Origin of the sequence: Rhizobium sp. 3T7, from assembly GCF_020166565.1 — a bacterium.
Classification (GTDB): domain Bacteria; phylum Pseudomonadota; class Alphaproteobacteria; order Rhizobiales; family Rhizobiaceae; genus Rhizobium.
The window spans coordinates 224616-279918 of the sequence record NZ_JAIQXS010000005.1; the positions used below are offsets into that span (position 1 = coordinate 224616).

Below are 55303 nucleotides of genomic sequence, written 5' to 3' on the forward strand. Positions count from 1 at the left end.
AGGCAGAGAAACCGAACTTAGGAACTTGAGCCATCGCCCATCCTTTTCGTTGATAACTGCCGAAACCCAACTCGACTCTTGTACGCGACTCTCCATATAATGACCTTGCTACAGGGTGGAGAACGTTACTTCGCCTCACGAATGGCTTCAGCTTATTCGTGATTGCAAAAGCCGGATCCGAGAGGGTTCGGCTTTTGTATTCCGTCTAGCGCCACCTGCGCCAATTCCCCTTCTAACTAGTCAGTGTTGGGGTTTCCGATTCGTTCCCCAGTTCAGTTTCCGGGCAGAAACTGCCCGGAGCACTGATCATTGATGACTTTTCGCAATGCTCGTGAACTCGATCCGCCACTTCACTGCGTAATCTTTTTGGTCTCTTGCTGGGCGGAAGACCGCCCAGCTTCTTAGGATATGCCCCGGGTTTTTCCCGTAATCGGACAGCTTTTTGCAAAACTGCCGCTGGATTTACAGTCGTTCGTCCGCCGAATGCCGGCTATCAGCTGCAGCCGCTCGTTGCGCCGCATGTGTCGCACTTCTCGCAAGTGCCGTTGCGCACCATCGTAAAGTTCTGGCACTCGGAGCACATGTTGCCGGTGTAACCCTGCATGATGGAGCGGGCGCGGCGTTCGGCTTCGACCTTCTTGGCTTCCGTCTTGGCCGATGCCGCGTCGGCGGCTGCCTTGTCGGAGAAGAGGGCGGTTGCCTGCTGCTGGGCCTCAGTCGTGACTTCTTCAATCACTTCCTCGGCGATCTCTTCGGCTAGTTCCTTCGCCCGCTCCTCATAGTCGCGCTTGAAAGCGACGATTTCGGAGCTGGAAATGGCAACGGTCGGTTCGATCTTGCGGGCGGCAGCACCGGCAAAGGACGTCACCGTGGCGCCAGAGGAGGCACGCGCCGGGGCTGTGGTGGCGGCACCCTTCGGCTCGCCGCCGGCCTGACGCTCGTTGCCCGTTACCAGCGTCGGCTTGTAGCCGCGCGTCCAGCCAGTCGAGACGAGGTTCGTCTTGCCTTCCTGGATGCCCTTGCCGAGCGCCGTGTTCGAGAAGTCCGACGTGTCGACATGCGCCAGATCGTGGCGGCCGAGATAGGACACGGCGAGTTCGCGGAACACGTAGTCGAGGATCGACGTGGCGTTCTTGATCGCGTCATTGCCGATGACCATGCCGGCCGGCTCGAACTTGGTGAAGGTGAAGGCCTCCACATATTCTTCGAGCGGCACGCCGTACTGCAGGCCAAGCGAGATGGCGATCGCGAAGTTGTTCATCATCGCACGGAAGGCGGCCCCTTCCTTGTGCATGTCGATGAAGATTTCGCCGAGGCGGCCGTCGCCGAATTCGCCGGTGCGCAGATAGACCTTATGTCCACCGACGGCGGCCTTCTGGGTGTAGCCCTGACGGCGGTTCGGCAGCTTCTCACGCTCGCGGGTGACGCGTTCGACCACACGCTCGATGATCTTCTCGGTGATGGTGACGGCCTGGGCCGCGAGCGGCTGCTGCAGCAGTTCCTCAACCGCATCCTCGTCGCTTTCGTCCTCGATCAGCGAGGCGTTCAGCGGCTGCGACAGCTTGGAGCCGTCGCGATAGAGGGCGTTCGCCTTCAGGCCGAGCTTCCAGGAGAGCATGTAGGCGCTCTTGCAATCCTCGACGGTGGCTTCATTCGGCATGTTGATCGTCTTGGAGATCGCACCCGAGATGAAGGGCTGGGCAGCTGCCATCATGCGGATGTGGCTCTCGACCGAGAGATAACGCTTGCCGATCTTGCCGCACGGGTTGGCGCAATCGAAGACGGCGAGGTGTTCGTTTTTCAGGAACGGTGCGCCTTCCAGCGTCATCGCACCGCAAACATGGATGTTCGCAGCCTCGATGTCCTTCTTCGAGAAGCCGAGATGGTCGAGCAGGTTGAAGCTCATGTCGGCGAGCTGCTCGTCGGAAACCTTCAGCGTACCCTTCAGGAAGTCGGTACCGAGCGTCCACTGGTTGAAGACGAACTTGATGTCGAACGCCGACTTCAGCGCGGCGTTGATCGCCTCGACCTTCTCGTCGGTGAAGCCCTTGGCCCTCAGCGTCGAGGGGTTGATCGCAGGCGCCTGGTTCAGGTTGCCGTGACCGACTGCGTAAGCTTCGATCTCGGCGATCTGGCTTTCGGAATAACCGAGGGTGCGCAGCGCTTCTGGAACCGCACGGTTGATGATCTTGAAGTAGCCGCCGCCGGCGAGCTTCTTGAACTTCACCAGTGCGAAGTCGGGCTCGATGCCTGTTGTGTCGCAATCCATGACGAGGCCGATGGTGCCGGTCGGCGCGATCACGGTTGCCTGGGCATTGCGGTAGCCGTGCTTTTCACCGAGCTCGAGAGCCTTATCCCAGGCGCTCTTGGCATGGGCTACGAGATCCTGGTGCGGGTTTTCGGAGTGGATCAGCGCGACCGGGTTGATCGACAGACCTTCGTAGCCTGCGGTTTCGCCGTAAGCGGCACGGCGATGGTTGCGGATGACGCGCAGCATGTTTTCGCGGTTCGGCTTGAACATCGGGAACGGGCCGAGCTCGGAAGCGATTTCCGCCGAGGTGGCATAGGAAATACCGGTCATGATCGCCGTTAGCGAGCCTGCGATGGCGCGGGCTTCGTCGCTGTCATACGGAATGCCCGAGGACATCAGCAGGCCGCCGATGTTGGCATAGCCGAGACCGATCGTACGGTATTCGTAGGAGAGTTCGGCAATCCGCTTCGACGGGAACTGTGCCATCATCACGGAGATTTCGAGAACAACGCTCCACAGGCGGACGGCGTGCTCGTAGTCGGCAATGTTGATGCGTTTGGTGGCGGCATCCTTGAACTGCATGAGGTTCAGCGAGGCCAGGTTGCAGGCTGTGTCGTCGAGGAACATGTATTCCGAGCACGGGTTGGATGCGCGGATCGGGCCGGCAGCGGGGCTGGTGTGCCAGTCGTTCATCGTCGTGTTGAAGTGCAGGCCCGGGTCGGCCGATGCCCAGGCGGCATAGGAGATCGACTCCCAGAGATCGCGGGCCTTCAGCGTCTTCATGACCTTGCCGTCCTTGCGGGCGGTCAGGTTCCAGTCGCCGTCGTTTTCGACGGCGCGCAGGAAGTCGTCCTTGATCGAGACCGAGTTGTTCGAGTTCTGACCGGATACGGTGAGGTAGGCTTCCGAATCCCAGTCGGTGTCGTAGGTCTTGAACTCGAGGTCTTTGTAGCCCTGGCGGGCGAACTGGATGACGCGGCCGATATAATTCTCAGGAACCTGATCCTTCTTGGCAGCGCGGATTTCGCGCTTCAGGGCAGGGTTCTTGTTCGGGTCGAAGCAATCGCCCCGAGTAGCTTCAGAGCCAGCCTCGCAGTTGACGCAGGCCTTCATGATCGCCTTCAGGTGCTTGGCGACGACCTTGGAACCGGTGACGAGGGCAGCGACCTTCTGTTCTTCCTTCACCTTCCAGTTGATATATTCCTCGATATCCGGGTGGTCGATGTCGACCACGACCATCTTGGCCGCACGGCGCGTTGTGCCGCCCGACTTGATGGCGCCAGCTGCACGGTCGCCGATCTTCAGGAAGCTCATCAGGCCGGAGGAACGGCCACCGCCGGAAAGCTTTTCGCCTTCGCCGCGGAGATAGGAGAAGTTGGAGCCGGTGCCGGAGCCGTACTTGAAGAGACGGGCTTCGCGAACCCACAGGTCCATGATGCCGCCTTCGTTGACGAGGTCGTCTTCAACAGACTGGATGAAGCAGGCGTGCGGCTGAGGATGTTCGTAGGCCGACTTCGACTTTGTCAGCTTGCCGGTGAAAGGGTCTACATAGAAGTGGCCCTGGCCGGGGCCGTCGATGCCATAGGCCCAATGCATGCCGGTGTTGAACCATTGCGGGGAATTCGGGGCAACACGCTGGGTAGCAAGCATGTATGCAAGTTCGTCTTTGAAGGCGAGGGCGTCTTCTTCGGACGAGAAGTAGCCGCCCTTCCAGCCCCAGTAGGTCCAGGTGCCGGCAAGACGGTCAAAGACCTGGCGGCCGTCGGTTTCGGAACCATACTGTTGGTCCTTGGGAGCATCCTTCAGTGCCGCTTCATCGGCAACCGAACGCCACAGGAAGGAAGGAACGTCGTTTTCCTCGACCTTCTTGAGCTTGGCTGGAACGCCGGCCTTGCGGAAATACTTCTGCGCCAGGATGTCGGCAGCGACCTGGGAGAACTGCGCCGGAACATCGATATTCTCGAGGCGGAAAACGATCGAACCGTCCGGGTTCTTGATCTCGCTCGTCGCCTTGCGGAATTCGATATCCGCGTAAGCGCTCTGTCCTGCCTTCGTGAAACGGCGTTCTATGCGCATTTGCCTAACCTCTAGCTTGCGCGCCCCGTCCCCGTTTGATCAAGGCGCAAGTTTCCACCTCCGGCGGCGCCGTGAGGAGCGCAGCCAGTTCTCGTTTCCGTATCGTCACAGGAGTGTCATCGGAGATGTCTTTCCTGTATCTTGTGGTGATGGTGGCTGCAAACACTAAATATAGTATTAACAGCTTATTATCGCCAGCCCCCGATGTCACTTTTTGTAAGATAAAAATCGCGCACGAAACCCCTCATGGCGGTCATCCTTCATGGACGCAACACCCTGATTCTACGCTCGATTTTTGAAGAGAACCGGCCTCGTTAATTCCGGTCCAACTGCCGCAGCAACATCGGAACCCATTAAGTTGGAAACTGGCGATTCCGTCAAGGGGTTGTTTTTAACGAACCGTTCACCACAACATATTGTGGATCGGGCTGTGGAGAATGGGGAAAACAAAGTCGTGCAAGAAATTCAATGGGTTGCGAGCTTTAGTCGGCCCAGAGCCTAAAAAATCTAAGAAAAGTTGCGACCGTGTTGATTTGGTTGCAGCTTTTGCCGGCCAAACGCGGCAACCGATTCGTTTGAGGCCAATTTCGGTCATAATGCGTCAATCGCAATTGTCACCGTCGCAATACCTATAGGCTGTCCGTTTTCATCCTTGATGACAAAGCTTGCCTGCGTTTCCAGCAATTGTGTCTGCTCATCGCGCTCAGCCCGGTCGATAAATATCTCGTCGGAATGTCCCGCGAATGTTTTCAGGAACTTGTCTTCATCGCCTTGCCAATAGTCGGTGGTCATCGTGCCCTGGCCGACATTGAGTCCATGACGATCGGTTACAAAAAATTCGATGATGGTGCCCTGCGAATCATCCTGCTTGGATTTCAGGTATCGTGACACCGGCTTGTTGAGCAGGCGCCTGACCATCTGCCACCCGCCACTCTGGACCTCGGAGCGGTAGGTATTGTCCAGCAGCTGGATGTTCGCGTCACTGATATTGCCGAACTTGGCGTTCTGGTCCTCGATCGCCTTCCGGACGATTGGCGTATTCACCATCGGCTTAACGACTGTCTCGACGTATTCCCGTACGACGGACACATAGGCCGGTTCCGCCGAAGCGGCCAAAGGCGAGAGACAGAGGCCCAGCCCGAAAGCCGCAACCGTCCCGACGTAGCCCCAACGCATCATATTCGTTCCAACGTCGCGCCCCGCGACTAACCTTCTAACCCAGTCCGCAGCGCGACGCCGTTGCCGCGCGGGACGGTTGCTTTGAAGGATAAGGTCTGAGGGGGCGGCGCGATAGCGGAATCCGATGAGTTAGTTAAACAAAGATTGGTACAATTTGAAATTGTCACCGGTCTGTCAGGTTGCCGCGAGTCGCGCTCAGCCGCGGCCGGTCTTGGAGATCGGTTCCTGATAGGTGAACCCCATATCCCAAGGGAAATAGATCCAGGTGTCCTGGCTGACTTCCGTGACGAACGTATCGATCGTCGGAACACCCTGAGGCTTCGCGTAGACGCAGGCAAAGTGTGCCTTGGGCAGGATCGAGCGAACTTCCGAGGCCGTCTTGCCGGTATCGGTCAGGTCGTCGATGACGAGCACAGCTTCACCTTCGTCAGCGGTCAGTTCCGGCGCGATGCCCTTCAGGAGCATCATTTCGCCCTGGTTCACATAGTCGTGGTAGGAGGCAACACAGACCGTTTCGATCAGCCGGATGTTGAGTTCGCGCGAGATGATCGCCGCTGGCACGAGGCCGCCACGCGTGATGCAGACGATTGCCTTGAAATCGCGCTTCAAACCAGCAAGGCGCCAGGCGAGCGCACGCGCGTCACGGTGGAACTGATCCCAGGAGACGGGAAAGGCTTTATCGGGAAGGGACATGGTTTGCTCCGCGGCATGAATGATGACACGCCGTTTGCCGGCGGCCGGACAAGGCATTCCGCGATCGGCCAAACGCAAATCGCGCAGCCGAGACTGCGCGATTGGAGGACCGAAGCCGGAGCTCGTCATCGGTCGCCGCAATTAACGGATTCCGGGGGCAAAACGCAAGCCCCTCGTGATTCTTATCGCGACAGCAGCGTCAAAGCAGTCATTGACTGCAGCAGCGTTTTCGTGGTGCCGCCGAAAATCATCTGCCAGAGTCGCGAATGGGTGTAGGCACCCATAACCAGCAGGTCGATGCTGCTGTCGGAGAGACGGTTTTCGATGACAGTCGACGCGGATTTGTCCGCGCTTTGAGCAGTCGCCAAGGTGACCTTGACGCCGTGACGGGAAAGAGCCGCTGCGATGTCCGCGCCCGCGACAGCCGCAGACTGGAGTGCATTGTCGACGGGATCGACGGAGAAAATCTCGACTTCGTCGGCGGCTTTCAGGATTGGCAAGGCGTCGAACGCCGCGCGCGCTGCCTCCCTTGAGCCGTTCCAGGCGATCAGAACACGTTTGATCGGCTTCGGCTGGCGCAGCACAAAGGGGATCAACATGACCGGGCGACCGCTTTCGAAGAGAAAGTTGTCAATGTCGACGTGACTGTCCGACGGTTTTGCCGGATTGGCCTGTGACGCGATCAGCAAGTCAGCACTTCGCGCGCTTTCGATCAACGGTGCCGTGCCGTAGCCGGTGGATGAGGCGAAGCTACGCCATTCAAAGGAGACGCCTTCAGCCTGCGCTTTCCTGCGGAAGATGCGCTCTACTTCGACGGTTTCCGCATGCGCCATGTCCTGAAGAGCCTGCACGGCGACGGGGTCGGGTATCTCCATTGGCGCCACGAGAGGCACGACCGCGACGGTTTCCGCATGAAGGCCGATAACGTGGGCATTGGTCTGTGCGGCAATGGCAAAAGCAAAATCGGCCACGGCGGTGGTGTTGTCGACGGTGTCGAGAATGGCAAGTATCGTTTTGTAAGACATAAACAATTCTCTCCTTACGCGGATGAAATCGGCTAATCTTCAACGAGAATGCGCCGGCAAGGGCGCCGGTGCCTTGATGCATATCAACGGCGAGCCGGATCTCCTTTGTTCTACGCCTCTGCCGAGCGGTTTTCAGCCACCTCCTTTGCTTGACGGATGGTCTCGATCATGGCGCGCACGTCAACTCCCGCGGCATCGACCGCATCCTGCGAGCGGCTTCGGACGACGATTTCAGTCGAGAACGCCTGGCCGACATAGCGGGGGTAGGAGCCGATACTCGTCTCCGGGTGGGCTTTCTGGATGGCGGCAAGCGGCGTGCCGATGTCGCCCTCGCCGTAAGGGCAGGAGATCCCGAGCGAGAGCACGCGCGTGCCGGTGCGCAAGGTCGGTATGACCGCGTCAACCATGGCTTGGAAGACCTGCGGGACGCCGGCCATGACATGAACGTTGCCGAGGACGAAACCAGGTGCGGTCGAGACCGGGTTAGCGATATGGCGCGCCCCTCTGGGCATGCGGGCCATTCTCTTTCTGGCATCGGTAAATTCGAGCCCACGGCGCGCATACATCTCGCCGAGCAAGGTCATTGCGTCAGCATCGTATTCGCAAGGCAGCCCAAACGCTGCGGACACAGCATCGGCGGTAATGTCGTCATGGGTCGGCCCGATGCCTCCCGACGTGAAGATGTAAGCGTATTTTGCGCGCAGGGCATTCAGGGCCTCGACGATCGCATCCTCCTCGTCTCCGACGATGCGGACCTCCTTGAGATCGATGCCGCAAAGCGTCAGCATATCGGCCAGGTGGCCGATGTTCTTGTCTTTGGTGCGGCCGGATAAGAGTTCGTCGCCAATGGCAAGCATGGCGGCGGTGACAATTGTCTCATTGGTCATTGGAAATTTCCGAACGGTTGGATCCCAACATAGGTAGCGCCCTTTGCCGGTCTTGCAAATCGTGCCACCGCCGCTAGGTCACGCAACTGGCTCCAAGTATTTTTTCGTCTATGGCCATTGAACAGTGCGTTCTGCCGCATGGGGCTATGTTGATTACAGCGCGCTGCTAAGTTTCCACCGCTTACGAATTCAAACGCAAATTCCCTGATGGAGATAAGTAAATGGCGAAGGTACTCGTGCTCTACTATTCGGCCTACGGCCACATCGAAACCATGGCATATGCCGTCGCCGAAGGCGCAAAGTCGACTGGCGCCGACGTTGTTGTCAAGCGCGTTCCGGAACTGGTTCCAGACGAGGTTGCCAAGGCGTCCTACTACAAAATGGACCAGGCTGCGCCGATTGCAACTGTCGATGAACTTGCTGATTACGATGCCATCATCGTTGGTGCCGGCACGCGCTTCGGAACGGTTGCGTCGCAGATGCGCAATTTCTGGGATCAAACGGGCGGCCACTGGTTTGCCGGCAAGCTGGTCGGCAAGGTCGGTTCGGTTTTCACGTCCTCGGCAACGCAACACGGTGGTCAGGAGTCCACCATCCTCGGCTTTATCCCCACCTTCCTGCATCAGGGCATGATCGTCGCGGGACTTCCCTACGCTTTCCAAGGCCAGATGGGCGTTGATGAAATCAAGGGCGGCTCGCCCTACGGCGCATCCACCATCACGGATGGTGACGGATCCCGTCAGCCTTCGGCGATCGAGCTGGAAGCGGCAAAGTATCAGGGCGCTCACGTCGCCAAGATTGCCGCAAAGCTGGGCTAATCGGCTCCATTGCCGGCAGGCGCGGCCATCGGGGTCGCGCCCGCTCATACTCCGCAGAAAAGTTGCCGACTGCGTCAGCCGTAGAGGTCGTGCAGCTTCACTGCGTAGAAAAGAAGCGGTATTCCGAGAACCGCAATTGCGATCATGAATGCTGTTCCCGCCCTGAACAATTTGAGACGTCGCGTTCTCGTGCCATCCCAATCGTAAACCATCGCCTTACTCCCACAAGACAGCTTACAACTATGCGCAGCCCCAACCGCGGACCTTCTGGCGCGCGCATACAAGCACATTCGCAAGCGATGATAAAGGGCAAGTGCCGATGACCGTCTGACGTGGCTGCAGCGCTGCCTGATGGTGCGAGCGACGGGGATCGAACCCGTATAGCCTAAGGCCGAGGGATTTTAAGTCCCTTGCGTCTACCAGTTTCGCCACGCTCGCGTTCAACGATCGCAATAACTTAGCGAATCTCTTTTGGGAAGCTCTGCACGCCCAATCGTGGCGTAATTTATCGCCATATATTGAAATGCTGCTGCATGTACTCGATGCACCGGCGATTGGCTTCGCTACGGACCGCACCCTCGATGGTGGCGAGGTATAGTGAGGCGACATCGTGTGCAGCGGTCGTCCGTGGTTCTTCCAGCCCAGCAGGGAGCCAGATCGGGATGCCTTTCAGCGCAAGCATGCCGGACAACCAAACGTCATCGACTGCCCATATGACTTCAGGGATGTCATACGCGATATCATCGAAAAACTCTGGACGCACGACGACACCGCCGAGCCCTTGAAGTACATCCACGTAGCCGCCCTTTTCAACCAACGTCGGCATCGGTTTCGGCTGGTCCAAACGCAACACCATAGAAGCGAACTTATGCCGTAGTCGGCGGGCGCGGAGCAAAAGATCTATTTTCCGTCTGCGCACTGCTTTCGGCACGAAGGCGGAGGGTTTCGCAATGTGGGTTGGCACGTCCTTGCCGATCAGGGCTACGCATTCTGCTGGTCGCTCGTCCTGTGCCGCGAACAACTTAGAGGCCCAATTGGGCGAGAACACCTTGTCGTCATCGCAGAACAGAATTTGTGCCTTTTTCCCACGGAGCTCGCGTGCGGCAAACAGCACCTTAGACGCAGGTCCCATGTCTTCTTCAGGCCGAACTATCGTGATCCCAGGGGGCACGGATGGAATGGATCCATCGTAGTCGGGAAACCGCCGATACCGTTTGGGAACGTAGAGCCGGATCTCATCCACCGCGCCGTTCTGCTTAACTAGGCTGTTAAGCGTCGGTGCAAGCTTGGCGAAACGTGGAGGGATGGTAGAGAGTGAGATGATGCGCAATGTCGTGGGCACGCGGAACTGTAAGTGATTGATGGGAAGTTGGGTGGCACTATGCCATTCCGCGTTGAGTTAAGTCAACCAAGCCGACCCAGTGAGAACGAGTGGGATAGGCGTGGCAGCTAAATTTCGGCGCCGTGCCCAGCCGACATTCAAACGTTGTGCGAACGAAAGGGTTCTTGATCATTTTTCATCTAATCTGCGAGCTGTACTGAGAAAAATAGCTTGTAAAAAATGCAGCGTAAGAACTGCAACATCTTGCGACTGGCAGTTGCGCCAAGCTTTACCAGCGAAGACTCAGCCGATTAGTCGTCACCAAGCAGCCGCGTTTTTATCTATGAAGTGCCAGCTGTGGTTGCTGCGCACACCCGGGCAGCGAATATTCCCGCAGATGCGCCGAGGATCTTGACGAGCGCGTCGTGCAGGCGCGCGTGGCGCGTCGGCGACAGATATTGCAGATATTCGATCGCCAATGCGCCAAAGATTAGGAGAACGGCGACCGCGAGCCAATGCCTGGGATAGGCGACCGCGAACAGGAAGCCGACCAACAAATAGGCCAGCGCGCGGTCGAGATTGACCGAGGTCACGGTATGCGGCCGCAGCCCGATCGGCGACAGCGTGACGAAAATAATGGCCGCGAGAAGCAGCCAGGCAGCCGGCTTTGCAAATTTACTTGATATCATCGGGGCGATGTAGCCGCATTGCGAGCGAATTGATAGCGCACAATTGCGTTATCCGGCCAGCTTTGGAACTCCGATTTAAAAGATGACTTTTGAAGTAGACAATATTGGCGGATATGGGCTTTCTCGCTCCGCTCACTTGTGCGATAGCGAGAGCAAAACAGGAATGGACGAACGACCGTGACCAGACAGGATGTCGAGAGCGCTGAGGCGGCCATGCGCAGCCTCTTTCCAGCAACGCCACTGCAACTGAACGAGCACCTGTCGGCGCGTTATGGCGCCGACATCTGGCTCAAGCGTGAAGATCTTTCGCCGGTGCGCTCCTACAAGATTCGCGGTGCCTTCAATTTCTTCCGCAAGGCGATCGCCAAGGGCGCTGGCGGCAAGACCTTCGTCTGTGCCTCGGCCGGCAACCATGCCCAGGGCTTCGCTTTTGTCTGCCGCTATTTCGGCGTGCCTGGCGTTGTCTACATGCCGGTAACCACGCCGCAGCAGAAGATCGACAAGACTCGCATCTTTGGCGCGGAGTTCATCACCATCAAGCTGAGGGGCGACTTCTTCGATCAATGCTACCAGGCCGCCCGCGATCACGTCGAGGCTATCGACGGCGTGATGGTGCCGCCTTTCGACCACGCTGATATCATCGAAGGGCAGGCGACGGTCGCTGCGGAAATCCTGCAACAGCTGCCCGAAGGAACGCTACCTGATATGGTGGTGATGCCGGTGGGCGGCGGCGGCCTTGCGGCCGGCATCACCGGCTATCTCGATGGCCTCATGCCGAAGTCCGGCTTCATCTTTACGGAGCCGGCCGGAGCGCCGAGCCTGAAGCGAAGTATTGACGCGGGGCGCGTGGTGACGCTCACCAAGGTTGACAATTTCGTCGACGGCGCGGCGGTGGCGCGGATCGGGGATCTGAACTTCGCCGCCCTGGAAACATTCCCGACCGAGCAGGTCATGCTGATGCCGGAAAACGCGATCTGCGTGACCATTGGCGAGATGCTGAATGTGGAGGGCGTTGTTCTTGAGCCGGCAGGGGCATTGTCGCTGACCGCGATTGCCGCGATGGATCCGGAAGTGCTGAGAGGCAAAACGGTCGTTGCCGTCGTTTCTGGCGGCAACTTCGATTTCGAGCGCCTTCCAGACGTCAAGGAGCGCGCAATGCGTTACGCCGGCTTGAAGAAGTACTTCATCTTGCGGATGCCGCAACGACCGGGCGCATTGCGCGATTTCCTGAACCTGCTCGGTCCGGACGACGATATCGCCCGTTTCGAGTATCTGAAGAAGACGGCTCGCAATTTCGGCTCTGTCCTGATCGGCATCGAAACCAAGGCGCCCGAGAATTTTGCGCAACTCATCGCGAACTTCGAGAATGCCGCCATCGGCTTCGAGGACATCACTGAAAACGAGATCCTCGCAAACCTCATCATTTAACTTTTCCGGCACGAGCTGCCATGATAAAGGCGGAGTATGGCTTCGATCTTCTCCAGCATTTTTTCAATGTTTTCAGGCAGCGGCAAATCTGCTGACGCTCCGGCAGGCGTCTCTTCCGAGCCGCAGCTCTACGGCGACTGCACGATCTACGCCGAGCCGCAGAAAGAGGGCGGCCAGTATCGCCTTGCTGGCCGGATCGAGAAGACGGTCGGTGGAGAAGTCCTCGTGCGCAACTTCATTCGCGCCGACATGTTCGGATCTTCTGACGATGCGATCGAGTGCACGGTGCGCAAGGCGCAACAGATCATCGATCAGAACGGCCCGTCGTTGTTCAGCGATGGTGCAAAAAGTCGTCAGGTCTGATCCGCTTCCGACACGGTTTCTCCGGTGTCTGCCGTGACGGTATTAGTCCTCACGTAATCTTAAAGGATTGCGAGGAATCTTGGTGCTCGCAGCCTTGCAGGACAGCCACGTGCCTTACACCACACACGGGCAGCCACTGATGTTTGCCGCCGCTGATTCTTGGCGCGGCGTGCCGCCTCTGGCGTTGGTGCGCTGGATGAGGAGAGGGGCCTGATGCAAGCCTTTAATCTGCTGCTGTTTGTCATTGAAGCCGTTGGCTATTTCACGCTCATGGTGACGCTGCTGCATTTTCGCCAGCGCCTTGGCCTGGGTGTGTTTCTCACAGCCCTCGGCGTCATGCATTTCATGGAGACTTACCTCGCGGCCGTGTTTTATGTCGCGCTGCCGTTTGGCGTTGCGTCGCCCGGTTCGTCGGTGTTCTTCGCCGGCAAGCTGATGATGATCCTCATGCTGTATCTGCAAGAGGATGCCGCTACGGTTCGCCAACCGATCTACGGCCTGTTTCTCGGTAATATCCTGACGGTCGCCGTAGCCTGGTTGCTGCAGCTGCACACGCCTATCGATCTCCGCCATGGCGACAGTGCGAGCGTCGATTTCCTCAAGGAAATGGGCTGGCTGATGGTCTGGGGCACAACGCTTCTGTATCTCGATTCCATCGGCATTATACTGCTGTACGAGCGTCTCGGCCGCTATTTGAAGCGCAGGATCATCCTACGGTTCATGATCTGTGGCCTTGTCCTTCTAACTTTCGATCAGATCGGGTTCTTCGGTGCCTTGCACTATTTCCTCGAGATTCCAGCCTCCGCCTTCTGGGACGGGTGGAGGGCAAAGATGTTCGCCGTCTGCATCTATACGGCGCTCTTTGCCGTCTACGAGATTTGGATACGCCGCGACGGCGTTCCCGCGAGCGTGCGGCCGATCAGCGACGTCTTCAGCGATCTGACTTTCCGGGAGCGTTACAACGATCTGCTAAACCGGACGGGCAGGGACGTCCTGACGGGTGTCTACGACCGTACGCGCATGGAGATGGAAGCGCCGGCCATGGTCCGGGAAGCGTTGCGGCAAGGGCAGTTCGCCACTGTGATCATCCTGGATGCGGATCATTTCAAGGACGTCAATGACCGCTTCGGGCATCTGCAGGGAGATGAGGTGTTGAAGGCGATCACGCTTCGCCTCGGAACCATTTTGCGATCGGCCGACCGTGTGTTCCGCTTTGGCGGCGAGGAATTTGTCGCGGTCTGCCCGGCAACCGACCATGCCGAGGGAATGCGACTTGCCGAACGCTTGCGCTGGACGATCGCAAGCAGCGTCAAGACGCCGGATGGCAAGCCGGTGACCGTCAGCATCGGCGTGGCGACAGCCGATACCGACGGCGTGAGCTTCACAACCGTCCTTTCGGCGGCCGATGAGCGGCTCTATCAGGCAAAGAAAGGCGGCCGCAATTGCGTTGTTGGCAAGCCTGGGCTTGTGAAGACGGGCTAGCGATTACCCGGCGCGGAATATCTTGGCACCGGAGGGTGCGCCCGTCGCGCCGCCGTCGACCACGATCTCGATCCCTGTGACGTTGGTCGAATCACTTGAGGCGAAATAGAGCGCAGCCTTGGCAATCTCCTCCGCTTCGTTCATTCGTCCGAGCGGACTCATGCCGCCCAGTCGGGCTTCGAGCGCGGACATTGCATCGGCCGTGGACGCCATTGGCTGCCAGATCGGTGTCTTGGTGCCGCCGGGCGTCACCTGATTGACACGGATACCACGCGGCGCAAGCTCGGACGCCATATTGCGGGTCATGGCGCGCACAGCACCCTTTGTGGCGGCATAGGCCGACCAGCCAGGCGCACCGAGCACGGCATGCACGGATCCGTTGAGGATGACAGAACCGCCATCGTTCAGATGCGGAATAGCCGATTGGACCGTGAAGAAGACGGCGGTCAGGTTGGTAGTGATGATGGCGTTAAATTGTTCCAGTGACGTCCCGCCAAGTGGCGTAGCACCGCCAATACCCGCATTCGCAAAAAGCACGTCAAGTTTGCCGAATTCGGAAGCTGCTTCTGCAACTACCCGTTCTGTGGCTGCTACATCAGTAACTTCGAGCTTCAGCGCGAGCACGTTGCCGCCTAGCGCCTTTTCGGCAGCGGTGAGGGTCTCGGTATTGCGCCCTGTAATGATCACCTTGGCCCCTTCATCGAGGAAGACCTTGGCAGTCGCAAGACCGATGCCGCTATTTCCGCCGGTGATGAGGGCGACCTTATTCTGCAGACGCATTGCATGACTCCTCTTGGAAATTTACGCGATCTGGATTACGATCAACATCCATAAGGATTATGATTGTAATCTTGATAAGTCAACCGATCCCGGGAGAGAATTTTCATGGGCCACTCACAGCAGGATAAGCGCAAGACGCACGAGAGGATCGTCGAGATTGCCTCGAAACGTTTGCGCGAGAAGGGTCTTGAAGGCGTCGGGGTCGCGGATCTGATGAAGGAGGCGGGGCTGACGGTTGGTGGCTTCTACAAGCATTTTGCGTCGCGTGACGAGCTGGTCGCCGAGGCGATGCGGGCGGCTTTTGGCTCCTGGGCTGCGAAAGCGCGGTCCGAAGGGCGGGCTCCGGCGGACGTCGCGCTGGAGGAATATGCGGCGAGCTATCTGAGCCGGGAACACCGAAACGATACGGCTGGAGGGTGCCCGTTCGCAGCCCTCGCGGCTGACATCGCGCGCGGTGGCGAGAGGTGCCGGTCGCTCGCGACCGATCAGATGAAAACGAACTTGCACAACATGCAGGCGCGCATGACCGCGGCCGATGAAACAGAGGCTCGCCGCAAGGCGATTATCACGTCCTGTCTCATGACCGGTGCACTCGGCCTCGCACGGATCGCGGACGATGAAGTCCTCGCCAGCGAGATACTCGATACTGTGAAGGCTTTCGTGAACGAACTCGGCACAAAGTGAAACGGCCGGTGAGAGCCGGCCGTTTCAACATCAGTCTGGACACCAATTACGCGGCGAGGGCGATTTCCTCGGCGCGAGCCTTGGCAGCGCCAATCGCCTTTTCCGCAGCTTCCGGGCCAAAGGCGAGGCCTTCGACGTAAATCGTTTCGATGTCGGTGATACCGAGGAAGCCGAGAACCGACTTCAGATACGGAACAGCGTGGTTCATACCTGCTGCCGGGCCTTGAGAGTAGACGCCGCCGGAGGCGAGAACGACGTAGACCTTCTTGCCGGTAGCAAGACCAACCGGGCCGCTTTCGGTGTACGTGAAGGTGAGGCCGGCGCGAGCGACGTTGTCGATCCAGGTCTTCAGCGACGAGTAGATGTTGAAGTTGATGAGACCCGTACCGATGACGATCGTATCAGCGGCAAGCAGTTCAGCGACGAGCTCGTCGGAGGTCTTCACTGCGGCGGCTTCGGCGGCGGTGCGCTCATCGGCCGGCTTGCGGATAGCAGCGGTGAAGAGATCGTCGATATGCGGGAGCGGGTTGGCGGCGAGGTCGCGACGAACGACAGCGCTGCCCGGCTGCTGAGCCTTGATCTTCTCGACGAGGTCAGCCGCGATCGTGGTGGAAAGCGAGTCTACGCGCGGGCTGGAAGTCAAAAGCAGGATGGACGGCATGATTGAATTTCCTCTCGAATTAGCATCCACGGCTCTTGTAGGGAGCTTCGAGCCGCTGTTTCGAGGCAGAAAATAGGTCTGGCTGACTATCGAAAAAACTGTGATAATGTCGATCAAAATCATCGATAGATTGGATGGTAAATGCTTCCGAATCCGACATTGGACCAGCTGCAGGTATTTCTCACCGTTGCGGAAACGGGCAGCTTTTCCGCCGCTTCGCGCACGCTCAACCGCGCTCAGTCGGTCATCAGCTACACGATCGCCAACCTCGAGGCTCAACTGGAAGTGCCGCTCTTCGAGCGCTCCGGCGCAAGGCAACCGAAGCTGACGGAGGCCGGCAAGGCGCTTCTTGAGGATGCGCGGCGGCTTGTCTCGGATCTCGAGGTGATGCGCGCCCGCGTAAAAGGTCTGAAGGAAGGACTGGAGGCCGAAGTCTCCGTGGCGATCAGCGTCATGGTGCCGTCGCACGCGGTTGTCGACGTGCTGCGCGGGTTCCGTGACAAGTTCCCGTCCGTTGCGCTCAGTTTGACGGTGGGTGAACTCGGTGTGGTGATGGATCTCGTTTTGAGCGGCAAAGCAACGATAGGCATCGGCGGCGCTCTGCTGAAGCAACACGATGCGCTTGCAGCAGAACAAATCGGACATTCCTTCATGATGCCCGTTGCCGCGCATGATCATCCGCTGGCGAAGATCGGCAGACCGCTGACCCTGGCGGATGTCCGTGAGGAGACGCAGTTGGTGGTGACGGACGCGTCTGGTTTGACAAAGGGCCGCGATTTCAATGTGCTTTCCTACAAGACATGGCGGGTGAGCGACATTGCGACGAAACACTCCCTCATTCGCGGTGGGCTTGGTTGGGGCGGCTTGCCCGCCTCGCTTATTCGCAACGATCTGAGAAGCGGTGCTTTGGTCCATCTCGACTTGCCGGCCTTCGAGCAGGGAGAATATCCAATCTATGCCATGAGACGGATCGCCAGCCCGCCTGGTCCGGCGGCAAGCTGGATGATCGATGCGTTTCGGGTAAGGCTGGAGCAATGCCCCAGGCACGCCGATTTCACAGCCCAACTGGCCGAGCTATCGCCGCCCGATTTACCGATTGCCGCCGAGTAAGAGGACGCGGATTCCCGCGCCCTCCATTCAGCGCTGAAAACCTCCTGAGGCTCACATCGAGAGTATCAGCCTGAATTTCGAGAATCCGTCAGTGCCTTCGCCAGCGTCCTCGATCTTGACGCTCTTCACATCCGCGAGAAATTGCTTGGCCCTCGGACCGCTCTGGAAGACCGCCGTCGTCGCCGGCAGCGGTTTGAAGCTCCAGTTGCCGTCGGCTGACGGATTGATCGTGCCTTCCTCGTGGACGAAGCGGACGATGACGTCGCGATTCGTGTCCGGCGCCTGGAAGACGACCTTGTCGGCCGCAATTTCCGGAAACTTGCCACCGCCGCCGGCGCGGTAATTGTTGGTAACGACCACGAATTTCTGCTTGAGATCAATGGGCTTGCCGTCAAAGTGCAGGTTCTGGATGCGGTTTGCATCGGCATTGATCAGCTTGCCGTCATCATCGAACCGGCGCGGCTGCGATAGATCGATCTGGTAGGTGACGCCGTCGATCACATCGAAGTTGTAGGATGGGAAGGCGTTGTTCAGCAGCTCGGCATCCTTTGAGCCCGGCTTTACCTCGTTGAACATGGCGGCTGACATTTCCAGCCAGTTCTTCACCTGCTCTCCAGTAATGGCGACCGCCTGGACTGTGTTCGGATAGAGGTAGAGGTCGGCGACGTTCTTGATCGCGATGTCGCCGGCAGGCACGTCCGTATAGTAGTCCGCGCCGCCACGGCCACCCGCCTTGAACGGCGCCGCCGCCGAAAGCACCGGCAGGTCCTTGTATTCGGTGTCGGCGAGCATCTGCTTGATGTACCAGGTTTGCGCCTGGCTGACGATCTGAACTGACGGATCGTCAGCGACCAGTGCGAAATAGGAGTAGAGCGGGGCTGAGGTCTTGCCGACGGGGGTGCGCACGTAAGCGAGCGTTGCCTCGTGCTCGGCCTTTGCAGCCTCGATGACGTCCTTCTTGTCGACCACATCGGCGACGACTTTCTTTTTGTCATCACGGTGGTAGATCGGCCGAGCTTCGGAGGTGAAGTCAACGATCCTCCAGCCCTTGCCGTCCTTCTCCAGAAGGAGATCGATCAGGCCGAGATGCGAGCCCCAGAAGCCGGCCATGACGGCGGGCTTGCCGTACAAGGTGCCTTTCACCGGATCGGCGTTCTGGATGCCATCCCAGGTCTTGGGACCGGGGAAGACAAGGTGCTGGTGGCCGGTGAAGATGGCGTCGATTCCATCGACGGCGGCGAGATGCAGGGAGGCATTTTCCATCTTCTCGGAGGCTGCCGCACCGTCGATGCCGGAATGCGAGAGCGCGATGACAATATCTGCCCCTTCCTGCCTCATGACCGGCACCCAGGCCTTGGCAGCTTCGACGATGTCGCGCGTCTGCGCCTTGCCTTCGAGGTTTTTGATATCCCAAAGCATGATCTGCGGCGGGACGAAGCCGATGAAGCCGATCTTAACAGGGCTTTCGTTGCCGGCACCGTCCCTGATGGTCTTTTCGACGATAATGTAGGGCTTGAAAAACAGCTCATCCTTCGTCGGATCCGATGCGAGCTGGCCCTTCGTCAGGTTTGCGCAGACGAACGGAAAGTTTGCCCCGTTCAGCACCTTGAACATGAAATCGAGGCCATAGTTGAATTCGTGGTTGCCGAGCGTGCCGACGGTGTAGCCGAGCGTGTTCATGGCCTTGATGACGGGATGCACATCGCCGTCCTTCATCCCGCGCTGATAGGCCATATAGTCGCCCATCGGGTTGCCCTGCAGCACGTCGCCGTTGTCGATCAGCAGCGAGTTGGCAGCTTCTGCCCGGATGTTGTCGATGATCGTCGCGGTGCGCGCCAGACCCATCGTATCGTTCGGTTTGTCGGCATAGTAGTCGTAGGGAAAGACGTTGACGTGAATGTCGGTCGTTTCCATCAGGCGCAGATGAGCCTGATTGGCGGCTGCGCGCGCGCTAAAGGGATGAAGCAGGACGAGTGCAGACGTGGCAGCAATGCCGCCAAGCAGAGAGCGACGGGTCATTGGTGGCAGATCGAGAATGGAAGACATGAAAACTCCTTCGAAAATCACGCATCGCCCGGCCCGCAGGCGAGATTATGGTGATTTGCGAAGGAGTAAACCCTGAAAATGACAGGGGATTATCGCGTCAGGACTGGTTTTACTTCCTTGTGGAAGAACCGGAAATATGACGCCACCTGCGCGCGGGCATTGGAATTCGGATCGAACTGAATTCCCAGACGGCCATTGTGGCTCCAGCGGATGATGCCGTGCAGCGTGCCGAGATCATCGGCAAGAACCTGTACGCGGCTGCCGGAAGCGGCATGAATCGGCGCCCGGATTTCGACGGCCATGCCGGTAACCGACATGTCGAGGATGCGGGCATCCACTTCTTTGGTGAGATAGCGGACCTTACCGAATATGCGGCAGGACCGGCGTTCGGCCTTGCGGGTAATGATATTCAGATTGCGCTGCATGTTACGCTCCACCAGAAACATACAGATGAATTCTATGAGACGAACGTTGAGAATGCTTTAATAGCTCGATCTAAAATTGCCGAGATTCCTGTTGCCGACGCGAACTGCGTGCAACGACCTGTTCTCGCCAGACGGTGAAAATGCCCGCCGCGACGACGATGACGGAGCCGATGATCATGGTGAGGTTCAGCTTCTCGTTGTAGATCACGACGCCGATGATCGATGCATAGACGAGCTGCAGATAGGTCAGCGGCTGCACGGCGGTGGCATCCAGCATGTCGTACGCACGGATTAGGAAATAGTGGCTCGATATGCTGGTCATGCAGACAAGTGCCATCCATACCCAGTCCCAGCCCGACATCCAGGTCCAATAGAAAGGGCCGACCAGCGTCATGGCGATGCCGCCGACGACGCCCGTGTAGAAGAAGCTCGTCATCGCCGAGTCGTCCCGGCTGACAAGGCGCGTGGCGATGACATAGAAGGCGAACAGGAAGCACGAGAAGACGGCAAGCAGCAGCTTGACATCGAAGAATTCGCCTTCCGGCTTCAGGATCAGCAGCACCCCGACGAGACCCGCACCGATTGCCGTCCAGCGACGCCAGCCGACCCGTTCGCCAAGGATAGGCATCGAGAGCAATGCAATGAGAATCGGGGTTGCCGAGAAGATCGCCTGCGAGTGGGCAAGACCGATTAGGGCAAAGCAGTTGATGACGACGACGACCTGAGCGGCCAGCAAAACACCCCGGATCACCTGCAGCAGCGGCCTCTTTGTGTTGGCCGTCTGTTTCAAGCCACCCCTCATCCTGCTAGCAAGCGCTACGGTGAAGGCGGCGAAGGCCCAGTAGCGGATCATGGTTACGAAGACGGGTGGGTAGGCGGATGCCAGATGCTTCGAGATGCCGTCCTGCAGCGAGAAGATGGTGATCGCCAACAGGACGAAAACATAACCTTGGGTCTTGGATTTCATGCGTGCGTCTTACTGCGGGGGGGATCAGGCAGGGGTAACGAAGCTGCTGCTCCGATGCAAGAACTGTCTGCCGATTTTGGCTCTCTGTCAAAGCCCGACATTTGGCCTGTCGATGACTTCCCGCAAGGCAAAGCTGGAATTGATTTTGACGACGTGGGGAAGCGCCGAGAGCCAGTCGCGATGGATGCGCTCGTAGTCCTCGAGGTCACGGGCGGCGACACGGAGAATATAGTCGTATTCGCCAGACATCAGGTAGCAGACGAGGACGTTCGGACAGCGCTTAACGGCGGCCTCGAATTCGGAAAGCGTCTTCGCAAACTGGCCCGACAGGGAAATGTGCACCACCGCGATCATCTTATAGTCGAGCGCCTTGTGAGAGACGTGCGCATGGTAGCCGCCGATGACGCCGCTTTTCTCCAGTATATTAAGCCGCCGAGAACAGGCCGATGCCGACAAGCCGACCTTGGCCGCAAGATCGGCGTTGGTCATGCGGGCGTTGGACTGAAGTGTCTTCAGAATCGCAAGATCGATGGTGTCGAGTTCGGACATTCGAAGGACTTTCGATTATTTGCTCGAATTTGCAATAATCTTCGAAAATCAGTGTCGGCGCAAACCTTCTTTGCAAGGACATTTCGTGGCCGTGGTGGTTGGATTTCCTCGTCAAAACACTCCGCCAAGCGGACAAAAAGAGAGGAACGCCTAATGCGTGTCGGTTGCCCGAAGGAAATCAAGAATCATGAATATCGTGTCGGCCTGACACCTGCATCCGTTCGTGAATATGTCGCCCATGGCCATGAGGTCTGGGTTGAAACCAAGGCAGGCGCTGGCATTGGTGCCGATGATGCCGCCTACGCGGCCGCTGGCGCAAAGATTGCTGCCTCGGCCAAGGAAATCTTCGAGAAGTGCGACATGATCGTAAAGGTCAAGGAGCCGCAGCCCTCCGAATGGGCGCAGCTTCGCGATGGCCAGATTCTCTATACCTATCTTCACCTCGCGCCCGATCCGGAACAGACCAAGGGCCTCCTCGCCTCCGGCGTCACCGCTGTTGCCTATGAGACTGTGACAGATGACCGCGGCGGCCTGCCGCTCCTTGCGCCGATGTCCGAGGTCGCCGGACGCCTGTCGATCCAGGCGGGCGCGACCGCGCTGCAAAAGGCGAATGGCGGCCTTGGCATCTTGCTTGGTGGCGTGCCCGGCGTGTTGCCGGCCAAGGTTACGGTGATCGGCGGCGGCGTCGTCGGCTTGCATGCAGCCAGGATGGCGGCGGGCCTCGGTGCCGACGTCAGCATCCTCGACAAGTCTCTGCCGCGTCTGCGCCAGCTCGACGATATCTTCGGCGGTCGCGTCCATACCCGCTATTCCAGCATTCAGGCCCTGGAAGAGGAAGTGTTCTCGGCAGACCTCGTCATCGGCGCTGTGCTCATTCCGGGAGCCGCCGCACCGAAGCTTGTCACCCGCGAAATGCTGTCGGGGATGAAGCGAGGCTCTGTGATCGTCGACGTCGCCATCGACCAGGGTGGCTGCTTCGAGACGTCGCATGCAACGACCCATTCCGAGCCGACCTACGTTGTCGATGACGTGGTGCATTATTGCGTTGCCAATATGCCAGGCGCCGTGCCGGTCACTTCGGCCCATGCCCTGAACAACGCGACGCTGGTTTATGGGCTGGCGCTTGCGGACCGTGGGCTGCGTGCAATCGCGGAGGATCGTCACCTCAGGAACGGCCTCAACATCCATAAGGGCCGCGTCACCAATAAGCCGGTGGCCGAAGCTTTGGGCTATGAAGTCTACGCCCCGGAAAGCGTACTGAACGTAGCGTAATTCCCATCACGTTACGTGAGGCAGGGCCGATCGCATTCTCCTGCGACCGACCCTTTTTGCTGTCATCTGTCGATACGGCACTGATAGCAGTTGTTGCGCGCTGACCGCACGTGCACGTAGGCGATCTCGCGCCGCTCGAGGAGTTGGGCCGCATAGGAGCGAATGTCGGGTGTCAGTGTTACCGCGCCTGTGCCGTAGACAATGCGGTTTTCGGCATTGTAGCCGCGCACGATGAAATCCGGGCTGGTCAGAACCGGTGGTAGGACCTCTTCGGCGGCATAGCGCCCGCACGGTTCCTTGTGGAGAAAGACAGGGCCGGTTTCCGCATAGGGCTGAAGCTCGGGAAAAGGCCGGTAGGCAAAAACCAGCAGTTCCTCGCCCGCATCGATGTTGTTCAGGCAATGACGGCAGGGGTAGCCCGGGCCGTCTGAGACCATCGTCTCGGGCAAGAAACCGTAGGCATCTGTACCACCGTTCCAAAGATTTTCGGCGTCGGCAGTGGGCATGGCGGAAAAGCGGATGTCGGTCATTGCAGATCTCCTTGCTGATTGCCATGAGATGCGCCTTTGCAAGTGCGCGAGCCACCCGATTCCTGCGCAAGCGCCTCCAGCCAGAGTTCCGTTTGTCCTGCTCAACAGCCCTTCTTACTCAGCTCCAGCAGTTCCTTGTCGCTGAGCGGCCGGACGATGCCCGCGCCGGTGGAGACCGGAGAAAAGCCGAACATCTGGTAAAGCTGGAGCGCACGCGGATGATCGAGATTGTTGGTCGTCGTCGTCACTCGCTTCGGATTGAGCGTCCAGATCGCATAGAGCGCCTGCAGCAGGAACCACTTTCCGATCCCGAGACCAAGTGCATGCTCGATCAGCCCGAAGTGGCAGAGCTCGATGGTGTCCTCATCCTCGACGAAATATTCATAGAAACCGGCGGGTGCGCCATTCACGTAGAGCACGCTGATATTGTTGCGCTTATCATGCAGCGCCCTGGCCAGGTCCTCGTCCACCATTCGCATCCGATCCACCCACTGCCACCGGGCCCCGACCTGGCGGTAGAGATAGCGGTAGAAAGGCAGCGGAATATCCGGAGCGCGCATGATCGCCGTCTGGATGTTGATGGGCACCGGCAGGCTTGCCTTCGGCGGTGCCGTCATTTCCAGGCGCGTAATATGGGCTTTCAGGGACGAGGGGGCCTTCACCATCGCGTCAGGCTTTGACCGGTTCAGGCGGGCCAGTGACGATGGGCGTGTCGTCCCGGCCACCCCATTCGCTCCAGGAGCCGTCGTAAAGCTTGTTGTCGACATGGCCGAGCGATTCCAGCGCCAGCGTAATGATCGCGGCCGTGATGCCTGAGCCGCAGGACGTGACGACGGGCTTCGATAGGTCTATGCCCGCGTCCTCGATCGTCTGCTTGAGTTCCCGCAGCGACTTGAAGCGGCCCTGGTTGGCGAAGACGGCCGACGGCAGGTTGCGCGCACCTGGCATGTGACCGGAGCGCATACCAGCGCGCGGCTCAGGCTCGAGCGCTGCAAATCGGCCGGCGCTTCTGGCATCGGCTATCTGCAGGGCGCCGCTCGCAACGATATCCCGCATTGTGTCGAGAGTGACGACCCGCGAAGCATCGTAGGTCGGCCTAAATACCCTGGGCTCATAGTGCGGCACGGATGTCTCAAGCGGTCGACCCTCAGACTTCCATCCGTCAAGGCCGCCGTCGAGAACGTACACATTCCGCGCGCCCATCACACGAAACAGCCACCAGACGCGTGGCGATGCGAACATTCCGATCCCGTCGTAGACGACAATGCGGTCGTTTTCACTGATGCCGAGTTTTCCGACCTCAGTTGCGAAAAGCTCAGGCGAGGGAATGGTGTGCGGCAGCGTTACGGAATGATCCGCGATCTTGTCCTGATCGAAGCGGATGGCACCAGGGATGTGGCCGGCGGCATATTCCGCGTCGGCATCACGCTTCTGCGCCGGCAAATAAAAGGACGCATCTAGGACGCGCAAATCCGGCTTGCCCAATTCCGCCTGCAGCCAATCGGCCGAAACGACGAACCGGCTCTTCTCTTCGCTCATTCTGCTCTCCCTAGGCTTCAAGCTTCACCGCCGGGAGCGCCGAAGCGAATTCGGAAGCGGCGGTTTTCCTTGCCCTTCTTCTCGATCTTGGCAATGTGAATCTGGCCGACTTCCTGTGTTTCGGACACATGTGTGCCGCCGCAAGGCTGGCTGTCAATCGCAGAGTTTTCGCCGATGCAGACAAGGCTGACCCGCCCGAGGCCGATCGGCGGGCGAACATTCTTGGATTTGACGATGCCCGGATTGGCGGCAAGCTCCTCGTCGGTGATCCATTGCAGGTAGACCGGATGGTTCTGCCGCACCAGTTCCATCAGTTTTTCGGTCACTTCGTCCCTGTCGATCGTCTCGGTCATATCGAAGTCGACACGGCTTTCATCTTCGCCGACGGCCGCACCGGTGATCGGATAGGAGCAGATCACCGAGAGCAGATGACAGGCGGTATGCATTCGCATCAGCTTGTAGCGGCGCGGCCAGTCGACGTGCAGCACCAGCTTTTCGCCGACAACCGGCTTGGTCTCACCTTCGAGCGGCACATGGACGACGATGTCCTTGCTTGCCCCATGCTTTGTCTGTGCGAGCGCGATCTTGCTGCCGTCGGCGCGCTCGAGAAAGCCGGTATCGCCCGGCTGGCCTCCCGATGTCGCATAGAAGCAGGTCTGATCCAGCTCAATGCCCCCGTCTTCGTGAATGGCGGTTACAACCGCCTCGCATGTGGAAAGATAGAAATCGTCACGATAGAGGGCATTGACGGGCATGGGGTCTCACGCTGCTGGTTCGTACGGGATCTGTATGTCTTGCGTCTTGGCGAGCCACGCCGGGACGGGCAAGCCCTTCGAGGTTAGAAAATCCGGGTTGAAGAGCTTGGACTGATAGCGGTTGCCGTAGTCGCAGAGGATGGTCACGATGGTATGGCCGGGACCGAGCTCCTTAGCAAGGCGCACTGAGCCGGCAATATTGATCCCCGTCGATCCGCCCAGGCACAATCCTTCATGTTCGACGAGGTCGAAGACGTAGGGCAGGGCTTCGGCATCCGAAATGCTGTAAGAGAAATCGGGCGTAAAGCCTTCCAGGTTTGCCGTGATCCGGCCCTGACCGATTCCTTCGGTGATCGAGGAGCCAGCGGATTTAAGTTCGCCGTTCTTGTAGAATTCGTAGAGCGCGGCTCCGTCGGGATCGGCAAGGCCGATCTTGATGTCATTGCTGAAGGCTTTGAGGCCGGCTGCCACGCCTGCAAGCGTCCCGCCCGAGCCAACGGAGCAGATGAAGCCGTCGACTTTGCCATTCGTATCGTTCCAGATTTCGCGGGCCGTCGTTTCAATATGCGCCTGCCGGTTGGCGACATTGTCGAACTGGTTTGCCCAGATCGCGCCGTTCGGGTCCGTCTTCGCCAGCTGCTCGGCAAGCCTTCCGGATACCTTCACGTAGTTGTTCGGGTTCTTGTAGGGAACGGCGGGCACCTCGACGAGCTCGGCACCCAGCAATTTCAGGGCGTCCTTCTTTTCCTGGCTCTGGGTCTCCGGGATGACGATGACGGTTCGGTATCCAAGCGCCTTTGCAACGACGGTCAAGCCGATACCGGTATTGCCGGCCGTCCCCTCGACGATAACGCCGCCCGGTCTCAGCAATCCTTTCTTCTCTGCATCGCGAATGATGTAGAGCGCGGCGCGATCCTTGACCGACTGGCCCGGATTGAGAAATTCCGCTTTACCGAGAATAGTGCAGCCGGTCGCTTCCGACGCGCCCTTGAGCTTGATCAGGGGGGTGTTGCCGATTGCCTCTAGAACGGACGGATAGACGGTCATGGACTCTGCCTCTTTTGAACGCTTAGTTTAGGAACGGTCTTTTCCCTTCACAAGGCTAGGTTGGCAAGAAATGCTATTCCATCCCTTTGAGCGCAGCGACAAAATTAGACTTCATCGTGGTCCAGGGCGCTTGAGCCAGAGCCGTTTGCGACCGTCGTGATCCGGAGATTGACTTTCAACGTACGGACGATGACAAAGCAAACTATAAAAGCGGAAATGACCGAAACCGTCATGGTTCACGATGATATCGACACGGTCGATGCACTGATGGCGCATTACGTCGCCGGATCTCTTCCTGAGCCGGCGCGGGTGCTCGTGGAATCGCATCTGGAAATGAAGGCAGATCATCGTCTGCTCGTGAGCGATCTTGAAGCCCTGGCTGGTGAGGCTCTCGAGCAGATACCGGAGGCTGCGATCGGCGACCGCGAGGCACAGCTCGCTACCGTCTTCGCCTCCGCGCCGCCGGCCGAAGATCACGCGCCAGCCGATCTACAGGCACACGGGGGCTTCTTCCCGAAGGCGATTCGCAATCTGGTCGGTTATGATGTGGATACAGTGCCTTGGAAGACCAAGCTTCCAGGCTTCAAGGAATACTCCACCGACATCGATGGCTGCGAAGTCAGCCTGATGTGGATCAAGGCCGGCCGGGCGCTGCCCGCGCATACCCACAAGGGGATGGAACTCACCTTAATCCTGGACGGCGCGTTCAACGACGCACGCGGCCGTTTCGGACCTGGCGATATCTCGGTAGCAGACGAGAGCGTCGACCATCGGCCGATCGCCGAAAAGGACCGTCCCTGCATCGCGTTTTCGGTTCTCGACGCGCCGGTCAGACTGACCGGATCTTTCCGTCAGCTGATAGGTGACCTGATCGGCTGAAAGCAGCCACAATGGCGTGATATCGCCTTGAATCCGGGAGATGGCGAGGAACTCCCGGACCTGTTTTGACGTTCAGAAAACAGCCCGGAGGATATGTGCCATGCAAGACTTTGTCGCTCGTCCAGAACACGGAATTGCCTGGATTTCGGGTGCGAGTTCCGGAATTGGGCGAGCGTTGGCACTCAAGCTTGCGGGAGACGGATACAAGGTGGCTGTCACCGCTCGCGATCATGAAAAGCTTGCAGAATTGCAGGCCGAGGCTTCCGATCTGCCCGGCAGCATTATCGTGCTGGACGGAGATGTCACCAACGCCGAAGACATGGAGCATGTGCTCGCTTCAATCGAATATGAACATGGCGCGCTCGCGTTGGCGGTCTTTAACGCCGGCGTTTATCTCCCCGTCCATGCGGAGGAGTTGCAGCGTACTGATTTTGAGCAGAGTTTCGCGGTCAATCTGCAGGGCGTTGTGAATTGCCTCGTCCCTGCGGTGCGTCACATGAAGGCGAAGGGGCAGGGACAAATTGCCATCGTCTCGTCTGTTTCAGGCTACGGCGGCCTGCCGACAGGTGCGGCCTACGGCGCCACAAAAGCCGCCTTGATCAATATGGCGGAGAGCCTCAAATTCGATCTCGACAAGATGGGCATCCGCATCCAGCTCATCAATCCGGGCTTCGTCGATACGTCCGCAACGAAGAGAAACCAATTTCCCATGCCCTCGCTGGTGTCGGTGGAGGAGGCAGCAGAACAAATTTCGGCGGGCCTCAAGTCTCAAAGCTTCGAGATTAGCTTTCCGAAGCGCTTCACCTACATGATGAAGCTCGTCAATCTCCTGCCTTACAATCTCTATTTCTGGGTAGTGAATCGCTTCACAGGCTGGCGGGAGCGGCCGTTAGAAAAGCATGCGCGGCCGGGCATAGCGCATCCCGCAGAGTAGTCTTCGACGTCCGAGGCAAGGACGAGGCGGATGGCGGCCAGACAGGAGGTCATCTGTCGAACAGGCCGCCACCCGCTCTCGTCAGCTCCGCGAAAAGACGACCTGGCGGACGTCTATGTTTCTAGCGCGGAAGCCTGCTTCACAATAAAACAAATAGAATTTTCAGAGCCGCTTGAAGCGCTCGTCAAAGCCCCATGGGCGAACGCGCTTCCATACCGACAAAAACGCTCGCGCCACTTCGGCAAGTGTACGAGCGTAGTCTAACCCGAAACCAAAGTCCCTGACCAGTGACAAATTCACCTTCCAGCCAAGTTCGGCTGGGCGACCCTGCGTCGGCGTTTTGTTCTTGGCGCGAAACTACGGTAGGCGTGGATCAGACGTTCCTGCCTTCGTTCAGAGAGTTTCTGGAGGTTCAAGCGCAAGAAAAGGGCCGGTCATCCCGGCCCTCTTGGAAGCCGGCCGGCGGCCCGATCAGTTGTCGTATTCGCGGCAGGCGGCACTGATGGATGCGCCACTCTCGCCGCCACGGGGATCAATACCCGAATTTACCGCATACCCGGGCAATCCATTGCCTTGGGCTGGGGTGTGATGCTCTGCGTGGTCGTCGGGTTAACCGGAGCGACAGTGATCGGATGTGTGCCGTCGCCCGAGTAGGTGCTGGAGCTGGGATTTGTAGAACCACCATTCGTTGGGCCGATTGGATCGGGCTTGGATTAGGCAAAGGCGGAGATTGCCAGACCCGCAGCAAGAATTGCCGCGGCTACCGGTTCGGCCACGTCTAACAGTGGCGGCATTGGTTCAGCGATTGGAAAGGCGATCGTCGGCGAAGTATCCGCCGAGGCGTCGGTCACCTCGGTAACGCGAGCGCCATTGGGTGATATTGCTTCATACATCAGTGAAGCGGCGACGAGGCGCGGTATCGATCCAGATATCGCGCTGAGAGTAGCCAAGTCCGAGGCGGCCTCAGTAGTTGGAATATGCAATCCAACTATTTCAAGAATGGCGTGCAAGAGCTGTCCTTTGGCCCGTTTCAGCTATACAAGGGAGGCGGTCTCGGCAATGCATTCATGGCAAAGACGGGGCTTGATCCAGCTTATGCTGCTAACGGTCCTGCCGGCGTCGACTTTGCGCTCGATTATGCCAAGAAGAACGGCTGGGGTGCTTGGTACGGTGCGGGAAAAGCTGGAATCGGCGATTTCGAAGGTATCAATGCGAGCGTCGACAAGTTCTCAAAATCACTGGGCGGCGCGAGCGAAGCCATCGATGTCCAGTTCCGGCGCACCACAGATGCGGCATCCGGTCTTGGCAAGCTGGCGACATCTACCGGTTCGGCAACCGACGGTCTCCGGCAGTTAGGCACCGGCCTCAATAATTTCGGCCAGAAGCTATCGACGTCGTTCTTCCCTAGCGCGCCCACCGTCGGCGCGCTCGCGCTGGCTGGTCTCTTGCTGCTGGCCGCCAATGCTGTCTACAACCGCGGCTACGATGCAGGGGCCGGCAAGTTCAAGGCCGAGATTGCCGAGATGAAGGCTGCGGCAGTCACTGCCGCCAACGCCGAGACTGAGCGCCAAGAGGCGGCCAACAACGCAGCGAAAGCGCGCGAGGCAGCCCGCATCGTGCAGATGCAGGCTGAGAACGAAACCCTAGAAAAAAAGATCGAGGAGCTGCAGCGTGAGGCTGATCAAGATCCTGATGCTGGCCGCGTTGTGCTTGGCGCTCCCAGCGTGCGCCCTATCAATCAGATCCGATAAACTGATCGTCCGCCGTTACCGAAGCTCACCAAGCCAGACAGCGTATTGCTCGAGCGGTGCGTCGGGCCGGTCGATCTCGGCGACAAGGAGCTAACCCTGGCACTGCTTGAATATTATTGGAAGAAAGACAGAGCACGACTTCTGTCGTGCGCCCGTAAACACCTTGAGCTGCGTGACTTCTACGCCGACCGCGACGCTGGGCTCACCGGCAAGGCGGTGCAAAAGTGAGCGGCGAGGAAATCATGAAGGTCGCGCTGTTCTTCCTCACAGTGGCTGGCGCCGGATGGACGATCTGGTGGCGCATTGAGGGGAAGGCGAAGGCGGCAGAAGATAAGGCTGAAAAGGTCGCTGCCGATCTGGCTGCCCACAAGTTACACGCTGCCGAGACGTTCGCCACCAAGTAGGGAATGCAAGAACAGACCGCTCAACTGCTTCGGGCGATCGAAAGCGTAGGAAACAGGATAGATGGGCTCCACGAGCGTTTAGATAGGGCCTTCGAGCGAACCACGGGTCGCACTACTCGCTCATAATCAGCCGCCTCTGCTTAGTTGGGGAGGCGGCTCTTTTGTTTGCCGGTGGTTATGGCGGCACCGGCTATTGGAACAGTTTCAAAACGGCGCCTGGGGCGCTATTGGCGATGGAGAGCGACTGAAATGCCAATTTCTGTTGTTGCGTTTGTAGGGCTGCAAGCCTGGATGACTCCTCTTCCATGTCGGCGTCCACCAACCGCCCAATGCCGGACAAAATGTCGTCGATCAGGTCGTTCGCGAATTCGGTTTGCATCTCGATGTGGTTTTGAAGGGAACCGAGGGTGGCTGCCCCATCGATGACCCGCCCGAGCATGCTCTCGACGCTGGCAAGATAGGCACTCACCATGCCGGGATTCTTTTCGACGTCGATGGCCTTCAAGCCGCTCATCGGCAGCGGCTCGATGTTCACGATCATATTCGCGAAGCCTATCTTGGTCTTTCCGCCGTTCAAGCGATCGTCCAGAGGATCTGATCTTACGAGAATTTGCGATCCGTTGGCTTCGATAATGGTATTGGGACGGGTGATCAGCGCTTTCAGGACCGCCACCATGTCATCGGCCGTGTTGATCCAGCCGTCCGTCGTCCCGAGGATGGAATCGATTGTCGCCCGATCAATGGTATGGGTTTCGGTCGCCTCGGATCGCCGTCCATCTCAACAATGGAGACGTTCGGATCCTCACCCGTGGCTGGGCCGCGATTGAAGGCTAGGCGAGTCGGGTGATGGCGGTCAAGGCGTGGCATAGATAAAGGGCGGTCACGTGATCTCGTGACAGCGGCGTGACGTCAATCTGCCACCCGACCCCATTCTAAAGTTAATGGCAGTCGCGCCCGGTCGCAGCGTCTACATGATCTTGTGGTAAAGGGCAAAGGCCCATTCGATTGTTTCGCGTCGCGAGTTGAATCGGATGGGGCGGTCAAGAAGCTGCCGCTTCAGAGATATTGGCCAAAGGTCAATAGAAGCGCGCCGGCCACGATCACAGCCAAGGTGAGCCAGTTTTGCGCTAGGCTGAGGAACCCAAGTCCTTGGCGTGGTGGCTCTAGCGTTGCACCGCCCTGTGGCGTCCTGTGCGGGTCACTCTGACGTCTCCTGAGCACAGGTCGGAAAAGGAATAGCAGTCCGCCAATTACGAGAGCGGCACCGATAAGGATCGCCCACATCGTCGCCTCCACTACGAGGAAGTGATGATTAAACCGGATCGGGGCTCGATTGTTCCGTATCGACATCGAATGCTATGGACGTTGCTTCTGCCAGCTTCTCTCTAGCAACGCGCGCCAGATCGTCTTGCTCCTGCACGCCTTGCTTCCATAGCGCCAAAAGAAGTGTGGCCACCTGCATCACCGCCTGCCTGTCTCGCTCGATTCCATTCTCGCGACACAGCGTCTTAAGCACTGCGTTCACGATACCATAGTCGACGCGCTCCATCAGCCGCCTGCGCCGGGAGGGGCATCGTTCGTCAGGTGCTCCTTGTACTGGACGGTCTCGTCGGTGCTCACGTCGATCGATGCGCCCGTCGGCTGCATGAGACGCACGCCTGGGCCGCCAGAGCCCGAATAGTTTCCGTCGAGAAAGGTGATACCGGCTGCCACCAAGGCATGCTCTAGAGCGTCCATGGTCGACTGCTTTGCGTCGGCTCCATTCTCAATGCGGTTGACCGTATTCGCGGTTACGCCGGACTTTGCGGCGAGATCGCGAACTCCCCAACCGAGCGCAGCCCGCGCCATTTTCACTTGCACGCCCCTCATTTGTGTACCCTGTACAAATACGCGTTGACACGGAACCGAATCCGTATATGAATAGGGACACTGTACAAATACAGCGACACAAAAGCAACGAGGAGCGCCACCAATGACGACACGCTCAGGTCAAGCATTCTGACAGAACCCAGCTTCCGCGCGGTCTGCTGCCAAGAAGACGACGCTTTGCCAATCCTGACTACGAAATGACCTACATGATCGGACAGCCGGTCACTCTGAAATGCACCGACGTGGCCGCTTATGTGGTGGGCGGATCCAGATCGTCGGTTGCTTAGACGAATATATAATCGAGATCGTTGACGCGGACTGCGATTCGATCCGGGTGCTCGAGCAAGATATTAAGTAATTCAGACCCCCGCGGGGGCGGCTGGGCGCGTGATACGCTTGGCCGGGCGGGCTGCAGCGGCGTTTAGACGCTGTCGCCCGCTACCTTTTCTTGGCGCGTCGTTCGCGCCGGCCGCCATGATGGCGTGCCTCTTTTATTCGCTGGCCTCACCAGCCAGCAACGCCCCGCCTTGGGCGCACCTAAGGAGACTTGGCCCGTCGGCATTTCGCGCCGACGGGTTTTTTGCTCTGCCGTTAGTCGTCACTATCACGATCACGATCACTATCGCGGTCGCGGTTACGATCACGATCGCCCCTCGACGATGAGGACCCATCCAATCTGTCGAGCATCTGCAAAAGAAGGTCCGCGCAAACCTTTGTTGGCTCGTCATCGGCACACTGGATGCGAATTTTGACGTCGCCATCCTGAACGTAAAAGCGCGCGGCCCTTGACACCATCGGACGATCACCTCGCCCCCTGCGCCAATCGGAGCGTGGGCGATCCTCCGAGGGTGGTCCTGCTTGCTGCGCCGGCGGCATTGATTCGGTCGCCGTGGTTGTGTTAGGCGCCGGAGACGGTGTCGCATCACTAGGCTGCTGGGCGAAGGTAGCGCTAGCAGACAAAGCCACAGTTACGGCCGCAACAGATAGGGTGATTTTCATTGATGGATCCTCGGATTGAGCACGTGAGGAAACGCGCCGCGCCGAGGTTGGTTGCAGCATGGCTGCGGATGCCGTCGGCTTTTTCTCGTTCGCTGCACTGGCAACATGAAAAGGCCCGACGCAGTGCGCCGAGCCCCGTCCGCTGGCTCTAGAGGGACTGGATACCAGCGCGCAATAACCTGTCAGAGTCCATTGCGGATGGCTAACTGGCGGGCCAAGGAAAGGTTCCCTATCGCCAATAGCTGTAGTCTTTTGCCGTAGACGAACGCCCCATCAAGTATCCAAGGCCAAATGCCAAGGCCCCAATAGCAACCACCAGCGTAGTTGCGGTGTGCGGATGGTTCGCGACACCAACTGCGAGAGCATTTGTCTCACGCTTGACCGCATCTGTTGCTGTCCTGGCAGCTTTGCGCATTCCTTCAGGTTGATCGGCGGGCGATCCGGTGAAACCTGCGTTTAATTCTTCCTTGGCCATCTAGCATCTCCTTGGAAAGCAAAAGCCCGGCGTGCTTGGTTGCGGGCGCCGGGCCTTTTTGCGGACCATGCAAATTGGCGATGCTCGGTCCCACAGCGTGTGTGTGGGCGCTGCATCGGGTAAACTAGTAGCGATGTGGAATGTTCCCTTAACCTATTTGAACCCAAGGCTCTGTCGCCAGGACATGGTCTTCCTCGCGAGCCAAACCTCGTATGGTGCGATACCATGCAACAGTCCGCGGACATCGCTCCGGTTCATCACGGCAAACAGCATGCCATCGTCCCCGAGTGGCTCTCCAAGAGCTTGCTCAGCGTCGAAATCACTGCGCGTGAAAATACGAGGTACTTCTCTTTGTAGCTGCGCCCAGCGAAGTGAGCAAAAAGATTCCGATTGAGACGCCGAAATTCCCGCTCATCCAGTTTGCCGAGCGTTTCCGCTAGAGTGGGCGACTCGTCGGGTGTTTTTTTAACACCTTGCTTCACCAGATTGACGAGGGCGGTTGACGAGGCCTTATGGATGCTTTTGCCCTGATGCTTACTGGGCAGTAGCTCGGCCCGACCGAATACTGGTGCGACGAAGGTTCAGTTCGATAAAATTGTACAGCTGGATAAATTTCCCGAGAGCCAACAGGTCCGAATCGTTGAGGTGGCCAGTCGCCGCGAAAGGATCCGGGTTGTCTAGAATCTCAGCGCGGATTGCTCGCAGTTCATCGGTGTGATGTTCGGTAGGGATCATAATCGTGGTCCTTGCGTCTGCCAGGCACAAACTATCCACGGAGCCAACCGCTGAAACTCGATTTCAAAAGTGGAGAGGGAAAGAGGGGAAAAGTGTCTGTCTTTGGATTTTCTCAACAAAAACAGACACCTATTCCGAAAACTGGCTCCCCGGGCCGGATTCGAACCGGCGACCTGTCGATTAACAGTCGAATGCTCTACCGCTGAGCTACCAGGGATCACCGCTCGCCGCGGTGTGAGTGGCCTAATACAAATGCTTGCCCGATTTGCCAAGCGGTTTTTTCAAAAAAATGACATCCGCTTGTATTCGCTCTGTATAACCCCATCTCCTGTGGATGACTGAAGCACATGATACCACTGGAAAATCGGGAGCCAAGCGATTTGGCATCGATCACAACACCGGCCATCTCATTCTGGGCTCCGTAAGTATTCCGCTTCCACGGTCGCGCCTCGCCAGAATGACGATCGGCATGCTGCTGATCCTGGGTGGAGTTTTGGGATTCTTGCCCGTTCTCGGCTTCTGGATGATTCCGTTGGGGTTCATCGTTCTATCGCATGACCTGCATCTCGTGCGTCGGATGCGGCGGCGATTCTCCGTCTGGTGGAGCAAGAGGCGGAAACCCGCCCCTTGAATCAGTTGAAAAGGCTCGCCGCCCAGTAAAAGAGCGCCGAAATAAGCGCTGCAGCCGGGAGCGTGATCACCCAGGCAACGACGATGTTGCCTGCTAGGCCCCAACGGACTGCCGAGACGCGGCGCGCGGCGCCAACGCCGATGATCGCGCCAGTGATCGTATGGGTCGTGGAAACCGGTATCCCAAGCCACGTGGCTCCGAAGAGGGTGAGAGCGCCGCCTGTCTCCGCGCAGAACCCCTGCATAGGGTTCAGACGGGTGATCTTCGACCCCATGGTATGGACGATTCGCCAGCCGCCGAAGAGTGTTCCAAGCGCCATGGCCGTCTGGCAGGAGAGGACGACCCAGAGCGGTACGTGGAAGCTTCCCCCGAGATAACCCTGCGAATAAAGAAGTACGGCGATGATGCCCATCGTCTTTTGCGCATCATTGCCGCCGTGGCCCAGCGAATAAAGAGAGGCGGATACGAATTGCAGGACACGGAACGTCCGATCGACAGCGAAGGGTGTCTGCCGAACGAAGATCCAGGAGACGACAAGCACGAGGAAGAGCGCCAGCATGAAGCCGATCAACGGCGACATGACGATCGCGCCCGCTGTCTTCAGCAGTCCGCTCCACACGATTGAGTTGAAGCCAACTTTTGCGAGTCCAGCGCCTACCAGCCCGCCCACCAGAGCATGCGAAGAGCTGGACGGGATGCCGAAGATCCAGGTGACGATGTTCCAGATGATCGCGCCCATCAGTGCCGCGAAAATGATCAGCGGCGTGACGATATTGGGGTCGATGATGCCGGTTCCTAGGGTTTCGGCAACGTGGAGACCGAAGAACAGGAACGCAATGAAATTGAAGAAAGCTGCCCAGACGACGGCATACTGAGGCCGCAGTACGCGCGTGGAAACGATCGTTGCGATCGAATTCGCGGCATCATGCAGGCCATTCAGGAAGTCAAAGAACAGCGCGATCGCGATCAGGCCGGCGAGCAGCGGAAAGGCGAGGGTGGCGTCCATCAAACGTTCTCAATCACGATGCCGCTGATTTCGTTGGCAACGTCTTCGAAGCGATCCACGACCTTCTCGAGTTCACCGTAGATTTCGCTGCCAATGATGTAGGCCATCGCATTTGACGCGCCGTGACGGAGGAAGAGTTCCTTTAGGCCGTGATCGTGCAACTCGTCGGAGCGTCCTTCGACGCGGGTAACTTCCTCCGCAATCGCCATGAGCCGCGGGGCGTTGGCGTTGATGCGATCAAGCAGGGGGATCGCCTCGGCGATGAGATGGGCGGCCTGCAAGATTGCCACGCCCATTTCTTGCATGCGTGGATCGAATTGGGTTTGCTCGAAGAGCCGGATCGTCTTGACAGTCTTGTGCATCATATCGATCGCGTCATCCATCGACTGGATCAGATCCTTGATATCGACACGGTCGAAAGGTGTGATGAAGCTCCGGCGAACCGCAAGCAGCACCTCGCGGGTGATGTTGTCGGCATCGTTTTCGAGCGCGACGATCCGATCGCAATGCCGCTCGGTATCCTTGCCGGCGAGCAATTCGTTAAGCGCTTCCGCCGCGCCAACGATCGTCCGGGAATGCTGAGCAAAGAGGTCAAAGAACCGGTCTTCACGCGGCAAAAGTCTACGAAACCAGCTGAGCATTCCATCCATCCGTTTGAGAGTTTTTAGAAGCTCGTCTTAAATTGGCAGGGCTTGCAATAAAAGTGTCACAATTGCACCTGCTAAGATTCTTTTGCGCCGTGCATTACAATAGGAGCCAAGGGAACTTGCGACTTGACTGAGCGTTAAAGTTCTAAGCGTTTTCTAACGCGAGACATGCAGGAAATGAGAAGGTGCTGGAATGAAGAAGCTTGCGGTACTGGTATTGGCAATTGCGACGAGCCTGTCGGGCATCGGGCCATCCTTTGCCGAAAATTCGGGTGACGAGCATTCGGTTCAAAGCCGCGGCACGTTTGGAGATTCTGGCGCGAGAAACAGCCGCAACTTCGATCGATGCAGCGTCTATCGTTGCGGTGGCTATCGCCACGGCCACTATGGTAGGCGCTACTATCGTGATGACTACTATCGCCGTCACGACAATGATGCCGGCGCGCTGATCGGCGGTCTGGCGGCGGGGGCAATCATCGGCGGCCTCATTGCTTCGCAGCCACAGGTTCGCCCGATCGGCAATTCGCACGTCGATTGGTGTTACAGCCGCTACCGCTCCTATCGGGCATATGACAACACCTATCAGCCATATTATGGCCCGCGGCGGCAGTGCTACTCGCCATACTAATGGTTGATCACAGAAACCGGCGGGCCTGTCGATTGGAAATCCTGCCCCTTAATAACCTGCTTGCACTCAATTTCCATTCATTCTAGATGCCGCCAACGCTTCGGTGATGAAGCGTCGTGAGGCCCCGTGGCGGAGTGGTGACGCAGAGGACTGCAAATCCACGGTACTTCCAATAGAATCAACACTCATTCAGCGCCCTAACTTCAGGCGCTTTTTTCGTTTTTGTCGACATTGAATTCATTCAGATTTTTCGGCTGTTCAGAATGGCCAAAACGCTTCTTCGTGGCCTCCAAGACGCGCTTTTCCGTCTCCTTCGCATAGCCTCGATATGCGGTCTTGCGCTTTGAGAGCACGCGGCCCTGTCCCTCGGTGAGCCCGCTCTCCTCCAATTCGGTCATGCCACCATGCCTGCACTTATCCAGGCTGAAGGACGGTGCATCGAGCTTCCCCTCGTCCCGGAGCTTATCCGCCATCTCGCGGACCTCATGAGCTAGGAACGTGCCATCGCCGAATAGCTGGCCGTTCTTCTTGCAGACGATCGACGTGCCGTAGCGGGGCGTCTTGCTCAAAACCTCCTCCGCCTTAGAGCTTGACCAGCGAGCCATCCTCGTCGAGGTATTCGAGCGGGTGGAGCGCTAGCTCGTCCGTCTTCCGATGCTTCAGGCGAATCTTGTCCGGATGATCGGACGCACGGTAGCCGGTCCAAGGCGCATAGCCGGCGCCGATCGAGGACGGGCGCATGAACCATTCGAAAGCCAACACAGCGGCTGCCGCCAACTGCCCACGCCCATGCTCGATCGCGCCATCAGCGAATTGGTAGACGACATCCCGGTCAACGTGGCCCTTCGTCATCTTCATGCGGCGCTTGAGCATGCTTTTGACACTTCTCGCGCGGTCCTCCGTTTCATAAACTGGAATCTGCGCACGATCGCAATTCGCCGTCGCTATGGCTATTGCGATCGGTACCGGCCACACCCGGCTTCCTCACGACACGATGCTGGTGGGGGAGGACGGGTCAGATCAGCGTACTTTCTGGCTGATTGAGGAAGCTGCTCCTAACAGCTATCGCATATGGTGGGCTCTCAATGTTCCCCGCGCCAGCCGCGATTTCGTCTTGGATCATCCTTTTCGAGGTTCGTTCAATCCGGTCGGCGAAGCCTTCGTTGAGCCCAGTCCCGTCACCTCTGTCATTGACTCCTACCGCCCAACGGCAGGAATAGCGCTCTGCCTCGCCATGACGCTGCATGTGCGCGGCATCATCACCAGGGACCCGCCCGCGCCGGCTAATCCGAAGCTCGACGCGGCCCGGATCAAGAAGGGCAACCGCCGATCACAAAGGATTACGTCACCGTCCATATTGGCTACGTCACTGACAGGCAGGGCAAAAAACACGACTACGAAGAAGGCCGGGGGCACGTGAAGCCGCATTTGCGATCCGGCCATTTCAGGAGCCAGGCGTTCGGTCCGGGTCTGCTCGATCGCAAGAGAATCTGGATCGATGCCCGGCCAGTAAACTACGGCCCCGACTCTTACAATCGATCCGTCGCCGCAGTATCTCCTCGTCCTATAGAGGCCGGATCGGTTGCCGGGCCTTTTCTTTTTGCAGTGCAGGATTAGCCAACCGTCGAGGTGGCATGGACCTTCATGTCATCACGCACTTCGTAAAACTTGTTTCCGTCGATGTAGATGGTGTGGCACGTCGGCTTCTCGCCTTTGTTAGTCGCGCAAGCCTTGTCGCCCTTGAAGGTGAGCTTTGCCTTCACGTTTATAGTTTTACCGTCCACGTTCGCCTTGCCAGTGATCGTCGCCTTATTCCAACTCCAGACTAGATCAGCGGTGACAGGTTGGTCGAAATCGAAGATCTCGACGTGGACAGGCTTGCCGTCAGCAAACGATTTGAACTCTTCCATCGTTGCCTTTTTTGCGCTGGCCGGGATAGCCGGTAGGTCGACCGCATGTGCGCCCACGCTAGACGCTAGGAACGCAATTGCACCAATGCTTGAAAGAACCTTTCTCATGTTGAAGTCCCCCTAGCTCCACAATTGGAGCAGGCTAATTTAGCATCTTCAGGTTGATGCTACAATGTGGAGACTACAACCAGTTTGCTTTCATAAAACCCTCATCCTATTCCCGTCGAGCAGTTCTATCACCGTATCGCCCTGCATCGCGAACAGCGCGTTGACCAGCTCCTCCTGGGTGAAATTCTGCTCTATCAACAAAGTCGGCCCGATCTCCAACAAGCTGACCGGTGTTCCCTTCGCTACTTTGCTGTTGGCGGCATCGAGGATCGCTTGTCTTAAGTCTTTCGCTTTGCTCATGCCTCATGAAATGAGGCGAGGGGCTATATGCGTCAAGCCTGTGGAAGAACGTTCTAGAAACGCTTATTGAGAATGAAAAAGGATCGTATTCAGAATGAACCCTCTTGCGATTTGTCTAGGATGGTTCTAAACGGCTGCCACGGTTTGATTATTCGACCGCGTGAGGCCTCGTGGCGGAGTGGTGACGCAGAGGACTGCAAATCCTTGTACCCCGGTTCAATTCCGGGCGAGGCCTCCAACACTATTTACTATCCGTAAGATATTGATTTACGGCCGGATTTTCTGATCAGGTCGCGTTGACCTATTGCCATTCCGGATCGGGCAGTGGCGTCCAAATCCGAGTTTCAGGTTGCTGTTCAATCGCCAGCTGCCAGCAAGTTTCTAGCCGCTTCAATCCCGCGAAATTTGTTTGCAGCGAGCTCGCCAATCCGCTTACTCCAATTGGACTAGGACCTAGGTCCATCTGGGCCAACTCTTACAACAGCGCTATGCTCCTCTTGCTGGTCTGCCGGGGACAACGCGGGGCTTTGAAGGTATCGGACCCACTCCTTGATCAGCTCCATCTTGCTGTCCGCGGCAGACAGGGCGGGGGTAAGTTTTCTGTCCCAGCAATGCTGAGAGGGCGGCCAAGTTGGTCGCCCTCTCCCGGGTCACAGTTACCTCATCGCGCCGAGCAGCCCGGCGGTCCGGGTACTCGGCCCCGGCCGGGTTATCGATCAGAGAGGGGCTGGGGGTGGCTCCGGGATCGACCGCGGCACGATATAGCTCCCGTTTGACGGCCGCCATTGGAGCTTAAGGTATGTTTCGTCGTTTGTTCTTGCCTGAAAAGAACTTCTCGGCCCGCGTTCCAGTCGCTACCTCCGCCGCGGCTTGGCGTTCAGTTGATCCGCTGCAGCGATGGCATCGGTGATACGCCGGTTGTCGCGATGTTCGGGGCGCCGACCCTCACAAAGGGGATCAGGAGTATGATCGCTAGCAGCGCGCAGATGAAGAAGCTGCCCAGCAGGAGCGGTTTGATTGCCATGTCCCATCCGTCGAATCGCAAGGAAACGACACTATCGGGACAAAAACTGACAATGGCCTGAAGGCGGGCAGTCAGCTTGTTTCACGATCGAAAAGACCGCAGCAGAAGATGCCAACCAACGTTGCGATGATGAAGAAGTCGAACAACGAGAGATATTCTATAATGTTCGGCATGACCTACTCCTTCCCAATTCCTCCGGTTGCAATAATATCACAGCACGCTCCTTTGTTCCATGAAGGATTGCGGTAGGGCCGCTTCGGCGGCGCTCGCACCCCGAATTCTTGCCGCAGCCATTCGCGAAGCCTTGAAAGGCCACTGTGCTAAGATTAAGAGACGTGCAGACAAAGCCGCTTCTACCGGGCGAGAGGACACAATGAACTTCGAATCAGCACGCGCAAACATGGTCGACAACCAGCTCCGCACGACGGACGTCACCTCGCATTCCGTGCTGACGGCCTTTCTCACCGTGCCACGTGAGGCCTTCGTTCCCGAGAAGGCGAAGCCGCTTGCCTATATCGACAGTGACGTCGAAATCTGTCCGGCAACTGCCGCCAAGCCTGCGCGCTATCTGATGCAGCCGTCGCCGCTTGCAAAGCTGCTCCAGCTTGCGGCGGTCACGAAGGATGATGTCGTACTCGAGATCGGCGCTGGCAGTGGCTACGTATCGGCTCTTTTTTCGCAGCTTGCCGGTACGGTGATCGCGGTTGAGGAAGACGAAACGCTCGCTACGGAAGCCAGGACCAACCTTGCCGGCTACACGAACGTGTCGGTCGTCACAGGCTCGCTCAATGCTGGCAACGCGTCCGGCGCTCCTTACGATCTCATTTTCGTCAGTGGCTCGGTCGAGGAAGTTCCTTCCTCCTTGCTCTCCCAGCTTCGTGACGGTGGCCGTCTGGTCACGGTACAGGGTTACGGCGGTTCGGCACGCGCGAAGGTCTTTGTGAGCGAGCGCGGCACCGTTTCCGAAAACGTCTACTTCAATGCCTCGGTTAAGCCGCTTCCTGGTTTTGCCAAGGCGCGCGAATTCGTGTTCTGATCCACAGCTGCGATCACTGATTTTCAACGGGCGCCTTTTGGCGCCCGTCTTTCTTTGCGGCCATCGAAACGGGGTGCCAAGCAAGCGTTGCAGAAAGCTGTGCATGGCAGCATTCATTTGATTCGCGATGATTTTTTTCAATCATCGGCTATCCTAAGGTACGGGTGATTCGGATGCCCATTCCACGCAATCCGATCGTTTTTCGGAGTAACGGGGATAGATATGGCTCAGCCAAGCGTAGCGCGTGAACCGTCCATGGAGGAGATTCTGGCGTCGATCCGCCAGATCATCGAAAGCAATGACCCTGGTGCGGGCAGGGCGCTTTCCGCGTCGCTGCCGGCGGTTTATGGCGCCGATGAGGACGATCGTGATTCGGACATCCATTTGACGGTGGACGAGACTTACGCTGGCGTGGAATTCCCTGAACCGGTCTCTCAACCCGACCCACGTTTCGTCGCTGCTAACTCGGCGGGCTCGGCTCCTCTGCCGGAGGCGCAGCCGCGTGCCATGTCTCTCGCCGATGTCGCTGCGCGCGTCCGTGCGGCGTCGGAGCGGAACGCTGCCCAGTTGCAGCGCGAAGTGCCGCCGGCATTTCGGCAGCCGGGCATAAGGAACACAGAACTGAGAGCCGAGGCGTTGGAAGCTCCTCGTGAGATGCCGATGCCTGCTCCGATGGCTCCGCAACCTGCTGAAGCCGCTACAGCCCCCATTTCAGCTCCTGCGCAAAAAATCGTCGCCGTGCGTCCGCCTGTGGAAGTACCGTTCGAAATGCCTCAGATTGTTGCCATGGAGCCGCGACCGGCTGTCGTTGAAGTGGCTGAGGTATCCGTTCCCTCCATCGCCGCACCGATGGCGGAGGAGATGCTGCCAGGCCGCATTGAGGATGAGCCGCAGCCGGCATTGCTCTCGCATGACGCGGGCCTTCAGGTCAGCCGGTCCTTCGAGGAGCTCGCTGCCGCGATCGATGGCGCCGAGCGTCGCTCTCTCGATGAGATCGCGGAAGACATGCTGCGCCCGATGCTGCGCGAATGGCTGGATGACAATCTGCCGACGCTGGTCGAACGTCTGGTGCGTGAGGAGATCGAACGCGTGGCGCGCGGCCCGCGCCGCTGATCGGAAACGCCTTTTCCCAAAGAGCCGCTCCGGTCTCCGGGGCGGCTTTTTTATTGACTTGCCTGAAGCCATCCTATTTACAACCCGCATCTAAGAACCTCCAGATTTTGGTCCCCAAATGCTCGACAAGACCTACGATTCTGCTGCCGTTGAACCGAAAATCGCTGCGAAATGGGATGAGGCGGACGCCTTCCGTGCGGGCGCCAATGCCAAGCCGGGCGCCGAGACCTTCACCATCGTGATCCCGCCGCCGAACGTGACCGGTTCGCTGCATATGGGACACGCGCTGAACAACACGCTGCAGGACATCATGGTCCGCTTCGAGCGCATGCGCGGCAAGGACGTGCTCTGGCAGCCGGGCATGGACCACGCCGGTATCGCCACCCAGATGGTTGTCGAGCGCAAGCTGATGGAACAGCAGTTGCCGGGCCGCCGCGACATGGGGCGCGAAGCCTTCATTGAGAAGGTCTGGGAATGGAAGGCGGAATCGGGCGGCCTCATCTTCAACCAATTGAAGCGTCTCGGCGCGTCCTGCGACTGGTCGCGCGAGCGCTTTACCATGGACGAAGGGCTCTCCGCTGCCGTTCTTGAAGTCTTTGTGACGCTTTACAAGGAAGGCCTGCTCTATCGCGACAAGCGTCTTGTCAACTGGGATCCGAAGCTGCTGACGGCGATCTCCGACATCGAGGTCGAGCAGCACGAGGTCAACGGAAACCTCTGGTATTTCCGCTATCCGCTGGAGCCCGGCGTCACCTATCAGCATCCGGTTGCCTTCGACGAAGAAGGTAAGCCGACAGAATGGGAAACGCGCGACTATGTCGTCGTCGCCACCACCCGCCCGGAGACAATGCTCGGGGACACTGGCGTTGCCGTCAATCCGAAGGATGAGCGCTACAAGCCGCTGGTCGGCAAGCATGTGATCCTTCCAATCGTCGGCCGCCGCATTCCAATCGTCGCCGACGACTATCCGGATCCGACCGCCGGCACGGGCGCGGTCAAGATGACGCCAGCGCATGATTTCAACGATTTTGACGTCGGCAAGCGCACCGGCTTGCGTATCGTCAACGTACTTACGGCCGATGCGCGGATCACCCTCAAGGACAACGAGGATTTCCTGGAAGGCATTCCGGATGCCGCAGCGCTGCACGGCGCCTGGGACGAGCTTGAAGGCAAGGATCGTTTCGAGGCGCGCAAGATCATCGTCCGCATTTTTGACGAGGGTGGCCTGCTCGACAAGGTCGAACCGCACAAGCACATGGTTCCGCATGGTGACCGTGGCGGTGTTCCGATTGAGCCGCGCCTGACGGAGCAATGGTACGTTGACGCCAAGACGCTGGCCGCACCGGCGATCGCGTCGGTTCGCGAAGGCCGCACCAAGCTCGTTCCACGCAGCTGGGACAAGACCTATTACGAGTGGATGGAAAACATCCAGCCTTGGTGCGTCTCGCGCCAGCTCTGGTGGGGTCACCAGATTCCGGCCTGGTACGGCCCGGATGGTCAGGTCTTCGTCGAAAAGACCGAAGAGGAAGCCCTGCAAGCGGCGATCCAGCACTATCTCTCTCACGAAGGCCCGATGAAGGCCTACGTCGAAGACCTGCTCGAAAACTTCAAGCCGGGCGAAATCCTGACGCGTGACGAGGATGTCCTCGACACATGGTTTTCGTCCGCGCTCTGGCCGTTCTCGACACTCGGCTGGCCCGACAGGACGCCCGAATTGGAGCGCTACTACCCAACCAACGTTCTCGTCACGGGCTTCGACATCATCTTCTTCTGGGTAGCTCGTATGATGATGATGGGCCTTCACTTCATGAAGGATGAGGACGGCGTTCCGGTCGAGCCCTTCAACACGGTCTATGTTCACGCGTTGGTTCGCGACAAGAACGGCCAGAAGATGTCGAAGTCCAAGGGCAACGTCATCGATCCCCTGGAGCTGATCGACGAATACGGCGCTGATGCTCTGCGCTTCACCCTGGCGATCATGGCGGCCCAAGGACGTGACGTGAAGCTCGATCCGGCCCGCATCGCCGGCTACCGCAACTTCGGCACCAAGCTCTGGAACGCGACGCGCTTTGCCGAGATGAACGGTGCCAAGAGCGATCCACACTTCGTGCCCGAAGCCGCCGAGCTGACGATCAACCGCTGGATTTTGACGGAGCTTGCCCGCACGGAACGTGACGTTACGGAAGCCCTCGAATCCTACCGTTTCAACGATGCGGCAGGCGCGCTGTATCGCTTCGTCTGGAACCAGGTCTGCGATTGGTATCTCGAGCTGCTGAAGCCGGTGTTCAATGGCACGGACGAGGGCGCTAAAAAGGAAGCGCAGGCTTGCGCCGCCTATATCCTGGAGGAGATCTACAAGCTCCTGCATCCCTTCATGCCGTTCATGACGGAAGAACTGTGGGCGCACACCGCAGGCGAGGGTAGCGAGCGCGACACGCTGGTCTGCCATGCCGAATGGCCGGCGCCGTCCTATGCCGATGATGGTGCGGCCGATGAGATCAATTGGCTGATCGATCTGGTTTCCGGCATCCGCTCCGTTCGCGCCGAAATGAACGTCCCGCCGTCGGCGGTCGCGCCGCTGGTTGTCGTCGGCGCCAACAGCCTGACGCGCGAGCGGCTTGTCCGGCATGACGCTGCGATCAAGCGTCTTGCCCGTGTTGACGGCATCTCGCTGGCCGGCGAAGCGCCGAAAGGTGCCGCGCAGATCGTCGTCGCCGGGGCGACTGTCTGCCTTCCGCTTGGCACGCTGATCGATCTTGCCGCGGAGAAAGCACGCCTCGAGAAGGCGATCGCCAAGGCCGATGGTGAGATCGCGCGCATTAACGGCAAGCTCTCGAACGAGAAGTTCGTCGCCAATGCCAATCCTGAAGTGGTCGCCGCTGAGCGTGATCGCTTGGAGGAGCTGCAAGGCCAGATCGCTAGCTTGCGGGTTGCACTGTCGCGTGTATCCGAGGCTGTGTGAAGTCAACGCTTAGTAGCAGGTATTTTCAAAGGCGCCCGATGTCGAATCGGGCGCCTTTTGCTGAAGGTCGACATGGATCTCCGGATTTGGCATCCGGATTTGCGATATTCCTGGGATCCCACCTTGATTCCACACGTTTTCTTACTGCCCCTGGCGAAAAACATGAGTGTTGTTTCCCTGTTACAGGAGGCAGCTAACGTGGAATGGTCGACCTCAATGCCGTGGGTAATTTTACCATCTATAGAATTTTGTTCTAAATTGCCGAAATATTGACGTGCCCGTCAATTTTTTACGTAAAACATCCGTTAGCCGAGTTTCCAATCACGCCCGAACACAAAGTTGCCATTTATCGGCATCGCCTGCACAGTCCCGCCATTGCAATTGCCTGAGTGGGGGAGACACATTGGCATCTCGTATGACATCGGCCGGCGTTCTGTCGCTTGCCCTATTTTCGACGCTGGCGCAGCCGTCCTTCGCGGGCGGCCTTGATCGCGGCGGCTACAATATCGATCTGCTCTTTGATCAGTCGCGTTTTTCCGCGCAGGCGGCTGTGTTCTACGTCATGCCGCAGCGTGAGTTGAAGAATGTAAGGGACACCAACACCCGGTCGCCGTTGCTCGGTGGTGATGGCAATCTAAATGGACGCCCGAACCATGCGGACGATACGGAAAATTATGCCGTCCCATACTTGGGCTTGAAGGCTGGCTACGAAGATTTCGATTGCTTGCTCGACTATTCAGAGCCGTTTGGCGCACATACAAACCCGGGTATCAATTGGGCGGGTGCCAACAACAATATCGAAACGAAAATCGAGACGCACAACTACGCCACCACATGCTCTTACAAGTTTGACGTTGGCCCCGGTCAGCTTCGCCTCATTGGCGGCGCCTTCTATCAGGAAGTGGAAGGCTTCAAGGAGCGTCTGGTAAGCACCCTACCTATAACATTGGGCACCGGAACGGGTGTCGGGCGACTTGACCTCGAAGACAATGGCTGGGGATGGCGCACCGGTATTGCCTATGAAATCCCGGAATATGCTTTGCGTGCCAGCTTGGTCTACAACAGCCGAGTCAAGTATGACAGTCTGAGCGGCACCGTGGATCTCACACAGGTCCCGGTTGTCCCTGTGTTTGGCGGCCGCGTGACCAGTGTCTTTGGTGAAGCCGAGGCACCGGATTCGCTAGAGTTAAAGGTTCAGAGCGGTATCGCGCCCGATTGGCTGGCGTTCGGTTCCGTGAAATGGACGAACTGGAGTGTCCTTCAATCTATCCCGCTCTGCCCCGTCTCAACGAAGGGCAGGGCCTGCACGTCGAGCAGCCCGACCAAACTGACGTCCCTTGATTTGCTCTATCAGGATGGCTGGACCGTTACGGGTGGCATCGGTCACAAGTTCAACGAACAGTGGACTGGCGCCGTCAGTCTGACCTGGGATCGCGGCACCAGCCACGGCTACGGCGCACAGACCGATACTTGGACCGTTGGGCTCGGCGCTGCCTACAACCCGACCGACAACATCGAATGGCGCGTTGCCGGTGCTCTCGGCGTCCTGACGAGTGGTTCGTCTGGTGTGCTGGTGGAAGATGGCGTCACATACGGAAATGACGTCTCATACGACTTCGGCAACGATCTCGTGGCTGCCGTCTCGACCAGCATCAAGGTGAAATTCTAAGTTACAAAGATGAGCCTTAGATCAGCCCGGCAAAAGTGCCGGGCTTTTCTTTATGTACGGGTCGTTAAGCATGCCGTTTCCACGTCTCATTTTGTGACGATTCAGCAACAGTTTTTTACCAGCATTTGCGTAAGATGATCTGACGGCGAAATTGTCCATTTCCCGCCACAAACTAGGCGCAGCGCTATAGACGGGCGAGGGAATGACAGGCGTAAGGTGTGCGTAAAAGAGTACGATGAGCGAATTCGCGACGGGTACAATCAGGATGGGTGTAGCTTACGGCAAAGATGCCGCGGCCGACGCCATTTTCCTTTTCCCGCAGGACGATTCCGCTTCAAAAATACGCTCTGACGTTGCGCTTCCAAGCCTCTCTTTCTTCTCGTTTTCAAACCGATCGGCATTATCGGAATCAGCGTCCGGTAACGACGACACAGGTTTGGTCACAATTGGTGATTATCTTTTTCTCGACGGCGGAAAGGCAGATGTCCTGGCCGCGGGAGTGAGGCAGACGGCATCGCGGGCGAGCCCCGCCGGACAGCGGGCGGAGAGGGTCGATGCGCTTGGAATTGAGGCTCTCGAGGGAGGGCTTAGGCTGGATGCGACGCGGGCAAAGGGGCCTTTGAGCCCACCGCGGGATCGCTCGCCGGGAGGAATGCATCCGCGGATCGAAAGTCCGCATGGGTGGGAAGCGAAAGAAACCGAGTGAAATGCTGACGTCCGAGTTCAGACCTTTCAGATTGATGCTCATGGGGCTTTCCGTTGCCTGTTGCGCGGCAATTACATCGCCTGCGAGCGCATTCGACATTAAGTCGGGCGTCTCGAAAGAGTCCGGTCCCTTCGATCTCTTCAAGTTTGGTTTCAAGGCCTATAAGAACGGTCAGAAAGAAGAAGCGGTTGAAGCCTATAAGTACGCCGCCGAGAAGGGCCATACAGGCTCACGCTGGGCGCTCGCCAACATGTATGCTGACGGCGATGGCGTCGCGCAGGATGACTTCGAAGCCTTCAAGATCTATAGCGAGATCGCGCAGCAAGGGGTGGAGCCCGGCTCTGAAGACACCGGCTTCTTCGTCAACGCGCTGCTGTCGCTTGCCAATTATTACAAGCGCGGTATTCCTGGCAGCCCTGTTAAGACCGATCTCAACCAGGCGCGTCAGCTTTATTTTCAGGCTGCCTCCACCTTTGGTGTCGCTGAGGCGCAGTTCCAGCTGGCGCAAATGATGCTGGCGGGCGAAGGTGGCAGCACCAGCACTCAGCAGGCAAAGAAGTGGCTCAACCAGGCCCGCAAGAGCGGCCATCCCGGTGCCATGGCCGTGTTCGGCAATATCCTTTTCCAGGAGGGGCAGGCAGCCAACGGGCTCGCGCTGATGACTGCCGCGCTTGACCGCTGCAAGCCGAAGGACTGTGGCTGGATGGAGTCCCTGCAGGAGCAGGCCTTCTCCGTCGCGAGCGAAAGCGACCGCCGCTCGGCCGTGGCGCTTTCTCACAAGATTGCAGCTAGCGGCGCCGACTAAGCGCGTCCTTCCGACAGCGGAGGCGTGTTTAGCGATAGCTGGAACCCGGGTGCGCGAAACGTTGAAGGCGATGCGCCTTAACTCAGGCCGCGAAATCGAAATAGGCCACGACAGGCACGTGGTCTGACGGCTTCTCCCAGGCACGAACGTGCTTTTCAATCGCTGATGATGTCATGCGGTCGGCGGCTTCCGGTGAAAGCAGCAGGTGGTCGATGCGGATGCCGTTGTTCTTCTGCCAGGCACCGGCTTGATAATCCCAGAACGAGTAGAGTTGAATGGCATCCGTCGTCGCGCGCACGGCATCGGTCAATCCAAGGCCTTCAAGTCGACGGAAAGCCTGGCGCGTTTGCGGCAGGAACAGCGCGTCATTCTCCCAGACCTTTGGATCGAAACAGTCATGCGGCTCCGGGATGACGTTGTAGTCGCCGGCAAGGATCAGGATTTCCTCGTAAGCCAGGCGCTCGGCCGCGAATGTGCGTAACCGTTCCATCCAGGCGAGCTTGTAGGTGTATTTCTCGGTTTCAACAGGATTGCCGTTCGGCAGGTAGAGGCAGCAGACACGCGCGACGCGATTGCAAGGAAGCGAAAACACGGCTTCCAAGAAGCGAGCCTGCTCGTCCAGCGGATCGCCCGGCAGCCCGCGGCTCACTTCATCAGGCTTGGTCTTGGAAAGGATCGCGACGCCATTGAAGCCTTTCTGGCCGTGCGTCTCGACATGATAGCCCATTGCTTCGATTTCGAGCCTGGGAAAACCCTCGTCAATCGTCTTGATCTCCTGCAGGCAGACGATATCGGGATTGGAGTCTTTCAGCCATTGCGCCAGGTTGTCGATGCGCGCCTTGACGCCGTTGATGTTCCAGGTCGCGATCTTCATGGGGGTGTCCTGTTCCGCTTCGTCGGTCTCTTGTATCGTGCTCCTTCGAGCGCGGACAAGACTATAAACCGGCCGCAAGAGATTCTTCGGCCGGTTCGGTGTGGATTACCCTGAGGGATCGATCAGATAGAGAAGCTGGTGCCGCAGCCGCAGCTTGCAACCGCGTTCGGGTTCTTGATCTGGAAGGACTGTCCGAGCAGGCTATCGACGAAATCGATTTCGGATCCCGCCATATAGACCAAGGAGAGGCTGTCGATCAGCACCTTGGCGTCATTCTTCTCGACGACGGTGTCGTCATCCTGCGCATTATCGGCAAGGTCGAACTTGTAGGAAAAGCCCGAACAGCCGCCGCCTTCCACGGAAACGCGCAGCGCGCTCTTCCCGGGTTCCGTGCCGACGATTGCCGCGATTCGTTTTGCCGCGGCATCGGAAAGGGTTACACTTGCGTCCGTCATATTTGCTCCTGCCGGGGTCAAGATCCGGAGAGAATAACTGTTGGCCGTTGGTTTCAAGCGGCTGATTTCAAAGCTACTTACGCTCTATACCACGAAAGCGCAGTTTCGGGCAAAATGACCGCGAAAGCATCGCTTTGCCGTTTACGTTCTCTATAGGTATGAAGAGCGCAAGGCCGCGTCAATGGGCGGCCGCATTTCGGGTAACGGTGACGAATGGCGATCGACAGGCATGCTTTGGGATACGGCAACAGTGACAGGGCGGTCTATGCCGCCGATCCCTGGTCGACGCGCGGCAGGCTCTATCCCGAGGACCTCAGCCCCACCCGTTCGGATTTTCAGCGCGACCGCGACCGCATTGTTCACACGACGGCATTTCGCCGATTGAAGCACAAGACGCAGGTCTTCATCGCGCAGGATGGCGATCACTACCGCACCCGGCTGACACACACGATCGAGGTTGCGCAGGTGGCCCGCGCCCTTGCCAGGGCACTGAAGCTGGACGAGGACCTCGCCGAAGGTGTCGCGCTTGTCCATGACTTTGGCCACACGCCCTTCGGCCATACCGGCGAGGATGCGCTGCATGAGGTTCTGCTGCCCTATGGCGGCTTCGACCACAACGCCCAGTCGCTGCGCATCGTCACCAAGTTGGAGCGCCGCTATGCCGATTTCGATGGCATCAATCTGACATGGGAAAGCCTGGAGGGGCTCGTCAAGCACAACGGTCCGCTCCTGACCAAGGACGGTGCGGGCACGCGCGGGCCGGTTCCGCAGCCGATCCTCGACTATTGCGAGATCCACGACCTGGAACTGGATACCTATGCAAGCCTGGAAGCGCAGGTTGCCGCGATCGCGGATGATATCGCCTATAACACGCATGACATCGATGACGGGCTTCGCTCCGGCTATTTGACCTTCGACATGCTGGAGGAGATCCCGTTTCTGGCGGGTCTGATGGCGGAGGTACGGGAACGCTATCCAAACCTCGAGGCCAGCCGCTTTACCCACGAGATCATGCGCCGCCAGATCACGCGTATGGTCGAGGACGTCATTTCCGTCGCCCAACAACGCCTTGCGGCGATTAAGCCGAAGTGCGCAACGGACATTCGCCAGGCCAATCGCGTGATTGCGACATTCTCCGACGCGATGTCTGAAACCGACCGGCAGATCAAGGCAATGCTTTTCAAGCGCATCTACCGGCATCCCGATATCATGCGCATCCGCGCCGGCGCTGCGCAGATCGTGACCGATCTCTTCGGCGCCTATATGGCCAATCCGAAGGAGATGCAGAGCCACTATTGGGTGGATCATATCGCCGGTCTTGCCGAAGCGGCGAGGGCGCGCCATGTCGGCGACTATCTTGCGGGGATGACCGATACCTACGCGATCAGTGCCCACAGGCGATTGTTTGACCGCACTCCGGATTTGCGATAGGCAGCGGTCGCCCGGCCAAGACCGGACAAATGCCTTGTGGCAAAGCCTATGCATGGAAGAGTGCGATGAACCTTTTTACCGATTTTGAAGCCAGGATTAAAACCGCCCTTGAACAGATTGATCTGGTCAGGGAAAAGCGATCCGAGCTGGATTTCGACCGCATCGCAATCGAGCCGCCACGCGACGCGAGCCACGGTGATGTTGCGACCAACGCAGCAATGGTGCTGGCAAAGCCGCTCGGCACCAATCCGCGCGCTCTGGCGGAAATCATCGCCGAGAAGTTGAAGGAAGACGCCGACGTCGCAGACGTCTCGGTGGCTGGCCCCGGCTTTATCAACATCAAGCTCTCCGTCGGCTACTGGCAGCGTCTGCTTGCCTCGATGATCGAGGCCGGCATAGACTACGGCCGCTCCGCAATTGGTGCAGGCAAGCGCGTCAACGTCGAATATGTATCGGCGAATCCGACCGGGCCCATGCATGTCGGCCACTGCCGCGGCGCCGTCGTCGGCGACGCGCTGGCCAACCTGCTGTCCTTCGCCGGCTTCGAGGTCGTCAAAGAATACTATATCAACGATGCCGGCTCGCAGATCGACGTGCTGGCGCGCTCGGTCTTCTTGCGTTACCGCGAAGCTCTCGGCGAGAAGATCGGAGAGATTCCGCCCGGACTTTATCCGGGCGATTACCTCGTGCCCGTCGGCGAGTCACTGGCCCGTGACTACGGTGTCAGGCTGCACACTATGACCGAAGATCAATGGATGCCGATCGTCAAGGATCGTACGATCGACGCAATGATGACGATGATCCGTGAGGATCTGGACGCGCTGAACGTGCATCACGATGTCTTCTTCTCGGAGCGCACACTGCATGCGCACGGCGCTGCTGCTATCCGCACCGCAATCAACGATCTGACATTCAAGGGACACGTCTACAAGGGCACGCTGCCGCCGCCAAAGGGTCAGTTGCCGGAGGACTGGGAAGACCGCGAGCAGACGCTGTTCCGTTCCACGGAAGTCGGCGACGATATGGACCGGCCGCTGATCAAGTCGGACGGCTCCTATACCTATTTTGCTGCCGACGTTGCCTACTTCAAGAACAAGTTTGACCGCGATTTCAACGAGATGATTTACGTTCTCGGTGCAGACCACGGCGGCTACGTCAAGCGCCTGGAGGCTGTTGCTCGGGGTGTTTCCGAGGGCAAAGCAAAGCTGACCGTCCTTCTTTGCCAGCTTGTCAAGCTGTTCCGCAATGGCGAGCCGGTGAAGATGTCGAAGCGCTCGGGCGACTTCGTGACGCTACGCGAAGTCGTAGAGGAGGTCGGTCGCGATTCGGTCCGTTTCATGATGCTGTATCGCAAGAGTTCGGAACCGCTGGACTTCGATTTCGCCAAAGTAACGGAGCAATCGAAGGACAATCCGGTGTTCTACGTGCAATATGCGCACGCACGCTGCATGTCTGTTTTCCGGCAGGCGAAGGAAGTGTTTCCGGACCTTGACGTGACGCCTGCCGAGCTTGCGAAAGCGGCGGCGGGGATCTCGGATCCCGCGGAATTGCAGCTGGTTGCGAAGGCCGCCGAGTTTCCACGCTTGGTCGAATCCGCGGCGCAGTCACAGGAGCCCCATCGCGTCGTTTTTTACCTCTATGATCTGGCAAGTTCTTTCCATGCGCACTGGAATAAAGGTAAGGATCAAGTAGACTTACGATTTATTAACGATAAGAACCGAGAATCGAGTATAGCCAGATTAGGGCTGGTGTACGCCGTTGCGTCGGTTTTGAAGTCGGGACTTGCCATTGCGGGTACCGCTGCGCCGGATGAGATGCGGTAGCGTCACCATTTACCCACAATGCTCTGGCATAAACCTTAGCAGTTGCGAGTGGGATGAGTATGGCAGACAAACAGCGGGCGTATGACACGCGTAAGAATACGGACCTCTTTGCTGACGACGACCCTTTGGCGGAACTTGCTCGCATCGTTGGCTTTGAGCCGCGGGTAGCAGCGAATACCGTCGAAGACGCCCCCCGACAGGAACCGGCGTTCAATCTCGAAGATGAGCTGTTGCGCGAATTCGAGCGTTACGACGAACCTCAGTCCGCTGCGTCTTTCGATCGTCTGCCTGAGCCCGTCTTGGAGCAGCCGGCGGCCTATGAGGCTCCTATCGAAGCCGATACTTTGCCGGCTGGCGAGGCCGAGGCCGAATTTGTCCCCGAATTTGTCACTGAGCCTGAGGTTGTCAGCGAACCGATGGGTCGTCAGCCTTTTGACGTGGCTTCCAACCTAACCTCTGCCGCTTGGGCGTCGAGTGCCGTTCGAGAGGGCGAGCCAGTCGCCGGTGGTGCACGGGATCTGATCGAAGAACTCGAAATGTCGATCGGCGCGACGCCCGCTCCGGCTGCGCCCGTTGCGCCTGCCAAGGCGCCACAGTGGTCTGCAGCCAGTATCCGGCTGCCAATCGCCAACTTCCATCCGGCGCGCCGCGATGAGGCCTCATCTGCGCCGATCGTCCCCGTTGCTGCTCCCGCGCCTGAACCGGCCGTGGTTGCATCGGAGAGCGTTGCTGCCTTCGACGTGCCTGTTGCCGCGGGTTTCCCTGCTGAAATCGATCGCCATGAAGAACCCGAGACGGTTCCCGATGCGTCTGAGATGCGCCAAGAAGCGCCGGTCGTTGAAGCTCTCATCGATCACAGCGCCTTCGACCTGGCTGCTGCCGCAAAGGATGATGGCGCTGTTCAGGCGGATGCCGCGCTGACCGAAGCCGCGCCCACGGAGGTCGACGATATTGCCTTCGATATCGATGAACTCCTCGCGGACGTGTCGCATTACCCCGTTCCCGAGCGCCAGATCATGGCCGCGGCTGATGTCGCAGAGATGCCACGCTCGCCGGAAACGGTCCGCGTTGCCGCGCCTGTTGTGGCACCGTTGCCGAAGCCGGTCGAGCCGCCTGTGTCTGTTCCCACGGCCAAAGCCGAACCGGAAGGTGACGATCCTTTCGCCGGTCATGACTTTGAGCTTGATCTTGAAGGTATCGAGCTGGAACTCGCCGATTTTGACTTTGCTGAGCCGGTAAAGGTGCAGCCGCAGGCTGTCGAGTCGCAGCGAGTTCAGGCGCAGCATGTCGAGGCAGTTAGACCGCAGCCAGTCGCCCCAGTGCCCGCTTTCCAGCCGCCGCCGGCCCCAGCTCCGGTCGTTGTCGCGGCCCCGATCAGTCGGATTCCGGTAGAGGTACCGCCCGTCGCCAAGGCGCCTGCTTCGCCTGCATTCTCGGCTGACGCCGGAGACGACCTTCCGTTCGATCCGTCGATGATTTCGGATGCGGAATATCATCCGGAAGCTGTTGAAGAAATGCATGTGCCGGTACTGCCGCCCGTCGAGCAGCCGGA

General features: G+C 58.4%; 55 protein-coding genes, 3 tRNA genes and 3 pseudogenes (2 of these 61 only partly in view). 23 read left to right on the top strand and 38 right to left on the bottom strand.

Annotated elements, in window-relative coordinates:
- The 6 genes from K9B32_RS10275 to K9B32_RS10300 all read right to left on the bottom strand — a co-directional run.
- Positions 1-34: the beginning of a hypothetical protein gene (locus tag K9B32_RS10275; protein ID WP_224561786.1), read on the bottom strand. 623 nt of this gene lie to the left of the window's left edge; 34 of the gene's 657 nt are visible here — the first part of the coding sequence; its start codon is at positions 32-34; its stop codon lies beyond the left edge, outside the window.
- A 459-nt stretch (positions 35-493) separates the two neighbouring features.
- A complete protein-coding gene (locus K9B32_RS10280) occupies positions 494-4327 on the bottom strand; it encodes a vitamin B12-dependent ribonucleotide reductase (protein ID WP_224561787.1) in 3834 nt (1277 codons plus the stop codon).
- 591 nt (positions 4328-4918) lie between these two features.
- Entirely contained in the window at positions 4919-5506 is a 588-nt protein-coding gene (locus K9B32_RS10285) for a hypothetical protein (RefSeq protein ID WP_224561788.1), read from the bottom strand.
- A gap of 195 nt (positions 5507-5701) precedes the next feature.
- Positions 5702-6199, bottom strand: a complete 498-nt coding sequence (gene gpt / locus K9B32_RS10290) for a xanthine phosphoribosyltransferase (protein ID WP_007532089.1) — start codon at positions 6197-6199, stop codon at positions 5702-5704.
- A 182-nt stretch (positions 6200-6381) separates the two neighbouring features.
- Positions 6382-7224 carry a universal stress protein gene (locus tag K9B32_RS10295; protein ID WP_224561789.1) on the bottom strand — a complete coding sequence of 281 codons (843 nt, stop codon included), beginning with the start codon at positions 7222-7224 and terminating at the stop codon, positions 6382-6384.
- Positions 7225-7334: 110 nt separating this feature from the next.
- Positions 7335-8111, bottom strand: a complete 777-nt coding sequence (locus K9B32_RS10300; protein ID WP_224561790.1) for a competence/damage-inducible protein A — start codon at positions 8109-8111, stop codon at positions 7335-7337.
- A 221-nt stretch (positions 8112-8332) separates the two neighbouring features.
- Here K9B32_RS10300 and wrbA point away from each other — a divergent pair, with 221 nt between their 5' ends.
- On the top strand, positions 8333-8929 hold the full coding sequence (gene wrbA, locus K9B32_RS10305) for an NAD(P)H:quinone oxidoreductase type IV (protein ID WP_007792676.1): 597 nt from the start codon (positions 8333-8335) through the stop codon (positions 8927-8929).
- Positions 8930-9281: 352 nt separating this feature from the next.
- Here the strand turns inward: wrbA and K9B32_RS10310 are convergent.
- The 3 genes from K9B32_RS10310 to K9B32_RS10320 all read right to left on the bottom strand — a co-directional run bounded on the left by K9B32_RS10310 (position 9282) and on the right by K9B32_RS10320 (position 10939).
- A tRNA-Leu gene (locus K9B32_RS10310) sits at positions 9282-9367 on the bottom strand.
- Positions 9368-9434: 67 nt separating this feature from the next.
- Entirely contained in the window at positions 9435-10259 is an 825-nt protein-coding gene (locus K9B32_RS10315) for a glycosyltransferase (protein WP_224561791.1), read from the bottom strand.
- Between the two features lie 332 nt (positions 10260-10591).
- Positions 10592-10939 (bottom strand): VanZ family protein, encoded by a 348-nt coding sequence (locus tag K9B32_RS10320; protein WP_224561792.1) that lies wholly within the window; start codon positions 10937-10939, stop codon positions 10592-10594.
- 177 nt (positions 10940-11116) lie between these two features.
- On the opposite strand from K9B32_RS10320, the gene ilvA reads away from it, so the two are divergent.
- From ilvA to K9B32_RS10335, 3 genes are all read left to right on the top strand, one after another.
- On the top strand, positions 11117-12367 hold the full coding sequence (gene ilvA / locus K9B32_RS10325; protein ID WP_224561793.1) for a threonine ammonia-lyase: 1251 nt from the start codon (positions 11117-11119) through the stop codon (positions 12365-12367).
- A 36-nt stretch (positions 12368-12403) separates the two neighbouring features.
- The gene (locus K9B32_RS10330) at positions 12404-12730 is read left to right on the top strand and encodes an HlyU family transcriptional regulator (RefSeq protein ID WP_224561794.1); all 327 of its coding nucleotides are present in this window, start codon (positions 12404-12406) and stop codon (positions 12728-12730) included.
- 210 nt (positions 12731-12940) lie between these two features.
- Complete coding sequence (locus K9B32_RS10335; protein ID WP_224561864.1) at positions 12941-14212, top strand: sensor domain-containing diguanylate cyclase; 1272 nt, start codon at positions 12941-12943, stop codon at positions 14210-14212.
- 3 nt (positions 14213-14215) lie between these two features.
- Here the strand turns inward: K9B32_RS10335 and K9B32_RS10340 are convergent, their stop codons facing one another.
- Positions 14216-14992, bottom strand: coding sequence for an SDR family NAD(P)-dependent oxidoreductase (locus K9B32_RS10340; protein ID WP_224561795.1), 777 nt, complete (start codon positions 14990-14992; stop codon positions 14216-14218).
- 105 nt (positions 14993-15097) lie between these two features.
- On the opposite strand from K9B32_RS10340, the gene K9B32_RS10345 reads away from it, so the two are divergent.
- On the top strand, positions 15098-15676 hold the full coding sequence (locus tag K9B32_RS10345) for a TetR/AcrR family transcriptional regulator (RefSeq protein WP_224561796.1): 579 nt from the start codon (positions 15098-15100) through the stop codon (positions 15674-15676).
- 46 nt (positions 15677-15722) lie between these two features.
- Here the strand turns inward: K9B32_RS10345 and K9B32_RS10350 are convergent, their stop codons facing one another.
- Entirely contained in the window at positions 15723-16337 is a 615-nt protein-coding gene (locus K9B32_RS10350) for an FMN-dependent NADH-azoreductase (RefSeq protein ID WP_224561797.1), read from the bottom strand.
- 141 nt (positions 16338-16478) lie between these two features.
- On the opposite strand from K9B32_RS10350, the gene K9B32_RS10355 reads away from it, so the two are divergent.
- A complete protein-coding gene (locus K9B32_RS10355) occupies positions 16479-17447 on the top strand; it encodes a LysR family transcriptional regulator (protein WP_224561798.1) in 969 nt (322 codons plus the stop codon).
- A gap of 51 nt (positions 17448-17498) precedes the next feature.
- On the opposite strand, the gene K9B32_RS10360 is transcribed toward K9B32_RS10355, so the two are convergent.
- From K9B32_RS10360 to K9B32_RS10375, 4 genes and pseudogenes are all read right to left on the bottom strand, one after another.
- Positions 17499-19493, bottom strand: a complete 1995-nt coding sequence (locus K9B32_RS10360) for a bifunctional 2',3'-cyclic-nucleotide 2'-phosphodiesterase/3'-nucleotidase (protein WP_224561799.1) — start codon at positions 19491-19493, stop codon at positions 17499-17501.
- Between the two features lie 98 nt (positions 19494-19591).
- Positions 19592-19918 (bottom strand): annotated as a pseudogene (locus K9B32_RS10365) (PilZ domain-containing protein); the annotation flags it as partial.
- Between the two features lie 70 nt (positions 19919-19988).
- Positions 19989-20885 (bottom strand): DMT family transporter, encoded by an 897-nt coding sequence (locus K9B32_RS10370; protein WP_224561800.1) that lies wholly within the window; start codon positions 20883-20885, stop codon positions 19989-19991.
- 87 nt (positions 20886-20972) lie between these two features.
- Positions 20973-21434, bottom strand: coding sequence for an Lrp/AsnC family transcriptional regulator (locus K9B32_RS10375; protein WP_224561801.1), 462 nt, complete (start codon positions 21432-21434; stop codon positions 20973-20975).
- Between the two features lie 153 nt (positions 21435-21587).
- On the opposite strand from K9B32_RS10375, the gene ald reads away from it, so the two are divergent.
- A complete protein-coding gene (gene ald, locus K9B32_RS10380; protein WP_224561802.1) occupies positions 21588-22706 on the top strand; it encodes an alanine dehydrogenase in 1119 nt (372 codons plus the stop codon).
- 62 nt (positions 22707-22768) lie between these two features.
- On the opposite strand, the gene K9B32_RS10385 is transcribed toward ald, so the two are convergent.
- The 5 genes from K9B32_RS10385 to K9B32_RS10405 all read right to left on the bottom strand — a co-directional run bounded on the left by K9B32_RS10385 (position 22769) and on the right by K9B32_RS10405 (position 26577).
- The gene (locus K9B32_RS10385; RefSeq protein ID WP_224561803.1) at positions 22769-23236 is read right to left on the bottom strand and encodes a DUF1203 domain-containing protein; all 468 of its coding nucleotides are present in this window, start codon (positions 23234-23236) and stop codon (positions 22769-22771) included.
- Between the two features lie 101 nt (positions 23237-23337).
- Positions 23338-23901, bottom strand: coding sequence for a GNAT family N-acetyltransferase (locus K9B32_RS10390; RefSeq protein ID WP_224561804.1), 564 nt, complete (start codon positions 23899-23901; stop codon positions 23338-23340).
- Positions 23902-23905: 4 nt separating this feature from the next.
- Positions 23906-24775 (bottom strand): 3-mercaptopyruvate sulfurtransferase, encoded by an 870-nt coding sequence (sseA, locus tag K9B32_RS10395; RefSeq protein ID WP_224561805.1) that lies wholly within the window; start codon positions 24773-24775, stop codon positions 23906-23908.
- Positions 24776-24792: 17 nt separating this feature from the next.
- A complete protein-coding gene (locus K9B32_RS10400) occupies positions 24793-25530 on the bottom strand; it encodes an alanyl-tRNA editing protein (RefSeq protein ID WP_224561806.1) in 738 nt (245 codons plus the stop codon).
- Positions 25531-25536: 6 nt separating this feature from the next.
- Positions 25537-26577 (bottom strand): cysteine synthase A, encoded by a 1041-nt coding sequence (locus K9B32_RS10405; RefSeq protein ID WP_224561807.1) that lies wholly within the window; start codon positions 26575-26577, stop codon positions 25537-25539.
- A gap of 231 nt (positions 26578-26808) precedes the next feature.
- Between K9B32_RS10405 and K9B32_RS10410 the strand changes: the two genes are divergently transcribed.
- Both K9B32_RS10410 and K9B32_RS10415 read left to right on the top strand, forming a co-directional pair.
- Positions 26809-27456: a ChrR family anti-sigma-E factor gene (locus K9B32_RS10410; protein WP_411969698.1), complete on the top strand. Its 648-nt coding sequence runs from the start codon at positions 26809-26811 to the stop codon at positions 27454-27456.
- Positions 27457-27556: 100 nt separating this feature from the next.
- Entirely contained in the window at positions 27557-28390 is an 834-nt protein-coding gene (locus K9B32_RS10415; RefSeq protein ID WP_224561809.1) for an SDR family NAD(P)-dependent oxidoreductase, read from the top strand.
- 81 nt (positions 28391-28471) lie between these two features.
- On the opposite strand, the pseudogene K9B32_RS10420 reads toward K9B32_RS10415, so the two are convergent.
- Positions 28472-28726, bottom strand: a pseudogene (locus K9B32_RS10420) (class I SAM-dependent methyltransferase); the annotation flags it as partial.
- 135 nt (positions 28727-28861) lie between these two features.
- Positions 28862-29184 (bottom strand): annotated as a pseudogene (locus K9B32_RS29035) (hypothetical protein).
- Positions 29185-29367: 183 nt separating this feature from the next.
- On the opposite strand from K9B32_RS29035, the gene K9B32_RS10425 reads away from it, so the two are divergent.
- Together K9B32_RS10425 and K9B32_RS10430 are read left to right on the top strand one after the other, a co-directional pair.
- Positions 29368-30141 (top strand): hypothetical protein, encoded by a 774-nt coding sequence (locus K9B32_RS10425; RefSeq protein ID WP_224561810.1) that lies wholly within the window; start codon positions 29368-29370, stop codon positions 30139-30141.
- Between the two features lie 224 nt (positions 30142-30365).
- Entirely contained in the window at positions 30366-30545 is a 180-nt protein-coding gene (locus tag K9B32_RS10430; RefSeq protein WP_224561811.1) for a hypothetical protein, read from the top strand.
- A gap of 190 nt (positions 30546-30735) precedes the next feature.
- Here K9B32_RS10430 and K9B32_RS10435 read toward each other — a convergent pair whose 3' ends face one another.
- The 6 genes from K9B32_RS10435 to K9B32_RS10460 all read right to left on the bottom strand — a co-directional run bounded on the left by K9B32_RS10435 (position 30736) and on the right by K9B32_RS10460 (position 34840).
- Positions 30736-31221, bottom strand: coding sequence for a flagellin (locus K9B32_RS10435; protein ID WP_224561812.1), 486 nt, complete (start codon positions 31219-31221; stop codon positions 30736-30738).
- A 380-nt stretch (positions 31222-31601) separates the two neighbouring features.
- The gene (locus tag K9B32_RS10440; RefSeq protein WP_224561813.1) at positions 31602-31829 is read right to left on the bottom strand and encodes a hypothetical protein; all 228 of its coding nucleotides are present in this window, start codon (positions 31827-31829) and stop codon (positions 31602-31604) included.
- A 28-nt stretch (positions 31830-31857) separates the two neighbouring features.
- Positions 31858-32094, bottom strand: coding sequence for a hypothetical protein (locus K9B32_RS10445; protein ID WP_224561814.1), 237 nt, complete (start codon positions 32092-32094; stop codon positions 31858-31860).
- Complete coding sequence (locus K9B32_RS10450; RefSeq protein ID WP_224561815.1) at positions 32094-32414, bottom strand: multiprotein-bridging factor 1 family protein; 321 nt, start codon at positions 32412-32414, stop codon at positions 32094-32096. The genes K9B32_RS10445 and K9B32_RS10450 overlap by 1 nt, the downstream gene beginning before the upstream one ends.
- 1228 nt (positions 32415-33642) lie before the next feature.
- Complete coding sequence (locus K9B32_RS10455) at positions 33643-33888, bottom strand: hypothetical protein (RefSeq protein WP_224561816.1); 246 nt, start codon at positions 33886-33888, stop codon at positions 33643-33645.
- An 877-nt stretch (positions 33889-34765) separates the two neighbouring features.
- A tRNA-Asn gene (locus K9B32_RS10460) sits at positions 34766-34840 on the bottom strand.
- A 117-nt stretch (positions 34841-34957) separates the two neighbouring features.
- Here K9B32_RS10460 and K9B32_RS10465 point away from each other — a divergent pair.
- Complete coding sequence (locus tag K9B32_RS10465) at positions 34958-35254, top strand: hypothetical protein (RefSeq protein ID WP_224561817.1); 297 nt, start codon at positions 34958-34960, stop codon at positions 35252-35254.
- A 1-nt stretch (position 35255) separates the two neighbouring features.
- On the opposite strand, the gene K9B32_RS10470 is transcribed toward K9B32_RS10465, so the two are convergent.
- On the bottom strand, positions 35256-36260 hold the full coding sequence (locus K9B32_RS10470; protein ID WP_224561818.1) for an inorganic phosphate transporter: 1005 nt from the start codon (positions 36258-36260) through the stop codon (positions 35256-35258).
- The gene (locus K9B32_RS10475; RefSeq protein WP_224561819.1) at positions 36260-36901 is read right to left on the bottom strand and encodes a DUF47 family protein; all 642 of its coding nucleotides are present in this window, start codon (positions 36899-36901) and stop codon (positions 36260-36262) included. Before K9B32_RS10475 ends, K9B32_RS10470 begins: the two co-directional genes overlap by 1 nt.
- A gap of 199 nt (positions 36902-37100) precedes the next feature.
- On the opposite strand from K9B32_RS10475, the gene K9B32_RS10480 reads away from it, so the two are divergent.
- Entirely contained in the window at positions 37101-37535 is a 435-nt protein-coding gene (locus tag K9B32_RS10480) for a BA14K family protein (protein WP_224561820.1), read from the top strand.
- 203 nt (positions 37536-37738) lie between these two features.
- On the opposite strand, the gene K9B32_RS10485 is transcribed toward K9B32_RS10480, so the two are convergent.
- Both K9B32_RS10485 and K9B32_RS10490 read right to left on the bottom strand, forming a co-directional pair.
- Positions 37739-38104, bottom strand: a complete 366-nt coding sequence (locus K9B32_RS10485) for a hypothetical protein (protein ID WP_224561821.1) — start codon at positions 38102-38104, stop codon at positions 37739-37741.
- Between the two features lie 13 nt (positions 38105-38117).
- Entirely contained in the window at positions 38118-38408 is a 291-nt protein-coding gene (locus tag K9B32_RS10490; RefSeq protein WP_224561822.1) for a hypothetical protein, read from the bottom strand.
- A gap of 73 nt (positions 38409-38481) precedes the next feature.
- Here K9B32_RS10490 and K9B32_RS10495 point away from each other — a divergent pair, with 73 nt between their 5' ends.
- Positions 38482-38955, top strand: a complete 474-nt coding sequence (locus K9B32_RS10495) for a hypothetical protein (RefSeq protein ID WP_224561823.1) — start codon at positions 38482-38484, stop codon at positions 38953-38955.
- A 193-nt stretch (positions 38956-39148) separates the two neighbouring features.
- Here K9B32_RS10495 and K9B32_RS10500 read toward each other — a convergent pair whose 3' ends face one another.
- Complete coding sequence (locus K9B32_RS10500) at positions 39149-39445, bottom strand: hypothetical protein (protein WP_224561824.1); 297 nt, start codon at positions 39443-39445, stop codon at positions 39149-39151.
- A gap of 198 nt (positions 39446-39643) precedes the next feature.
- A complete protein-coding gene (locus K9B32_RS10505) occupies positions 39644-39853 on the bottom strand; it encodes a hypothetical protein (protein WP_224561825.1) in 210 nt (69 codons plus the stop codon).
- Positions 39854-40017: 164 nt separating this feature from the next.
- Between K9B32_RS10505 and K9B32_RS10510 the strand changes: the two genes are divergently transcribed.
- A tRNA-Cys gene (locus tag K9B32_RS10510) sits at positions 40018-40091 on the top strand.
- Positions 40092-40730: 639 nt separating this feature from the next.
- Here the strand turns inward: K9B32_RS10510 and K9B32_RS10515 are convergent.
- Positions 40731-40877 carry a hypothetical protein gene (locus K9B32_RS10515; RefSeq protein ID WP_224561826.1) on the bottom strand — a complete coding sequence of 49 codons (147 nt, stop codon included), beginning with the start codon at positions 40875-40877 and terminating at the stop codon, positions 40731-40733.
- Between the two features lie 373 nt (positions 40878-41250).
- Between K9B32_RS10515 and K9B32_RS10520 the strand changes: the two genes are divergently transcribed.
- Positions 41251-41913 (top strand): protein-L-isoaspartate O-methyltransferase family protein, encoded by a 663-nt coding sequence (locus K9B32_RS10520; RefSeq protein WP_224561827.1) that lies wholly within the window; start codon positions 41251-41253, stop codon positions 41911-41913.
- Between the two features lie 13 nt (positions 41914-41926).
- Here K9B32_RS10520 and K9B32_RS28945 read toward each other — a convergent pair whose 3' ends face one another.
- Positions 41927-42058, bottom strand: coding sequence for a hypothetical protein (locus K9B32_RS28945; protein ID WP_263490690.1), 132 nt, complete (start codon positions 42056-42058; stop codon positions 41927-41929).
- A gap of 77 nt (positions 42059-42135) precedes the next feature.
- On the opposite strand from K9B32_RS28945, the gene K9B32_RS10525 reads away from it, so the two are divergent.
- The 4 genes from K9B32_RS10525 to exoR all read left to right on the top strand — a co-directional run bounded on the left by K9B32_RS10525 (position 42136) and on the right by exoR (position 49168).
- On the top strand, positions 42136-43026 hold the full coding sequence (locus K9B32_RS10525; RefSeq protein WP_224561828.1) for a PopZ family protein: 891 nt from the start codon (positions 42136-42138) through the stop codon (positions 43024-43026).
- A 118-nt stretch (positions 43027-43144) separates the two neighbouring features.
- On the top strand, positions 43145-45988 hold the full coding sequence (locus K9B32_RS10530) for a valine--tRNA ligase (RefSeq protein WP_224561829.1): 2844 nt from the start codon (positions 43145-43147) through the stop codon (positions 45986-45988).
- Positions 45989-46391: 403 nt separating this feature from the next.
- Positions 46392-47657 (top strand): OmpP1/FadL family transporter, encoded by a 1266-nt coding sequence (locus K9B32_RS10535; protein WP_224561830.1) that lies wholly within the window; start codon positions 46392-46394, stop codon positions 47655-47657.
- 707 nt (positions 47658-48364) lie between these two features.
- Positions 48365-49168, top strand: a complete 804-nt coding sequence (gene exoR / locus K9B32_RS10540) for an exopolysaccharide production regulator ExoR (protein ID WP_224561865.1) — start codon at positions 48365-48367, stop codon at positions 49166-49168.
- Positions 49169-49250: 82 nt separating this feature from the next.
- Here exoR and xth read toward each other — a convergent pair whose 3' ends face one another.
- Together xth and erpA are read right to left on the bottom strand one after the other, a co-directional pair.
- Entirely contained in the window at positions 49251-50042 is a 792-nt protein-coding gene (xth, locus tag K9B32_RS10545) for an exodeoxyribonuclease III (protein ID WP_224561831.1), read from the bottom strand.
- Between the two features lie 122 nt (positions 50043-50164).
- A complete protein-coding gene (gene erpA / locus K9B32_RS10550) occupies positions 50165-50497 on the bottom strand; it encodes an iron-sulfur cluster insertion protein ErpA (protein ID WP_007788894.1) in 333 nt (110 codons plus the stop codon).
- 213 nt (positions 50498-50710) lie between these two features.
- Between erpA and K9B32_RS10555 the strand changes: the two genes are divergently transcribed.
- The 3 genes from K9B32_RS10555 to K9B32_RS10565 all read left to right on the top strand — a co-directional run.
- Positions 50711-51928 (top strand): deoxyguanosinetriphosphate triphosphohydrolase, encoded by a 1218-nt coding sequence (locus K9B32_RS10555; protein ID WP_224561832.1) that lies wholly within the window; start codon positions 50711-50713, stop codon positions 51926-51928.
- 65 nt (positions 51929-51993) lie between these two features.
- Complete coding sequence (gene argS, locus K9B32_RS10560) at positions 51994-53751, top strand: arginine--tRNA ligase (protein ID WP_224561833.1); 1758 nt, start codon at positions 51994-51996, stop codon at positions 53749-53751.
- Between the two features lie 59 nt (positions 53752-53810).
- Positions 53811-55303 carry the 5' portion of an SPOR domain-containing protein gene (locus K9B32_RS10565; protein ID WP_224561834.1) on the top strand. Its footprint extends 1486 nt past the window's final position, so the window shows 1493 of its 2979 coding nt (coding positions 1-1493); it begins with the start codon at positions 53811-53813; its stop codon lies beyond the right edge, outside the window.

What these genes read in the sequence shown, in the direction of transcription:
- K9B32_RS10425 (WP_224561810.1), top strand. Translation starts at nt 29,368, where the DNA reads ATGCAATCCAACTATTTCAAGAATGGCGTGCAAGAGCTGTCCTTTGGC.
- K9B32_RS10295 (WP_224561789.1), bottom strand. Translation starts at nt 7,224, where the DNA reads ATGTCTTACAAAACGATACTTGCCATTCTCGACACCGTCGACAACACC.
- K9B32_RS10520 (WP_224561827.1), top strand. Translation starts at nt 41,251, where the DNA reads ATGAACTTCGAATCAGCACGCGCAAACATGGTCGACAACCAGCTCCGC.
- K9B32_RS10450 (WP_224561815.1), bottom strand. Translation starts at nt 32,414, where the DNA reads ATGAGGGGCGTGCAAGTGAAAATGGCGCGGGCTGCGCTCGGTTGGGGA.
- K9B32_RS10470 (WP_224561818.1), bottom strand. Translation starts at nt 36,260, where the DNA reads ATGGACGCCACCCTCGCCTTTCCGCTGCTCGCCGGCCTGATCGCGATC.
- argS (WP_224561833.1), top strand. Translation starts at nt 51,994, where the DNA reads ATGAACCTTTTTACCGATTTTGAAGCCAGGATTAAAACCGCCCTTGAA.
- exoR (WP_224561865.1), top strand. Translation starts at nt 48,365, where the DNA reads ATGCTGACGTCCGAGTTCAGACCTTTCAGATTGATGCTCATGGGGCTT.
- erpA (WP_007788894.1), bottom strand. Translation starts at nt 50,497, where the DNA reads ATGACGGACGCAAGTGTAACCCTTTCCGATGCCGCGGCAAAACGAATC.
- K9B32_RS10405 (WP_224561807.1), bottom strand. Translation starts at nt 26,577, where the DNA reads ATGACCGTCTATCCGTCCGTTCTAGAGGCAATCGGCAACACCCCCCTG.
- K9B32_RS10495 (WP_224561823.1), top strand. Translation starts at nt 38,482, where the DNA reads ATGGCTATTGCGATCGGTACCGGCCACACCCGGCTTCCTCACGACACG.
- K9B32_RS10555 (WP_224561832.1), top strand. Translation starts at nt 50,711, where the DNA reads ATGGCGATCGACAGGCATGCTTTGGGATACGGCAACAGTGACAGGGCG.
- sseA (WP_224561805.1), bottom strand. Translation starts at nt 24,775, where the DNA reads ATGAGCGAAGAGAAGAGCCGGTTCGTCGTTTCGGCCGATTGGCTGCAG.
- K9B32_RS10390 (WP_224561804.1), bottom strand. Translation starts at nt 23,901, where the DNA reads ATGGTGAAGGCCCCCTCGTCCCTGAAAGCCCATATTACGCGCCTGGAA.
- K9B32_RS10530 (WP_224561829.1), top strand. Translation starts at nt 43,145, where the DNA reads ATGCTCGACAAGACCTACGATTCTGCTGCCGTTGAACCGAAAATCGCT.
- K9B32_RS10320 (WP_224561792.1), bottom strand. Translation starts at nt 10,939, where the DNA reads ATGATATCAAGTAAATTTGCAAAGCCGGCTGCCTGGCTGCTTCTCGCG.
- K9B32_RS10465 (WP_224561817.1), top strand. Translation starts at nt 34,958, where the DNA reads ATGACTGAAGCACATGATACCACTGGAAAATCGGGAGCCAAGCGATTT.
- K9B32_RS10480 (WP_224561820.1), top strand. Translation starts at nt 37,101, where the DNA reads ATGAAGAAGCTTGCGGTACTGGTATTGGCAATTGCGACGAGCCTGTCG.
- K9B32_RS10455 (WP_224561816.1), bottom strand. Translation starts at nt 33,888, where the DNA reads ATGGCCAAGGAAGAATTAAACGCAGGTTTCACCGGATCGCCCGCCGAT.
- K9B32_RS10435 (WP_224561812.1), bottom strand. Translation starts at nt 31,221, where the DNA reads ATGGTGGCGGTCCTGAAAGCGCTGATCACCCGTCCCAATACCATTATC.
- gpt (WP_007532089.1), bottom strand. Translation starts at nt 6,199, where the DNA reads ATGTCCCTTCCCGATAAAGCCTTTCCCGTCTCCTGGGATCAGTTCCAC.
- K9B32_RS10505 (WP_224561825.1), bottom strand. Translation starts at nt 39,853, where the DNA reads ATGAGCAAAGCGAAAGACTTAAGACAAGCGATCCTCGATGCCGCCAAC.
- K9B32_RS10400 (WP_224561806.1), bottom strand. Translation starts at nt 25,530, where the DNA reads ATGCCCGTCAATGCCCTCTATCGTGACGATTTCTATCTTTCCACATGC.
- ald (WP_224561802.1), top strand. Translation starts at nt 21,588, where the DNA reads ATGCGTGTCGGTTGCCCGAAGGAAATCAAGAATCATGAATATCGTGTC.
- K9B32_RS28945 (WP_263490690.1), bottom strand. Translation starts at nt 42,058, where the DNA reads ATGATTGAAAAAAATCATCGCGAATCAAATGAATGCTGCCATGCACAG.
- K9B32_RS10355 (WP_224561798.1), top strand. Translation starts at nt 16,479, where the DNA reads ATGCTTCCGAATCCGACATTGGACCAGCTGCAGGTATTTCTCACCGTT.
- K9B32_RS10280 (WP_224561787.1), bottom strand. Translation starts at nt 4,327, where the DNA reads ATGCGCATAGAACGCCGTTTCACGAAGGCAGGACAGAGCGCTTACGCG.
- wrbA (WP_007792676.1), top strand. Translation starts at nt 8,333, where the DNA reads ATGGCGAAGGTACTCGTGCTCTACTATTCGGCCTACGGCCACATCGAA.
- K9B32_RS10300 (WP_224561790.1), bottom strand. Translation starts at nt 8,111, where the DNA reads ATGACCAATGAGACAATTGTCACCGCCGCCATGCTTGCCATTGGCGAC.
- xth (WP_224561831.1), bottom strand. Translation starts at nt 50,042, where the DNA reads ATGAAGATCGCGACCTGGAACATCAACGGCGTCAAGGCGCGCATCGAC.
- K9B32_RS10360 (WP_224561799.1), bottom strand. Translation starts at nt 19,493, where the DNA reads ATGTCTTCCATTCTCGATCTGCCACCAATGACCCGTCGCTCTCTGCTT.
- K9B32_RS10330 (WP_224561794.1), top strand. Translation starts at nt 12,404, where the DNA reads ATGGCTTCGATCTTCTCCAGCATTTTTTCAATGTTTTCAGGCAGCGGC.
- K9B32_RS10415 (WP_224561809.1), top strand. Translation starts at nt 27,557, where the DNA reads ATGCAAGACTTTGTCGCTCGTCCAGAACACGGAATTGCCTGGATTTCG.
- K9B32_RS10345 (WP_224561796.1), top strand. Translation starts at nt 15,098, where the DNA reads ATGGGCCACTCACAGCAGGATAAGCGCAAGACGCACGAGAGGATCGTC.
- K9B32_RS10475 (WP_224561819.1), bottom strand. Translation starts at nt 36,901, where the DNA reads ATGCTCAGCTGGTTTCGTAGACTTTTGCCGCGTGAAGACCGGTTCTTT.
- K9B32_RS10385 (WP_224561803.1), bottom strand. Translation starts at nt 23,236, where the DNA reads ATGACCGACATCCGCTTTTCCGCCATGCCCACTGCCGACGCCGAAAAT.
- K9B32_RS10350 (WP_224561797.1), bottom strand. Translation starts at nt 16,337, where the DNA reads ATGCCGTCCATCCTGCTTTTGACTTCCAGCCCGCGCGTAGACTCGCTT.
- K9B32_RS10445 (WP_224561814.1), bottom strand. Translation starts at nt 32,094, where the DNA reads ATGGAGCGCGTCGACTATGGTATCGTGAACGCAGTGCTTAAGACGCTG.
- K9B32_RS10525 (WP_224561828.1), top strand. Translation starts at nt 42,136, where the DNA reads ATGGCTCAGCCAAGCGTAGCGCGTGAACCGTCCATGGAGGAGATTCTG.
- K9B32_RS10370 (WP_224561800.1), bottom strand. Translation starts at nt 20,885, where the DNA reads ATGAAATCCAAGACCCAAGGTTATGTTTTCGTCCTGTTGGCGATCACC.
- K9B32_RS10410 (WP_411969698.1), top strand. Translation starts at nt 26,809, where the DNA reads ATGGTTCACGATGATATCGACACGGTCGATGCACTGATGGCGCATTAC.
- K9B32_RS10285 (WP_224561788.1), bottom strand. Translation starts at nt 5,506, where the DNA reads ATGATGCGTTGGGGCTACGTCGGGACGGTTGCGGCTTTCGGGCTGGGC.
- K9B32_RS10500 (WP_224561824.1), bottom strand. Translation starts at nt 39,445, where the DNA reads ATGGAAGAGTTCAAATCGTTTGCTGACGGCAAGCCTGTCCACGTCGAG.
- K9B32_RS10440 (WP_224561813.1), bottom strand. Translation starts at nt 31,829, where the DNA reads ATGTGGGCGATCCTTATCGGTGCCGCTCTCGTAATTGGCGGACTGCTA.
- K9B32_RS10340 (WP_224561795.1), bottom strand. Translation starts at nt 14,992, where the DNA reads ATGCGTCTGCAGAATAAGGTCGCCCTCATCACCGGCGGAAATAGCGGC.
- K9B32_RS10490 (WP_224561822.1), bottom strand. Translation starts at nt 38,408, where the DNA reads ATGCTCAAGCGCCGCATGAAGATGACGAAGGGCCACGTTGACCGGGAT.
- K9B32_RS10515 (WP_224561826.1), bottom strand. Translation starts at nt 40,877, where the DNA reads ATGGCAATCAAACCGCTCCTGCTGGGCAGCTTCTTCATCTGCGCGCTG.
- K9B32_RS10375 (WP_224561801.1), bottom strand. Translation starts at nt 21,434, where the DNA reads ATGTCCGAACTCGACACCATCGATCTTGCGATTCTGAAGACACTTCAG.